This window comes from Nonomuraea sp. B12E4, from assembly GCF_039871825.1.
In the GTDB taxonomy this organism is placed as follows: domain Bacteria; phylum Actinomycetota; class Actinomycetes; order Streptosporangiales; family Streptosporangiaceae; genus Nonomuraea.
Window position 1 is genome coordinate 339,618 of sequence record NZ_JBDPME010000002.1, and the last position, 55,629, is coordinate 395,246.

General features: G+C 70.2%; 57 protein-coding genes and 1 pseudogene (2 of these 58 running past the window's edge). 24 read left to right on the forward strand and 34 right to left on the reverse strand.

Annotated features, from left to right (window positions below; all coding sequences use genetic code 11):
- From ABGB18_RS07350 to ABGB18_RS07370, 5 genes are all read left to right on the forward strand, one after another.
- A protein-coding gene (locus ABGB18_RS07350) for a hypothetical protein (protein ID WP_347694599.1) crosses the window boundary here: on the forward strand, window positions 1-435 show its final stretch. It extends 675 nt beyond the left edge of the window; the window shows 435 of its 1,110 coding nt (coding positions 676-1,110); the start codon falls outside the window, past its left edge; its stop codon occupies window positions 433-435.
- Window positions 432-1,550: a hypothetical protein gene (locus tag ABGB18_RS07355; RefSeq protein WP_347694600.1), complete on the forward strand. Its 1,119-nt coding sequence runs from the start codon at window positions 432-434 to the stop codon at window positions 1,548-1,550. The genes ABGB18_RS07350 and ABGB18_RS07355 overlap by 4 nt, the downstream gene beginning before the upstream one ends.
- Window positions 1,520-2,218, forward strand: a complete 699-nt coding sequence (locus tag ABGB18_RS07360; protein ID WP_347694601.1) for a response regulator — start codon at window positions 1,520-1,522, stop codon at window positions 2,216-2,218. Before ABGB18_RS07355 ends, ABGB18_RS07360 begins: the two co-directional genes overlap by 31 nt.
- Window positions 2,219-2,668: 450 nt before the next feature.
- Window positions 2,669-3,334 carry a lytic polysaccharide monooxygenase gene (locus tag ABGB18_RS07365; RefSeq protein WP_347694602.1) on the forward strand — a complete coding sequence of 222 codons (666 nt, stop codon included), beginning with the start codon at window positions 2,669-2,671 and terminating at the stop codon, window positions 3,332-3,334.
- A 205-nt stretch (window positions 3,335-3,539) separates the two neighbouring features.
- Window positions 3,540-4,607, forward strand: a complete 1,068-nt coding sequence (locus tag ABGB18_RS07370) for a C45 family peptidase (RefSeq protein WP_347694603.1) — start codon at window positions 3,540-3,542, stop codon at window positions 4,605-4,607.
- Between the two features lie 81 nt (window positions 4,608-4,688).
- Here ABGB18_RS07370 and ABGB18_RS07375 read toward each other — a convergent pair whose 3' ends face one another.
- The 3 genes from ABGB18_RS07375 to ABGB18_RS07385 form a co-directional block, all read right to left on the reverse strand.
- Entirely contained in the window at window positions 4,689-5,006 is a 318-nt protein-coding gene (locus ABGB18_RS07375) for an alpha/beta hydrolase (protein WP_347694604.1), read from the reverse strand.
- Between the two features lie 155 nt (window positions 5,007-5,161).
- Window positions 5,162-5,698 (reverse strand): hypothetical protein, encoded by a 537-nt coding sequence (locus ABGB18_RS07380; RefSeq protein ID WP_347694605.1) that lies wholly within the window; start codon window positions 5,696-5,698, stop codon window positions 5,162-5,164.
- A 269-nt stretch (window positions 5,699-5,967) separates the two neighbouring features.
- Window positions 5,968-6,324 carry a helix-turn-helix domain-containing protein gene (locus ABGB18_RS07385; RefSeq protein WP_347694606.1) on the reverse strand — a complete coding sequence of 119 codons (357 nt, stop codon included), beginning with the start codon at window positions 6,322-6,324 and terminating at the stop codon, window positions 5,968-5,970.
- 92 nt (window positions 6,325-6,416) lie between these two features.
- On the opposite strand from ABGB18_RS07385, the gene ABGB18_RS07390 reads away from it, so the two are divergent.
- On the forward strand, window positions 6,417-7,535 hold the full coding sequence (locus ABGB18_RS07390) for an FAD-dependent oxidoreductase (RefSeq protein WP_347694607.1): 1,119 nt from the start codon (window positions 6,417-6,419) through the stop codon (window positions 7,533-7,535).
- Between the two features lie 251 nt (window positions 7,536-7,786).
- Entirely contained in the window at window positions 7,787-7,930 is a 144-nt protein-coding gene (locus ABGB18_RS07395; protein ID WP_347694886.1) for a zinc ribbon domain-containing protein, read from the forward strand.
- Here the strand turns inward: ABGB18_RS07395 and ABGB18_RS07400 are convergent.
- From ABGB18_RS07400 to ABGB18_RS07445, 10 genes are all read right to left on the reverse strand, one after another.
- Window positions 7,878-8,330 carry a beta-galactosidase gene (locus ABGB18_RS07400; protein WP_347694608.1) on the reverse strand — a complete coding sequence of 151 codons (453 nt, stop codon included), beginning with the start codon at window positions 8,328-8,330 and terminating at the stop codon, window positions 7,878-7,880. The genes ABGB18_RS07395 and ABGB18_RS07400 overlap by 53 nt on opposite strands.
- 222 nt (window positions 8,331-8,552) lie before the next feature.
- The gene (locus ABGB18_RS07405) at window positions 8,553-9,575 is read right to left on the reverse strand and encodes a sugar-binding transcriptional regulator (RefSeq protein ID WP_347694609.1); all 1,023 of its coding nucleotides are present in this window, start codon (window positions 9,573-9,575) and stop codon (window positions 8,553-8,555) included.
- The gene (locus tag ABGB18_RS07410) at window positions 9,565-10,020 is read right to left on the reverse strand and encodes an FGGY-family carbohydrate kinase (RefSeq protein WP_347694610.1); all 456 of its coding nucleotides are present in this window, start codon (window positions 10,018-10,020) and stop codon (window positions 9,565-9,567) included. The genes ABGB18_RS07405 and ABGB18_RS07410 overlap by 11 nt, the downstream gene beginning before the upstream one ends.
- The gene (locus ABGB18_RS07415; RefSeq protein ID WP_347694611.1) at window positions 9,998-10,249 is read right to left on the reverse strand and encodes a hypothetical protein; all 252 of its coding nucleotides are present in this window, start codon (window positions 10,247-10,249) and stop codon (window positions 9,998-10,000) included. Before ABGB18_RS07415 ends, ABGB18_RS07410 begins: the two co-directional genes overlap by 23 nt.
- 53 nt (window positions 10,250-10,302) lie before the next feature.
- On the reverse strand, window positions 10,303-10,674 hold the full coding sequence (locus ABGB18_RS07420; RefSeq protein WP_347694612.1) for a hypothetical protein: 372 nt from the start codon (window positions 10,672-10,674) through the stop codon (window positions 10,303-10,305).
- Window positions 10,675-10,750: 76 nt separating this feature from the next.
- Window positions 10,751-12,049, reverse strand: a complete 1,299-nt coding sequence (locus ABGB18_RS07425) for a hypothetical protein (protein WP_347694613.1) — start codon at window positions 12,047-12,049, stop codon at window positions 10,751-10,753.
- A 118-nt stretch (window positions 12,050-12,167) separates the two neighbouring features.
- Window positions 12,168-12,518 carry a hypothetical protein gene (locus ABGB18_RS07430; RefSeq protein ID WP_347694614.1) on the reverse strand — a complete coding sequence of 117 codons (351 nt, stop codon included), beginning with the start codon at window positions 12,516-12,518 and terminating at the stop codon, window positions 12,168-12,170.
- The gene (locus ABGB18_RS07435) at window positions 12,497-12,655 is read right to left on the reverse strand and encodes a hypothetical protein (RefSeq protein ID WP_347694615.1); all 159 of its coding nucleotides are present in this window, start codon (window positions 12,653-12,655) and stop codon (window positions 12,497-12,499) included. Before ABGB18_RS07435 ends, ABGB18_RS07430 begins: the two co-directional genes overlap by 22 nt.
- The gene (locus ABGB18_RS07440; RefSeq protein ID WP_347694616.1) at window positions 12,652-13,089 is read right to left on the reverse strand and encodes a hypothetical protein; all 438 of its coding nucleotides are present in this window, start codon (window positions 13,087-13,089) and stop codon (window positions 12,652-12,654) included. The genes ABGB18_RS07435 and ABGB18_RS07440 overlap by 4 nt, the downstream gene beginning before the upstream one ends.
- 61 nt (window positions 13,090-13,150) lie before the next feature.
- On the reverse strand, window positions 13,151-15,058 hold the full coding sequence (locus ABGB18_RS07445; protein WP_347694617.1) for a glycoside hydrolase N-terminal domain-containing protein: 1,908 nt from the start codon (window positions 15,056-15,058) through the stop codon (window positions 13,151-13,153).
- On the opposite strand from ABGB18_RS07445, the gene ABGB18_RS07450 reads away from it, so the two are divergent.
- Window positions 15,048-15,875 (forward strand): amidohydrolase family protein, encoded by an 828-nt coding sequence (locus ABGB18_RS07450; protein ID WP_347694618.1) that lies wholly within the window; start codon window positions 15,048-15,050, stop codon window positions 15,873-15,875. The two genes, ABGB18_RS07445 and ABGB18_RS07450, sit on opposite strands and share 11 nt — an antisense overlap.
- Before the next feature lie 12 nt (window positions 15,876-15,887).
- Here ABGB18_RS07450 and ABGB18_RS07455 read toward each other — a convergent pair whose 3' ends face one another.
- On the reverse strand, window positions 15,888-16,118 hold the full coding sequence (locus tag ABGB18_RS07455) for a DUF4432 family protein (protein ID WP_347694619.1): 231 nt from the start codon (window positions 16,116-16,118) through the stop codon (window positions 15,888-15,890).
- Between the two features lie 177 nt (window positions 16,119-16,295).
- On the opposite strand from ABGB18_RS07455, the gene ABGB18_RS07460 reads away from it, so the two are divergent.
- From ABGB18_RS07460 to ABGB18_RS07485, 6 genes are all read left to right on the forward strand, one after another.
- On the forward strand, window positions 16,296-17,102 hold the full coding sequence (locus ABGB18_RS07460) for an SDR family NAD(P)-dependent oxidoreductase (protein ID WP_347694620.1): 807 nt from the start codon (window positions 16,296-16,298) through the stop codon (window positions 17,100-17,102).
- Between the two features lie 25 nt (window positions 17,103-17,127).
- On the forward strand, window positions 17,128-18,120 hold the full coding sequence (locus ABGB18_RS07465; RefSeq protein ID WP_347694887.1) for an aminoglycoside phosphotransferase family protein: 993 nt from the start codon (window positions 17,128-17,130) through the stop codon (window positions 18,118-18,120).
- A gap of 348 nt (window positions 18,121-18,468) precedes the next feature.
- Entirely contained in the window at window positions 18,469-19,446 is a 978-nt protein-coding gene (locus ABGB18_RS07470; RefSeq protein ID WP_347694621.1) for an ABC transporter permease, read from the forward strand.
- 1 nt (window position 19,447) lies between these two features.
- Entirely contained in the window at window positions 19,448-20,290 is an 843-nt protein-coding gene (locus ABGB18_RS07475) for an ABC transporter permease (protein ID WP_347694622.1), read from the forward strand.
- Window positions 20,287-22,356: an ABC transporter ATP-binding protein gene (locus ABGB18_RS07480; protein WP_347694623.1), complete on the forward strand. Its 2,070-nt coding sequence runs from the start codon at window positions 20,287-20,289 to the stop codon at window positions 22,354-22,356. The genes ABGB18_RS07475 and ABGB18_RS07480 overlap by 4 nt, the downstream gene beginning before the upstream one ends.
- A complete protein-coding gene (locus ABGB18_RS07485) occupies window positions 22,353-24,065 on the forward strand; it encodes an ABC transporter family substrate-binding protein (protein ID WP_347694624.1) in 1,713 nt (570 codons plus the stop codon). The genes ABGB18_RS07480 and ABGB18_RS07485 overlap by 4 nt, the downstream gene beginning before the upstream one ends.
- A gap of 69 nt (window positions 24,066-24,134) precedes the next feature.
- On the opposite strand, the gene ABGB18_RS07490 is transcribed toward ABGB18_RS07485, so the two are convergent.
- Window positions 24,135-24,419, reverse strand: a complete 285-nt coding sequence (locus tag ABGB18_RS07490) for a hypothetical protein (protein ID WP_347694625.1) — start codon at window positions 24,417-24,419, stop codon at window positions 24,135-24,137.
- Between the two features lie 269 nt (window positions 24,420-24,688).
- Between ABGB18_RS07490 and ABGB18_RS07495 the strand changes: the two genes are divergently transcribed.
- Complete coding sequence (locus ABGB18_RS07495) at window positions 24,689-25,312, forward strand: cellulose binding domain-containing protein (RefSeq protein WP_347694626.1); 624 nt, start codon at window positions 24,689-24,691, stop codon at window positions 25,310-25,312.
- Between the two features lie 210 nt (window positions 25,313-25,522).
- Here ABGB18_RS07495 and ABGB18_RS07500 read toward each other — a convergent pair whose 3' ends face one another.
- On the reverse strand, window positions 25,523-26,041 hold the full coding sequence (locus ABGB18_RS07500) for a snapalysin family zinc-dependent metalloprotease (protein WP_347694627.1): 519 nt from the start codon (window positions 26,039-26,041) through the stop codon (window positions 25,523-25,525).
- Window positions 26,042-26,211: 170 nt separating this feature from the next.
- On the opposite strand from ABGB18_RS07500, the gene ABGB18_RS07505 reads away from it, so the two are divergent.
- Window positions 26,212-28,077, forward strand: a complete 1,866-nt coding sequence (locus ABGB18_RS07505) for an ABC transporter ATP-binding protein (RefSeq protein ID WP_347694628.1) — start codon at window positions 26,212-26,214, stop codon at window positions 28,075-28,077.
- A gap of 210 nt (window positions 28,078-28,287) precedes the next feature.
- Here the strand turns inward: ABGB18_RS07505 and ABGB18_RS07510 are convergent, their stop codons facing one another.
- The 4 genes from ABGB18_RS07510 to ABGB18_RS07525 all read right to left on the reverse strand — a co-directional run bounded on the left by ABGB18_RS07510 (window position 28,288) and on the right by ABGB18_RS07525 (window position 31,698).
- The gene (locus tag ABGB18_RS07510) at window positions 28,288-28,800 is read right to left on the reverse strand and encodes a GtrA family protein (RefSeq protein WP_347694629.1); all 513 of its coding nucleotides are present in this window, start codon (window positions 28,798-28,800) and stop codon (window positions 28,288-28,290) included.
- A 304-nt stretch (window positions 28,801-29,104) separates the two neighbouring features.
- The gene (locus ABGB18_RS07515) at window positions 29,105-29,734 is read right to left on the reverse strand and encodes an HNH endonuclease family protein (protein WP_347694630.1); all 630 of its coding nucleotides are present in this window, start codon (window positions 29,732-29,734) and stop codon (window positions 29,105-29,107) included.
- A gap of 265 nt (window positions 29,735-29,999) precedes the next feature.
- On the reverse strand, window positions 30,000-31,100 hold the full coding sequence (locus ABGB18_RS07520; protein WP_347694631.1) for an NBR1-Ig-like domain-containing protein: 1,101 nt from the start codon (window positions 31,098-31,100) through the stop codon (window positions 30,000-30,002).
- A gap of 220 nt (window positions 31,101-31,320) precedes the next feature.
- Window positions 31,321-31,698 carry a hypothetical protein gene (locus ABGB18_RS07525; RefSeq protein WP_347694632.1) on the reverse strand — a complete coding sequence of 126 codons (378 nt, stop codon included), beginning with the start codon at window positions 31,696-31,698 and terminating at the stop codon, window positions 31,321-31,323.
- Between the two features lie 197 nt (window positions 31,699-31,895).
- On the opposite strand from ABGB18_RS07525, the gene ABGB18_RS07530 reads away from it, so the two are divergent.
- Both ABGB18_RS07530 and ABGB18_RS07535 read left to right on the forward strand, forming a co-directional pair.
- Window positions 31,896-32,903 (forward strand): hypothetical protein, encoded by a 1,008-nt coding sequence (locus tag ABGB18_RS07530; RefSeq protein WP_347694633.1) that lies wholly within the window; start codon window positions 31,896-31,898, stop codon window positions 32,901-32,903.
- A 100-nt stretch (window positions 32,904-33,003) separates the two neighbouring features.
- Entirely contained in the window at window positions 33,004-33,597 is a 594-nt protein-coding gene (locus ABGB18_RS07535) for a hypothetical protein (protein WP_347694634.1), read from the forward strand.
- Window positions 33,598-33,681: 84 nt separating this feature from the next.
- On the opposite strand, the gene ABGB18_RS07540 is transcribed toward ABGB18_RS07535, so the two are convergent.
- From ABGB18_RS07540 to ABGB18_RS07565, 6 genes are all read right to left on the reverse strand, one after another.
- Window positions 33,682-34,476 carry an amino acid ABC transporter permease gene (locus tag ABGB18_RS07540; protein ID WP_347694635.1) on the reverse strand — a complete coding sequence of 265 codons (795 nt, stop codon included), beginning with the start codon at window positions 34,474-34,476 and terminating at the stop codon, window positions 33,682-33,684.
- Window positions 34,477-34,543: 67 nt separating this feature from the next.
- The gene (locus tag ABGB18_RS07545) at window positions 34,544-35,212 is read right to left on the reverse strand and encodes an amino acid ABC transporter permease (RefSeq protein ID WP_347694636.1); all 669 of its coding nucleotides are present in this window, start codon (window positions 35,210-35,212) and stop codon (window positions 34,544-34,546) included.
- Window positions 35,213-35,217: 5 nt separating this feature from the next.
- On the reverse strand, window positions 35,218-36,048 hold the full coding sequence (locus ABGB18_RS07550) for a glutamate ABC transporter substrate-binding protein (protein WP_347694637.1): 831 nt from the start codon (window positions 36,046-36,048) through the stop codon (window positions 35,218-35,220).
- An 8-nt stretch (window positions 36,049-36,056) separates the two neighbouring features.
- Complete coding sequence (locus ABGB18_RS07555; protein WP_347694638.1) at window positions 36,057-36,800, reverse strand: amino acid ABC transporter ATP-binding protein; 744 nt, start codon at window positions 36,798-36,800, stop codon at window positions 36,057-36,059.
- A gap of 150 nt (window positions 36,801-36,950) precedes the next feature.
- The gene (locus ABGB18_RS07560) at window positions 36,951-37,772 is read right to left on the reverse strand and encodes a glutamate ABC transporter substrate-binding protein (protein WP_347694639.1); all 822 of its coding nucleotides are present in this window, start codon (window positions 37,770-37,772) and stop codon (window positions 36,951-36,953) included.
- 2 nt (window positions 37,773-37,774) lie between these two features.
- Entirely contained in the window at window positions 37,775-38,461 is a 687-nt protein-coding gene (locus tag ABGB18_RS07565; protein WP_347694640.1) for a response regulator, read from the reverse strand.
- 157 nt (window positions 38,462-38,618) lie between these two features.
- Here ABGB18_RS07565 and ABGB18_RS07570 point away from each other — a divergent pair, with 157 nt between their 5' ends.
- Entirely contained in the window at window positions 38,619-41,459 is a 2,841-nt protein-coding gene (locus ABGB18_RS07570; protein ID WP_347694641.1) for a response regulator, read from the forward strand.
- Between the two features lie 58 nt (window positions 41,460-41,517).
- On the opposite strand, the gene ABGB18_RS07575 is transcribed toward ABGB18_RS07570, so the two are convergent.
- From ABGB18_RS07575 to ABGB18_RS07585, 3 genes are read right to left on the reverse strand one after another with little or no spacing between them, the layout of a single operon-like run.
- Window positions 41,518-42,951, reverse strand: a complete 1,434-nt coding sequence (locus tag ABGB18_RS07575) for an SLC13 family permease (RefSeq protein WP_347694642.1) — start codon at window positions 42,949-42,951, stop codon at window positions 41,518-41,520.
- 27 nt (window positions 42,952-42,978) lie between these two features.
- Window positions 42,979-45,774: an FAD-linked oxidase C-terminal domain-containing protein gene (locus ABGB18_RS07580; protein ID WP_347694643.1), complete on the reverse strand. Its 2,796-nt coding sequence runs from the start codon at window positions 45,772-45,774 to the stop codon at window positions 42,979-42,981.
- Window positions 45,771-46,913: an aminotransferase class V-fold PLP-dependent enzyme gene (locus tag ABGB18_RS07585; RefSeq protein WP_347694644.1), complete on the reverse strand. Its 1,143-nt coding sequence runs from the start codon at window positions 46,911-46,913 to the stop codon at window positions 45,771-45,773. The genes ABGB18_RS07580 and ABGB18_RS07585 overlap by 4 nt, the downstream gene beginning before the upstream one ends.
- 86 nt (window positions 46,914-46,999) lie before the next feature.
- Between ABGB18_RS07585 and ABGB18_RS07590 the strand changes: the two genes are divergently transcribed.
- Window positions 47,000-47,710, forward strand: a complete 711-nt coding sequence (locus ABGB18_RS07590; RefSeq protein WP_347694645.1) for an IclR family transcriptional regulator — start codon at window positions 47,000-47,002, stop codon at window positions 47,708-47,710.
- Window positions 47,711-47,823: 113 nt separating this feature from the next.
- On the opposite strand, the gene ABGB18_RS07595 is transcribed toward ABGB18_RS07590, so the two are convergent.
- From ABGB18_RS07595 to ABGB18_RS07605, 3 genes and pseudogenes are all read right to left on the reverse strand, one after another.
- Window positions 47,824-49,230 (reverse strand): amidase, encoded by a 1,407-nt coding sequence (locus tag ABGB18_RS07595; protein WP_347694646.1) that lies wholly within the window; start codon window positions 49,228-49,230, stop codon window positions 47,824-47,826.
- Window positions 49,231-49,325: 95 nt separating this feature from the next.
- Window positions 49,326-49,712: a DoxX family protein gene (locus ABGB18_RS07600; RefSeq protein ID WP_347694647.1), complete on the reverse strand. Its 387-nt coding sequence runs from the start codon at window positions 49,710-49,712 to the stop codon at window positions 49,326-49,328.
- A gap of 109 nt (window positions 49,713-49,821) precedes the next feature.
- Window positions 49,822-49,974, reverse strand: a pseudogene (locus tag ABGB18_RS07605) (NAD(P)H-binding protein); the annotation flags it as partial.
- 182 nt (window positions 49,975-50,156) lie between these two features.
- On the opposite strand from ABGB18_RS07605, the gene sigJ reads away from it, so the two are divergent.
- From sigJ to ABGB18_RS07625, 4 genes are all read left to right on the forward strand, one after another.
- Window positions 50,157-51,041: an RNA polymerase sigma factor SigJ gene (sigJ, locus tag ABGB18_RS07610; RefSeq protein ID WP_347694648.1), complete on the forward strand. Its 885-nt coding sequence runs from the start codon at window positions 50,157-50,159 to the stop codon at window positions 51,039-51,041.
- Between the two features lie 58 nt (window positions 51,042-51,099).
- Window positions 51,100-51,399: a hypothetical protein gene (locus tag ABGB18_RS07615; RefSeq protein ID WP_347694649.1), complete on the forward strand. Its 300-nt coding sequence runs from the start codon at window positions 51,100-51,102 to the stop codon at window positions 51,397-51,399.
- 212 nt (window positions 51,400-51,611) lie between these two features.
- Window positions 51,612-52,877: a hypothetical protein gene (locus ABGB18_RS07620; protein ID WP_347694650.1), complete on the forward strand. Its 1,266-nt coding sequence runs from the start codon at window positions 51,612-51,614 to the stop codon at window positions 52,875-52,877.
- Between the two features lie 138 nt (window positions 52,878-53,015).
- Window positions 53,016-54,350: an MFS transporter gene (locus ABGB18_RS07625; RefSeq protein ID WP_347694651.1), complete on the forward strand. Its 1,335-nt coding sequence runs from the start codon at window positions 53,016-53,018 to the stop codon at window positions 54,348-54,350.
- Window positions 54,351-54,595: 245 nt separating this feature from the next.
- Here ABGB18_RS07625 and ABGB18_RS07630 read toward each other — a convergent pair whose 3' ends face one another.
- Both ABGB18_RS07630 and ABGB18_RS07635 read right to left on the reverse strand, forming a co-directional pair.
- Complete coding sequence (locus ABGB18_RS07630) at window positions 54,596-55,495, reverse strand: carbohydrate ABC transporter permease (protein WP_347694652.1); 900 nt, start codon at window positions 55,493-55,495, stop codon at window positions 54,596-54,598.
- Between the two features lie 11 nt (window positions 55,496-55,506).
- Window positions 55,507-55,629, reverse strand: partial view of a sugar ABC transporter permease gene (locus ABGB18_RS07635; protein ID WP_347694653.1) — the end only. It continues 792 nt past the right edge of the window; 123 of the gene's 915 nt are visible here — the last part of the coding sequence; its start codon lies beyond the right edge, outside the window — the gene reads right to left on this strand; the stop codon is at window positions 55,507-55,509.

A 55,629-nucleotide genomic window follows, 5' to 3' on the forward strand; every position in this document is an offset into this window, starting at 1 on the left:
GCGGCGGCCGACCTCGCGGCGCTGGAGAAGCTGAGAGACACGCCGCGCGCCGACTCCGCGCCGATCGCCCTGGACGCGCTGCTGGACGAGGTGGCCGGGCGGGCCAGGGGCATCGACGTACGCCGGCGGCTGATCCCGGAGACGGTGCCGGGGGATGTCGCGGAGCGGTTCGCCCGGGCCGTGACCGAGGCGCTGGCGAACGTCGCGCTGCACGCCGGGGTGCGCGAGGCCGAGCTGGTCTCCAGCCGGCGCGACGGCGAGGTCAGGGTGGAGGTCGCCGACCGCGGCGGCGGGTTCGACCTGGCCCGGGTGCCCTCCGACCGGTTCGGCGTGCGCGGTTCGATCCTGGACACGATGCGCACCCTGCCGAACGCCGGCGCCGACATCTCCTCCGGGGCCGCCGGCACCCGGGTGAGCCTGTGGTGGCGGCCATGACCGAGGACATCGAGCAGGTCGCGCAGCGCTATGCCCGCTACACCACGTTCGGCGCGATCGTGATCGCCGTGCTCTGGCACCTCGGCTACGACCTCACGGTCACGATCACCGGCTGGAGCGCCTTCCGCTGGCCGGCGCTCGCCGCCGTGTCCTGGGTCGCCTACAGCGCCATCACCGCGTACACCGGGGTCGTGCTGGTACGCACCCACACCGGCCCGGCCAGGGTACGCGAGCTGGCGATCGCCGTGCTGGCCGTGGACGTCGCCGTGATCGTGGCCTGCCGGCCGCAGGACGTCCTCGGGCCCAGCGACTGGGGCTGGGGCTCGGTGGGCTGGGTCGGCGTCATGCTCTTCTGGAACCGGCCGCGCTGGCGGCGCGAGCTGACCGCGTTCCTGGTCGCGAACACCGGCATCATGCTCGCGGCGATGGCCGTGGCCGGGATGCTCGACCGCGTCGCCATCGCCAAATTCCTGATGGTCATCGTCGGCAGCGCCACCCTCCAGGTGTGCTATATAGCCGGGTGCCACACCCTGCGCGTCCGCGCCGAGGACGCCGTGATGCTGGCCCGCCGGCTCGCCGCCGACGACGCCTGGCGGGTGTCCGCGCGCCGCATCCACGCCGACCGCCTCCGCCGCTACGCCGCCATCCGCGACGTGGCCGAGTCGCTGCTCAAGCAGCTCGCCGACGGGGCCGACCCCGGCGATCCCCGGGTGCGCGAGGACTGCACCGCCGGGGCCATGCGGCTGCGGCGGCTCATCACCGAGCGCGAGGACGTGCCCGACGAGCTCGTGTCGGCGCTGCGTGAGCACATCGACGCCGCCGAGCGGCGTCAGGTCCTCGTGACGGCGCCACCGTTCGGCGGCAACTTCCCCGAACTGCCAGAGGGAGTGCGCGAGGACCTGCTCAAAGGACCGATCGAGGCGCTCGACGGGGCCAGGTCGCGGGCCAGGGTAACGGTGTCCGCGATGTCGACGATGGTGAGTGTGGCCGTCGTCGCCGACAACGACGACCTGACCGTCAGCGCCACCCCGGTACACGAGCCCAGCGGGGTCGTCGTCACCTACCAACGACAAGGAGGGGAGGTATGGGTCAACAGCATCTGGCAGGACCCGTGACAGTGGCGCTGGTGGAGGACCACCAGGTCGTGGTGGACGGGGTCAGATCGTGGTTCTGCCCGCCGTGCCCGGTGGAACTGGTGGTGCAGGGGCCCACCATCGAGTCGGTCCGCGGCACGGCCGCCGACGTGTTGCTGCTGGACCTCAACCTCAACGGCACCATGGTCGTCGACCGGGTCGCCGAGTTGTGCGCGGGCGGGCAGCGGGTGATCGTCTTCTCCGAGCACGAGGAGCCGGAGACCGTACGCGCGGTCCTGGACGCGGGCGCCTCGGCCTTCATCGGCAAGGGCCGGGCCACCCGGGAGACCTGCCTGGAGACGATCATGGAGGTGGCCGCCGACCGGCCGACCGTCACGCCGCCCATGGCCCAGGCCATCGCCACCGACGAGGGACCGCACCGCCCGCAACTCTCCGACAAGGAGCGGGCGGCGCTGCTGTTCTGGTTCCAGTCGATGTCCAAGGCGTCCGTGGCGGCCCGGATGGGCATCAAGGAACGAACGGTCCGGCAGTACATCGACCGGGCCCGGGTGAAGTACGCCGCCGCCGGCCGGCCCGCCCCCACCAAGGAGAAGCTGCTCATCTGCGCCATCCAGGACGGCCTGGTCCAACCGGACGAGGTAACCGTCTACACCTCACGCGCGGCCGCCTCGGAGCCCGATCCCCACTGAGACCGGTGCCGGCCGGCGGGCCCGTCCGGGACCGTGTCAAGGACCCTCCAGGGGTGCGTACGGGCGGTCCCGGAGCGTCAGGGGTGAGGGCGCTGCCGCCGGGCCGCGGGGTGCCGGTGGCAGGATGCGGCACGTCGCTCCCGATCTTGACCTCGATGGCTCCCGATCTTGTGAGGCCGCTGGAGAAAGGGCACCTTCGGTCCGGGGACGGAAGGTTCGTCTCCTGGTCGGCGGGTGGGTGTTTCGGCCGGGGGTTGAAACTTTCAACCCGTGATTCCGGGGTCGGGAAAGCCCTTGCCGCTGCTCAATGCGTACGTCGAGCAGGGCACTCGGAAGAGGGCGCCACGTTGACAGCGAGCCGTCATTTGTCCGGCATTTGTCGCGTCAGATACCGTCGCCGGGCGGGAGCGCTCCCACCTACCGGACCCCGACCGGAACATGGAGACCGCCATGTCGAAAGTCGCACCACACCGCCGGGCGTACCGCGCCCTGGCTCTGCTGCTGTCCACGGCGATGATCTTCGCCCTCCCGCTGTCCGGCAACGCCTCGGCGCACGGCTCGGTCGTCGATCCGGCCTCCCGCAACTACGGCTGCTGGCTGCGCTGGGGCAGCGACTTCCAGAACCCGACCATGCAGCAGCGCGACCCCATGTGCTGGCAGGCCTGGCAGGACAACACCAACGCCATGTGGAACTGGAACGGCCTCTACCGCGACAACGTCGGCGGCAACCACCAGGGCGCGATCCCCAGTGGCCAGCTCTGCAGCGCCGGCCAGACCCAGGACGGCCGCTACCGCTCCATGGACACGCCGGGCGCGTGGACGGCGACGAACCTCGGCAGCACCTTCGACATCCGCCTGACCGACCAGGCTTACCACGGCGCGGACTACATCCGCGTCTACATCACGCGCCAGGGCTACAACGCGACGACCACCCGGCTCGGCTGGAACCACCTGGAGCTGGTCAAGGAGATGCCCAGGTACGCGCCCGCCGGCACGTACATGATCAACGGCATCAGCAAGGGGTCCCGCACCGGCCGGCACGTGGTCTACACGATCTGGAAGGCCTCGCACATGGACCAGACATACTACTTCTGCAGTGACGTGATCTTCAGCTGATCGGCCGGGAGCGGAGGGGCCGGAGGACGATCCTCTCCGGCCCCTTCAGTCGTGCGCGGTGGCAGGTGCGTTGTCGTCCTTCAGTCGTGCGCTGTGGCGGTTGTGAAGCCGCGTCGTGCCCGCGAAATCCGAAAAGTCGGGTTCACGACCGTCCTGTCCGGGTAGTGATCATTTCGCCAAGGTCCTGCCGAGCCGATGGACGTCCATGACATTTCCCACCTTCACCTCGACACAGTCCGAGCCCCGCGCCCGCGGCAAGGAACTGGGCACCCAGTTGCGCCGGCGGATCGTCGCCAACCTCAACGGGTACACCGACCTGTTCACCGCCGCCGGGGCCACGCCCGCGCAGGTGCGCGCCTGGGGCGAACGAGCGCTCGACCGCAGCGCGGCCTGGGCTCCCTGGCTGGCCGAGGAGATCGGCGGGATCGCGGCGGGCGCCGGGCTGGAGCACTGGCAGGTCGCGGTCGTCAACGCGCGTACCGAGATCCTGGCCGCCGCCGACGCGACCGGCGAGGGCGAGTGCTCCACCTCCGTCGTGCTGCCGGGCGGCGGCCGGCCGCCGCGCACGGTGCAGACCTGGGACTGGCACGACCGCCTGCGGGACGCCCCGGTGCTGTGGGAGCTGTCACCCCGCCCCGGTCACGTGGTCCGCACGTTCACCGAGGCCGGCGCGCTGGCCAAGATCGGGGTCAACAGCGCCGGGCTGGGCGTGCACTTCAACATGCTGCACCACGACGCCGACTCCGCCGATCTCGGCGTGCCCGTGCACCTGATCGCCCGCCGGATCCTGGACGAGGCGACCACGGTGGCGGAGGCGGTGGACATCGCCCGTTCGGCCACGGTCTCGGCCTCGACCGTCATCACGGTCGTGACCGCCACGGAGGCGGCGGCGATCGAGATCTCCCCGGCCGGCGTGGCCGTCGTGCCGCCCGGTCCCGACGGTGTCCTGCTGCACTGCAACCACTTCCTGGATCCGGCGCTGGCGGCCGGCGAGCGGCACGCCACCGACCGTCCGAGCACGTACCTCAGGCAGCGGCACCTGCAGGCCAACGTCGAGCACCTCACCGGCGAGGACCTCACCGCGCGGGCCCTGGCCCTGCTCAGCCACGGCCCCGACGAGGCGCCGGTCTGCGCCCACCCGGACCTCACGATGCCGCTCAACCAGCGCTGGGAGACGCTCGCCACGATCGGCCTGGACCTGCCCGCCGGACGGCTGCGCGTGCACCGGGGCGGCCCGTGCCGGGTCACGGAATCCACCTGGCAGACGTTCTGACCTTCGGCGGCAACCGGCCTGAGTCGGTCCACACACTCATCGCAGGCGCGTCCCGGCCGTGGATGCGGGGATTGCGCTCATCTAGCCGGATCCGCCGATCCGATCGGCCAGGCCGGTCACCGCGCCGATGAGCCGCGGGCCGCTGAGCATGGCTAGGTCGTTGTGGCCCGCGCCGGGCACCTCCACGGTCGTCACCTGCCCGCCGGCCGCCGCGGCCACCGCCCTGCTCAGGCCCGGGGGGACGATCGTGTCGCGGGTGCCGTACACGACGACCGTGGGGACCCGGACGGCGGCGATGCTCTCCGCGACCGGGAAGCGATCCCGCAGCAGTGCCCTGACCGGCAGGAACGGGTAGTTGGCCCGGCCCGCGGCGGCGAGGTCGGTGAACGGTGAGCGCAACACCAGTCCGTCCGGCGGGCGGCACGCGTCATCGTCGTCACCCTGCCGACGATACGCACCCCCGCCCGCCCGGAGGAGACCGCCGGGGAGAGATCCGGCCGGTCGGGGTCGGTGGGTGCGGGGGGCGGAAGCTCGCGGCGGGGGTGGGGTTGAGGTCAGAGCCAGCTTGCGCGGAGGTTGGTGGCCGACTCGGCGTCGGGCGGGTCGCTTTCGCCCGCGCGTACGCTGACGAGCAGGCGGCTCACGGTCTCCACGATCTCGGGCGCACGGTCGCGCAGACCGGTCACGTCCGCCGGGGTCACCTCGTCACTCTTGACCCCGGCCTGTTCGAGCACGCCTTCGAGGTCGGCCAGCCGCTCGCCCAGCCACTTCAGCGGGTCGGCGGACAGCCCCTTGTCGAACACCCGCCGCCCCGGTTCCCACCCGTCGATGCCGGGGTGGTGGTGAGTACGGTCGAAGCTGCCTGGCGTGCCGTCGACCGACTCCAGCAGGTCGACCCGCCACACGGGCCGCTCGACGGTGATGGGCCGGGCCGAGTAGATGGATCCCTGCAGCTCGCCGGGTTCGATCAGGCGGAGTTCGAGGCGTACTCCTCGCTCTGCTCCCTCCTGCCCCTTGGAGGGGTTCGGGTCCACGAAGTAGATGTCGCTCACGGCCACGCCGATCCGTTCGAAGCCGAAGAGGTAGAGCACGGGGAACCACTTCCTTCGCAGGTTTGACAGAGGCTCTGTGGGCAACCTACCCGCGCCGGAGCGGTAGATATCCGGCTATCTGATGACAAATGGTCTGATTTCTGGCGGGCACCAGTTCGCCGATGTGCTCCGGCCCGATCGACACCCGCTCCCCACCGCCTCAGCCCGCCCATCCCTTCCGGCACCGCCGATCGCCGTCCGCGAGGAATGATCGACATCGGCCGCGGGCCGTCGTGCTCTTCGGTATCCAGCTCTGACCCGGACGGCGGTCAGCACCGCTGGCCCTGGGGCAGGTGCTCCTCGGCCCAGCGGGCGATCAGGTCGAGGGCCGGCATGAGGGCGAGGCCGCCGGCGGTCAGCTCGTAGGAGACCGTGACCGGCGGTCCGGGGTCCACGGTGCGGGCGATCAGGCCCTCCTTGGTCAGCTCGGACAGCCGGTCCGAGAGGACCGAGTCGCTGACGCCCTCGATCGCCCGTGACAGCTCGCGGAACCCGGCCGGGCCCTGCCGGAGGCTGCCCAGCACGACGCCGCTCCAGCGCTTGCCGAGCACGGCGAAGGCCCGCGTCAACGCGACGTCGCCGCGCTCGCAGGCCTCCACGTCATGTTGTGAAGGGCCTGTCGACATGCCTCCACACTAGCAGAATCACTGTCACTTTGATTTTCCTAGTCAGTAGTATTAGCGTAGCAGCACCTCCATTACTAGCAAGGGAGTTCTTCATGGTCGAGAACGCGGCCGCGCGCCCCAGCGTCGTGGTCCTGGGTGGCGGCTACGGCGGATCCAAGGCCGCCAAGGTGCTGGACGACGTCGCCGACGTGACGCTCGTCGACCCGTCCGACGCCTTCATGCACAACGTCGCCGCCCTGCGGGCCCTGGTGCAGCCCGACTGGCTGGACCAGATCTACCTGCCGTACCGGCGGCTGCTGAACCATGGCCGTTTCCTGCGGGACCGCGCCGTGGCGGTGGACGGCCGCCAGGTGACGCTGGCCTCGGGGCAGCGGCTCGAACCCGACTACCTGATCCTGGCGACGGGCTCGTCCTACCCGTTCCCGGCCAAGAGCGACGTGCCGGACGCCGAGGGGTCCAAGGCCAGGACGCGCGACGCGCACGCGGCCCTGGCGGGGGCGGACCGGGTGCTGCTGGTGGGCGCCGGGCCGGTCGGGCTGGAGCTGGCCGGGGAGATCAAGACGTCCTTCCCGGGCAAGCACGTGATCCTCGCCGACGTCTCGCCCGACATTCTGCCGGGCGCGTACGACCAGGAGCTGCGTGACGAGCTGCGCAGGCAGCTCGGCGAGCTGGGCGTGGAGCTCAAGCTGGGCAGCCCGCTGCGGGAGCTCCCGAGCGCCCCGCCGGCCACCGCCGCGCCGGTCGCCGTGGCCACCGAGGCGGGGGACAAGCTGACGGCCGACATCTGGTTCCGCTGCTTCGGCGTGACGCCGCGCACCGGCTACCTGCGGGGTTCGCTCGCCGGGGCGCTCGACGCGCGCGGCTACGTCCAGGTGGACGAGCACCTGCGGGTCAAGGGCCAGGACCGGGTCTTCGCCATCGGCGACATCGCCGACGCCGACCTCAACATGGCGGGGTTCGCGGGCGCGCAGGGCGAGCTCGTGGCCGCGAACATCCGCGCGCTGATCACCGGGGACGGCGAGCCGGCCGCGTACGAGCGGTGGCCGACCGTCATCCTCGTGCCGCTCGGGCCCGAGGGCGGCGCGGGCCAGCTTCCCGGCCAGGACGGGATCGCGGGCCCGGAGATGGCCGCGGAGATCAAGGGCCGCACGATGCTGGTGGAGCGCAGTGCGGCGCTGTTCGACGCCCCGGACCCCGCCGGAGCGGCCTGACACCCACGGCCGGGCGCGGGCTCGGTGGTGGGAGCACGCCCCCACCACCGAGCCCGTGGGGGCACGTCACCGCCGAACCCGCGCGGCCGATTCCGCCCCATCTCGCGGGACAGCGAGAACAGCGGCACCATCGTCACCGGGCGCCTACAGCGTGGAGGCCCCGTCCTACAGGGCGGGCAGGAAACGCGGAATGGTGGGGCATGCGGGCCTCCCGGTTTTGTCGGTGACGGTCGTAGAACGCCTGCGGGTACATCGCCCGGAAGAGCCGCGAGAGCCAAGCCCTCTTCCGGTGTGTGGCCTGCGGGCATCAGGACAACGCGGACGTGAACGCGGCCAGGAATGTCAGGGACACGGCGGCAGGGCATGCCGCTGCTGCCCGCCGTGGCGGCCGATGACGGCGCGGATCACCCGCTCGGCGTAGGCGCGGAAGATCGGCGAGGTGAAGTTCACCTCCTGGCGGGCGCCCCAGGGGTTCCGGCTGCCGTCGGCCCGCGCCACGGCGAGCTCGGGATGCTTGCGCTGCAGCCACGGCGGGATCGCGTAGGTCGGGGTGCCGAGCAGCACGCCCATGCCGCGCTCCCGCGCTCCGTCCAGCACGGGCGTCAGCCAGTCGAGGTCGAACTCGCCGTCACGCGGCTCCCAGGTGGACCAGACGGACTCGCCGACGCGGATGGTGTCGATCCTGGCCTGGGCCATGAGGTCGCGTTCGAGGTCGGGGGCACGCAGGTGTTCCCAGTAGTAGGCCGTGCCGAAGCGGATGCCGGGTCTGCTCGTCGGGGGCGGTGGCGGCGTCATGGGGGGTCACGTTCTCCCGTGTCGCGACGGACCGGTGCGCGGGTGTCTTCGGACGTTAAAACGTTTTATGGATACATGTTTATTCACCGTCACAGGTCAATGCCCAGGAATGGCTTTGTTGCACTCATGTTTCCCTTGTCACGTAGATCACGTGCAAGTGAGGGATGATGCCCGAAGATCTCCCCGTATAGGGTTAAAACGTTTTGTCTAACCGGAGGTACGTCAGTCCTTGAGGAGCTGCTCGGCCACGCCCACATCCGTGATCAGCGTGTTCACCCACCCCCCGCGCAGCGCGGCCCGGATCGCCGCCGTCTTCCTGCGGCCACCCGCGATGGCGATCCGGCGCGGCACGCGCAGCAGGTCCGCCGCCGGGATGCCGAGGACGCGCTCCTCCAGCGACGACTCGACCAGCCGCCCCTCCGCGTCGAAGAAGCGCAGGCACACGTCACCCACCGCGCCCAGCCCGCGCAACGTCTCCAACTCGTCCTCCGAGATGGCGTTGCCGCTGTCACGCAGCAGCGGCGACGGGTCGAGACTGCCGATCCCCACCAGCACGGTCGTCAGCCGCGACCACGCGTCCACCACCTGGCGCACCACGTGGTCGTCCGACAGCGCCTGCCGCGCCACCGGGCTGCCGACCAGCCCGGGCGCCGGCAGGAAGACGGGCTCGGCGCCGATCAGGTCGGCCAGGTGGGCGGCCAGCCGGGTGGCCTGCACCTGCGCGGACCCCTTGCCCACCCCGCCGATGAGCTGCACGACCTCCTCCGCCACCCGCACCGGGCGCCGCTGCATCGCCTCCACGGTGGCCAGCAGGCTGGCGCTCCACGAGGAGATGCCGAGGTGCTCGCCGCCGATCAGCGTGGCGTCCAGGTAGGTGGCGCCGGCCGAGCCCAGCGCGGCCACGACGTCGTGGTTGTCGCCCGCGGCGTCCACGACGATGATCTGCTCAACGCCGTATTTGCGCTCCAGGTCCTCCTCCAGCACCGCGTGCACGCCGCTCGGCACCACGACGACCGTGCGTACGATGCCGATCTCGGCAGCCTCCTTGAGCAGCCGCGACACCCGCGGCTGCGAGATCCGGAGCTGCGCGGCGATCTGCGGCTGGCGCACGCCGTGCTCATGGTAGAGGCGAGCGACCCGCACCAGGAGCCGCATGCGCTCGGACTCCTGGCTGAGCCGGCGACCGCTGTATCTCAGGGGCTCGCCACCTGAACGGCCCTTCTCGAACTGACTGTCAGCTCCCACGATCGCTGGCCTCCGCTTCGGCTCCGCCGCTCCTGCTGGTCTGATGGCGTGCCCGGGCCACTGCCGAGTGCCAATCCGCAAGCGCGCGGCGACGCTCGCTCGACGAAAGAATCGGAGTGTAGCGCCGACCGTGGCGGGGCAACGTGGACACCTCCCGGCGGGACCATACACCGGCGCTCAACCCGGCCAGTCGCACGGCACCCAGCGCCGACAGCTCCGGCCGCCGCGCCACCCGCGCCGGCCGCCCGGTGATGTCGGCCTGCCACTGCATCAGGTCGGAGTTGGCCGTCGGGCCGCCGTCGGCCAGCAACTCGTCCACGGGTCCCGCCATCCGCTCCAGCGCCGACACGACATCGCCGACCTGCAGTCCGATGGAGTCGACGGCCGCCCGGGCGAGATCCTCCCTGCGGCTGTCGAGGCCGTCAGGAACGTCGCCGCCCCGCACGCGAAGGGATCAGCCCCGAGTTCGCCAGCCCGGCCCCGATGCCGACCATGTCCTGCTCGGCGATGCCGACGTTGACCAGCCGGTCGGGGAACTCCTTGGCGAACCCGGCCAGTTTGCTCGACCCCACCGAGTCGTTGCACACGGCCACGATCCGGCAGTCGGCGCGGGCCAGCCGCAGCAGCTCCGCGGCGAAGGCGTCCCTGCAGTCGTGCGTCTCTTCTGTGATCAACGCAGTTCCTCGAGCGCCATCCGGGCCTGCTCGGCATCCGGCACTTAGTGATGTCATTCCGCCCGGTCCTCCATGAACGACACCCCTCGCCCCTTCACGGTTCTCGCGATCAGGCAGCGCGGGCGGGACGCCTCGCACGGCGTGGTCAGGGCCTCCAGCAGCGCCAGGTGGTCGTGTCCGTCCACCTCGACCGCCTCCCACCCGAACGCCCGCCACTTGTCCGCCAGCGGCTCCAGGTCGTCGAGCTTCAGCAGCCGCAGCAGCAGGTCGATTTCCGCCCGGCTTTCCTCCAGGCTCTGCCTGGTGCGCCGGTTGCCGAAATGCGCGGGCACCAGGCCGCGAATATCCAGGCTCGGGGAGAGCAGGGCGTGCACGATCGCGAATTGGTCGTCGGCCTCGTTTTTGGCGTCGGTGTCGACGATCACTCTGCGTCGGTGGGAAAACGTCCTGCCCGCCATGGCCACTCCCGAGCTGAATATCTATTCAAAAATGTATCTATATTCATATATTAGGTTGTGACCTGTCAAGGTCCCACAGGATCACTGACAGGGCGTGAGGCGAGATGGTGTGGTCGTCGTGCGTGGCGTCCTCCAGCAGGTCCCACCGCCCCCGCTCGGGCCGCCCGCCGGCCATCAGCCGCACCCGGTCGCGCACCGGCGCCTGGTAGACGCGGTGGCTCACGCCGTTGAAGCAACACTCGTCGAAGCGGTTGAGAATCTGTAGCTGGCCCCGGTTCTCGCCGATCGAGGCCATCACGTACATGTCGAGGAAGTCGTCGGAGCTCGCGGCGTAGAAGCCGGGGAACGACGCCTTCGTCTGCTCGAAGTCTCCGATCGTGGGGCTCGGCTTCGGCGAGGCCGGCCGCAGGAAGAACGGCAGCGAGCCCGCCACGGGGTAGCTGCGGGTGACGCGGGGGTCGAGCGCCGAGTAGACGGTGGTCGTCCAGCCGCCCCCGGACAGGCCGATCATCTCGACCGACTTGGGCTGGTAGGCCTGCTGCGCGTAGTTGAGGGTGACGGTGAGCGGCTCCAGGAAGAAGGTCAGCGTGGAGAACTCCGCGCTCTCCCACGGGACCAGCTCGCGGTGCGAGGGCGGGGGCAGCATGGTGCCCGGACTGCTGGGGTCCTCGATGCCCTGGGCGTTCCAGTGGTGGAAGGGCATCGCGTACGCCATGACGCGGTAGCCCCGGTCGAGCAGGGCCTGGGCGGCGCGGATCATGGACTCGGGGGGCTCGCCGTGGCCGTTGTGATAGAGAGCCAGGCGGTGGTTCCAGGGCTTGCGGGGGAGGAGGTCGTACACCTTGGCCGTGACCTGGTACTTGAGCTGGACCGTGAGCAGGTCGATCCGGCGGACACCGGTGAGATCCTTCAGCCCCTCCGGCGCCTCCACCCCCTGCTCGACGGTGGGCAGGGTCTTGGGCAGGGCCGCGCCCTTCCAGATATAGCCGGCCAGGAACTCGCGCCTGGCCTTGATGTCCCCGGCCGAGTTCATGCCGATCAGCGGCTCGATGTCGACGCCGACGACGGCGGACGGGAGCGTCTTGTACTCGGGCCCGAACTTGACCGCCGACTCCTGGTTCACCGGCGCCACGGGCCTGGGCGCCGGCTTACCGCCGTGCCCGGCCGCACCGATTTCGCCGGCTCCGGCGGTCCTCCCGTCTCCGGCCGCCGCCGCGGATGCCGGGCCACCCGCGACGAGCGCCACGCCGATCCCGCCCAGCACACCACCCAGCACGCCGCGCCGACTGGCCCGCGCCCCCGCACCTGCCCCGATGCCCGGGACGCCTTCCATACCCGTCATTCCGCCACCACTCCATTCGTCACCAGCACCACATCCGCGCCCATCACCGCGCGGGTTCTCACCATCACTGCCTCACCGCCACGGTCACCGCCTCTGGCGCGGCCCTCGATGAACGGCCTCAACGGGCGCGGGGGTCGTGTTCGGGGTCCCAGCCACCCAGCACGAACGCCGGATCGCTCCACCGGGCCGCCTCGTCCTCGGTGAGCTGGCGGGAGCACGCGAGCCGCTGCGAGGTGTCGACCGGGTTGCCGTCCAGGTCGGTGTTGCCGTACTCCCAGAAGGACGCCGGCTGGGCCTGGGCGCAGTCGTTCGGATCGATCTGGAAGCCCACCGGCGCGATGTGCGTGTCCATGACCGTGTCGATGTACACCGCCTGGCTGTAGGTGAAGCGCCACGTCGCGCTGCGGTTGAGCATCACCGACCCGTCGGGCACGCCCGGAGCCTTCGTCAGCTTCGTCCGTACGAACACGATGCCCTGCGCAAATCGTTGTTGGGGTACTGGATCACGGTCCGCCCCGCGCCCGCGCCCTTCACGGTGATGTGCGGCCGATCCTCGCGGACGTAGACCATTTCGGTATAGACGCCGGGCTTGACGTCGATCGTCACCGCCGCTGGTTACCGGTCGGCACGGCGTCGATGGCACCCTGCACGGTGCAGAAGTCGCCGTCCCCGGAGGCAGAGACCTTCAGGCGGCTTCCCGCGGGGCGGTGTGGCTGCTTGCGCGTCTTGAACCGCCAAGTCCGGGCATCGCTCACGCCGTCGAAGCCGGTGAAGACGTCGGGGTCGACGGTGACGTAGTAGTCCTGGCCGTGGTCCACTTGCCGGTGCAGGTAGACGTTGGCGCTGTTGCCGTCGATCATGATCGACTCGTGGGACCGGTCGTGCGGCAGCCCCGTGTCGGAGATCGCGCGGCCGATGTTCTTCTTGTCCGTCTTGGCGGTGGCCGCCTCGATGCGATCGGCGAGCGCGCCGTCCGCGCGGCGTATCTCGATCGCCCCCGAGGAGCCGAGCGTCGGCGCCGCTGGGAAAGTGATCTTCAATGGCGCGTCCACGCAGGTCCCGCCGCTCCGCCCCGGCTCGGGTCCGGTTGGGCCTGCCGCCTCACGGCCCGCCCACGCGGGCCTCCCGGTACGGCACCAGCCGGACGGGGCCGATGAGGCCGTAGGCCTGGCGGGTCAGACCGCCGTAAACCGTTGGATCCGCCACTCTGAGCCGGTTGCCGAGTGGGGTGGCGACCTCCACCTCGATGGTGTTGGTGCCGCGCCGAAGGCATGGCCCCACGTCCACGATCGGGTGGAGTTGCTCGATCGGGTCCACGTGGTGGCCGTTGATCCGCACCCGGCAGGTGTCGGTCACCTCACCGAGCTCCAGGTAGGCCCCGTCGTCCCAGTCCGCGCCCAGGTCGATTCGGGTCGTGTACGTACCCACTCCTGAGACGTCCGCCAGGTCGGGAATGTCGCGCCAGGCGGCGAGCCGGTCCAGTGCCAGCTCGTGCACGGCCTTGGACGTCTGTGAAGGGGTGCTGCCCGGTCGCCAGTCCTCCACCCTGAGCCGCCACGACGACAGCTCACGGGGCTCGGGCACGGGGCCGGGGATCGGCGTGGTGAGCGTGCGGCCGTCGGACAAGGTCGTGGTGTAGGTGCCCGCCCGGGCGGCGCGGATCACCAGCCGGCCGCGGCTGTCGAAACGGGGCAGCACCTGCCCGCCCCACGTCGTCACCAGGTTGTTGACCGCGCCGGTGGTGCCCAGGATCGCCGACCAGAGGAAGCCCACCACCAGGGCGCTCAGCACGTGCGGGTAGAACAGCACGATCCGGAAGAACGTGTTGGCCCGCGACGCGCCGTTGACCAGCAGGGCGAAGCCGAGGCCGATCAGGTTCAGCCCGGCGGTGCCGGCCGCCGCGACCAGCAGCGTGACCAGTGCGGCGCGGCGCAGCTCGGGGTCGTCCAGCAGGTCCGCGTAGTTCGCGGGGTCGAGCCCCACCCGCCCGAACAGCTCCGTGTAGTCCCGCACGTGACGGCGCCGCAGCACCTCGTACGGCTTCCCGCCCGCCCGCCGCAGATACCGCCCGGCCACCTCGGCGGGGTCCCCGCTGGCGTCCTTGTAGCTGCGGTAGCTGGTGCCCATGGAGATCAGCAGCGTGACCTCGTCGGCGCCCTCGACGACCAGCGTGCCCCCGTCGGTGCGCACCGTGCCGCCCTTGGCCTCGGCCCGGGCCAGCGCGCGGAAGCGCACCTCGCCCTTCAGCCCCTGGGTGTCGCCGCTGACGCCGTCCAGCGCGATCGTGTCCCGCCCGGCTGCCGCCGTGGTCGTGGCCTGCGGGCTGGTGAAGGCCGCCTGGAACGTTACCGAGCCCGGCTTGTCCGCCGTGTGCCGCACGACGATGACCTGGTCGGGGTTGCTGGCGAACACCTCGCGCGTGTGGCGGACGCCGTCGCGTACGAACGTCACGGTGGTGACCGCCTGCGTCAGGTCCAGCGCGCGGCGGTACTCGGTGAACTCGGCCGATCCGGGATAGGTCAGCGTGAGGTCCCCGAGCACCTGGTACGGGGCCTGCTCGCTGGGCTTGCCGAGGAACTTCTGGTCGGCCAGGTTCTGCGCCGCCTGCCACTCGTCCTCCCAGACCCACTGCCTGATCTGGGGGAGCGCGGCCAGCGCCTCCGGGTTGTCGTGGACGTGCGGCCCGCCGGCCCAGACGCTGTCCTCGTTGAGCTGGAGCCGTTCGGTGGCGACCCCGCCGAACACCATGGCGCCGAGCCGCCCGCATCCCACCGGCAGCGCCTCCAGCCACTCCGCGGCCGGGCGGCCGTACCAGAGGGTAGCGGGTCGCCGCCGGTACGCGCCTGGGCGGGGCCGGCCGTGAGCAGGGTTCCGGCCGCGGCTCCTAAACCGGTCGCGAGCACGCCACGTCGTGTGTAGCCGTCCTTGGTCACCTTTACTCCTCTTCAAGAGCACATTGGGGGGAAAGTCGTGAGAGGGATGGATAATCTGGGACCTCATGAGCCGCATCGACGCCCACCACCACGTCTGGGACCTCGGCCTTCGCGCGCACACCTGGCTGAACCCGGACAAGATGGCGCCCGTCCGCCGCACGTTCACCCTGGACCAGCTCGAAGCCTCCGCCGCCGTGACGGGAGTCACCCAGACCGTGCTGGTCCAGGTGCTCCCGGATCTGGACGAGACGAAGGAGTTCCTGGACCTGGCGGCCGGGTCCGATCTGGTCGCGGGCGTGGTGGGCTGGATCGACCTGACGGCGCCCGACGCCGCCGAGACGCTGGCCGCGCTGCCGGCCGGGCTGGTGGCGATCCGGCACGGGGTGCAGTCCGAGCCCGACCCCGCCTGGCTCGCGCTGCCCGGGGTGCGCCGCGGCCTGGCCGCCGTGGCCGCCGCCGGGCTGGCCTACGACCTGCTGACCCTGCCGCACCAGCTCCCCGCCGCCATCGACACGGCGGCGGCCATGCCCGAGCTGACGTTCGTGCTCGACCACCTGTCCAAGCCGCCGATCGCCGGCGGGAGGCTGGAGCCGTGGCGGCGGCTGATCCGGGACCTGGCCGCCCACCCGAACGTCTACTGCAAGCTGTCCGGCCTGGTCACCGAGGCCGACTGGGCGTCCTGGAAGGTGGCCGACCTGCGGCCCTACGCGGAGATCGCGCTGGAGGCGTTCGGGCCCGAGCGGGTGATGTTCGGCTCCGACTGGCCGGTGTGCCTGCTCGCCGCGGACTACGGGCAGGTCGTCGCGGCGGCGGACGAGCTGTGCGCGGGCCTGTCGGAGAGCGAGCGGGCCGACGTCTTCGCCGGCACCGCGCGCCGCGCGTACGGGTTGTGACAACGCGGCCGGTCACGGGCGCTCGACGCGGAACGTGGTGTGGTAGGTACGCGACTCCTGCGGGCCGAGCCAGATCATGCTCCCGTCCGCCCTGGCCGCCGCGTCGCCCGCCACGTGGTGGGTGGACGGCTCCAGGCCGACCGCGTAGTTGCCCGAGCGCAGGTTCAGCCACTCGAAGAAGTACGGGAACTCGCTCGCCCGCCACTCCACGGTGACCCGCATGCCCAGCCGGTCGTTGACCACCGCCGCCCGGAGGTGGGGACGATCGCCGAGGGGTGTACGACCGCCGGAGTAGAGGCGTTCCCGGTGGGCACTCCGGTGGGTGCAGGGCCGGTTGAGTCCGGGGGGCGATTCTTTGAGGCCGCGCCTCAGGGAATGTGGGAGGCACATCCCATGAGGACGAAGATGAGGGGCGCAGTCATGATGTATCCGGACTTGCAGGGGCGGGTGGCGCTGATCACCGGCGGATCGGGCGGTATCGGCCGGGAGACCGCCAAGGTGCTGGCCGAGCAGGGCATGCGGGTAGCGGTCAACGGCCGTGACCCCATCGCGATCGAGTCCGCCGTACGCGCCATCCAGGGCGCACCGGTCGGTGTGGCCGTCGAGGGGGCGGCGATCGGCACGACGGCCGGGACCGCCGCGATCGGCGTGGCCGCCGACACCACCGACTTCACCGCCATCGAGGCGATGCGGGCGGAGACGGAGCGGCGGCTGGGCCCGGTGGACGTGCTGGCGATCTTCGCGGGCGGCGGCACCGGCCGGCCGCGCCCCATCGACGAGATGGACGAGGAGGACTGGCACGCCACCCTGCACGCCAACCTCACCTCGGCGTTCCTGGTCATCAAGAGCTTCCTGCCGGGCATGCGGCGGCGCGGGCGCGGCTCGATCATCACGATGTCGTCGCTGGCGGCGCGCACCCCGACCCCGGCCTCGGTCGCCTACACCGCCGCCAAAGCCGGCGTCATCGCCATGACCAGGCAACTGGCGCACGAACTCGGGCCGGCCGGGATCCGGGTGAACGCCGTCTCCCCTTCGACGATCATGACGGACCGGCTGGCGGAGCGCATGCCGGCGGAGGCCATGGAGCGCATGCTGGCCGGGCACCCGCTGGGGCGCCTTGGCACGCCCCTCGACGTGGCGAACGTGACCGCCTTCCTGGCCTCCGACACCTCCTCCTGGCTCACCGGGCTGACGATCGACGTCGCGGGCGGCAGGTGGATGTCCTGAGTGTGGCTGTCCGTGGGGAAAGATGATGGGGGTGGATTTTCAGCCGATCAAGCGTCCCCCGCACGCGTTCCAGCAGTCCGTGACCCCGCAGCAGATCCAGGCGGTCTGCCACCGCGTCCTGGGCCCGCGCGCACGCGTGTCATCGGCGGTGGAGCTGGGGCTGGGCATGTACAACAGCACCTACCGCGTCACTGTCGCGGGCCGGGAGCGGCCGGTGGTGGTGCGGTTCGCGCCGGAGCCGGGCCGCCAGTTCGTCTCCGAGCGGGAGATGATGCGCAACGAGTACGCCACGGTGCCGCACCTCGCGGTGATCGCCCCGCTGATGCCGCGGGTGATCGCGGCCGACTGGTCGCACGACCTGATCGGCCGGGACTACCTGGTGCAGACCCTGCTCGACGGCGTTCCCGCCCCCGACGGGTTGCGCCACTACCCGCGTCCGGCCTGGGCGTCCTTCTACCGCCGGATCGGGGAGATCGCCAGGACGGTCCACGGCGTGCGCGGCCCGGGGTTCGGCCCCGTCGCCGGACCCACGTACGGCACGTGGAGCCGGGCCGTGATCGCGTCCCTGCACGACATCTCCTCGGACGTCGAGAGCGTCGGCCTGGACGCCGCCGACCTGCGCACGGCCGCCGCGCTGGCCGCCGAGCACAGTGCCGTGCTGGACGAGATCACCGAACCCCGCCTGCTCACCGGTGACCTGTGGACCGTCAACGTCATGATCGCCGACGGCGCACCCGAGCCGACCGTCACCGGGGTACTCGACTTCGACCGCACGTTGTGGGGCGACCCGTGGGCCGACTGGCCCATCCGGCTGGCTGCGGCCAAGCAGGACGAGCGGGTGGCGTTCTGGGAGGCGTACGGCGAGCCGGACCGTGGCCCGGCAGCGAGCCGGCGGTCGTCGCTGTACGAAGTCCGGCACCTCGGAGCCGTCCGGCTGGAGCTGCACCGCCACGGCAGGGAGGACGGCGTCCGGGACTCCTATGCCAAGGTGGCCGCCAAGCTCGCCGAGCTGACGTGACTCACGTCATACCCGCGATCGAGAGCATGACATCTATCACGAATCAACCGATTTTGTCCGGATCCTGTGACAAAGACACGCGCCGAGCGCCCTGAGAACGGCCGGTTGATCAGTTGTTTGTGCAGGTCAGCAGGGTTGGGTCGAGGGCGGGCGATGATCCGGTCGCGTCGTTGTGAGTGATCTGACCGTTATGTTGCCCGGTTTCTGACTGTTACTTTTTTACCTATATTCTGCGCCCTGAACGCCATCTCAGCTTCGTGTGGATTTCATGCCTGAGATGGGGTTTTCGTTGCGGGGCCGTCTCTCCTACCGGAAGTTCGCGTCCCCTGTCAGCGCGAACGGAGAGTAATGGGCAAGTACCTGCTTCGCAGGTTGGCAATAAATGTGATCTTGGTAGCCATGGCGGCGAGTCTCGCGTACATGCTCGCGGCCACCACCATGAACCCGCGCGCCGCCTACGAAGGCCGTCAGCCACCTGTTCCCGAGGAAGTCATCGACGCGACCCTGAACGCGTACAACCTGAACGACAAGGTTCCCGTCATCCAGCGCTACGCGACCTGGGCCAAGGGCGTCATCACTGGCGACTTCGGCAAGACGTGGAACGGCGGTTCGGTGAACGCGGAGGCAGGGCGGCGGATCATGGTCAGCCTTCGGCTGATGCTCATCGGCACTCTGCTCGGCTTTGCCGTCGGGGTGGCGGTCGGGGCGTGGTCCGCGGTGCGGCAATACAAGCTCAGTGACCGGTTAACGGGAGTTCTCTCGTTCGTGATCATGGCGATTCCGGTGTTCGTGCTGGCCACGCTGCTGGCGATCGCCACGTACAACCTGAACCAAGGGCTCGGGCACACGCTGGTCGAGTACACCGGCGAGTACAACCCCAAGTTGACGGGCTTGGAGCAGTTCTTCAACCGGCTGAACCACCTGATCCTGCCGACGATCTCGCTCAGCCTCGGCCTGATCTCGTACTACAGCCGCATCCAGCGCAACATGATGCTCGATGTGTTGAACCAGGACTTCGTCCGCACCGCGATGGCCAAGGGCCTGCGGCGCAGGACGGCGCTCATCAAGCACGCGCTGCGCACCGCGCTGATCCCGGTCGCCACGTACTTCGCCTTCGCGTTCGGCACGATGTTCACCGGAGCGATCTTCACCGAGAGCATCTTCTCCTGGCACGGCATGGGCGCCTGGCTGGTCGATTCGATCCATCAGAACGACGTCAACTCCGTCGCCGCGGTGACCTTCTTCACCGCTGTCTGTGTCCTGGGTGCCGCTTTCCTGTCGGACCTGCTGGTGGCGGCCCTCGATCCTCGGGTGCGGGTGAGCTGACATGCGTTCGAAAGTCGTTCTCCGGCGGTTGATCCGCAACAAGCAGGCCCGCTACGGATTCATCGCCCTGATCCTGCTGGTGCTGCTGGCCTACGTCGGCCCGTACTTCGGCAACTACGACTGGACGGACAAGGACTTCCTTGCCTTCATGTCGGCCCCGGACGCCGACCACTGGTGGGGCACCACCTCGATCGGCCAGGACATGTACGCCATCACGCTGCGTGGCATGCAGAAGTCCATCGTCATCGGCCTGCTGGTGGCGGTGATCTCCACTGGCCTGGCCGCCATCGTGGGGGCGTTCGCCGGCTATTTCGGCGGCTGGGTGGACAAGATCCTCATGTGGGGCGTGGACCTGCTGCTGGTCCTACCCAGCTTCCTGATCATCTCGATCATCTCGCCGCAGCTCAGCAGGGGCGCCTCCTGGCTCTGGTTCGTGGTGTTGCTGGCCGCGTTCTCCTGGATGATCACCTCCCGGGTGGTCCGCAGCATGACACTCGCGATCCGTGAACGCGAGTACGTCCTGGCCGCGGTCTACATGGGCATCCCGCGCTGGAAGATCATCTTCCGGCACATCGTGCCCAACCTGTCGTCGTTGCTGATCATTGACGCCACGCTCAACGTCTCCACCGCCATCATCGGCGAGGCGGCGCTGTCCTTCTTCGGCTTCGGAATCCAGCCACCCGACGTCTCGCTCGGCACGCTCATCGCGGACGGCTCGCGCAATGCCACCGGCTATCCATGGCTGTTCGTCTTCCCGGCCGGCCTCCTGGTCGCCCTGGTGCTCAGCGTGAACCTGATCGGCGACGGCCTGCGTGACGCACTCGACCCGGGGAGCAACTCGTGAGCATCTTGGAGGTCAGCGACCTCACCGTCACCTTCCCCGGCGGCATCCAGGCCGTACGCGGCGTCAGCTATGAGGTCGAGCGTGGTGAGGTCCTCGGCATCGTGGGCGAGTCCGGCTCGGGCAAGTCCGTGACGTCGCTGGCGGTCATGGGCCTGCTGCCGCCCAAGGCCGAGGTCAGCGGCTCTGTCAAGCTGCACGGCCGCGAGCTGCTCGGCATGGACGAAGACGAACTGATCAAGATACGCGGCAAGTCGATCAGCATGATCTTCCAGGATCCGCTGTCGGCCTTCACCCCGGTCTTCACCATCGGCGACCAGATCGCCGAGGCGGTGCGTGTGCACCAGAAGGTGGCCAAGGACAAGGCCGCCAAGCGCGCCGTGGAGCTGCTCGACCTGGTCGGCATCCCGAACCCGAACCTGCGGGCCAAGGCGTTCCCGCACGAGTTCTCCGGCGGCATGCGGCAGCGCGCGATGATCGCCATGGCCATCGCCAACGACCCCGACCTGCTCATCTGCGACGAGCCGACCACCGCGCTCGACGTGACCATCCAGGCGCAGGTGCTGGAGGTGCTCAAGACCGCGCAGCAGGAGACGGGCGCCGGGATCGTGATGATCACCCACGACCTGGGCGTCATCGCGGGCATGGCCGACCGGGTGCTGGTCATGTACGCGGGCAAGCCCGTCGAGCAGGGGCCGGTGGACGACATCTACTACCGGCCGCGCATGCCGTACACGATGGGGTTGCTCGCTTCCATCCCCAGGGTCGACGGCGAGGAGGGGCCGCTCGTGCCCATCGAGGGCAACCCGCCCTCCCCCGCGGCGCTGCCGCCCGGGTGCCCGTTCGCGCCACGCTGCCCGATGAAGGTGGACATGTGCGACGACGAGGAGCCGGCGCTGACCGCGTTCTCGGGCGGGCGCCACGTGGCCTGCATACGCGCGCACGAGATCGAGCACAAGGGCCTGACCGGGGCCGATGTATTCCCGGTGCCGGTCATCCCACCGAACGACGTCGTACGTGTGCCGCGTGCCGAGCGTGCCACCGTGCTGGAGCTCGATGACATGATCCGGCACTACCCGCTGATGAAGGGCGCGGTCTTCAAGCGCCGGGTCGGCACCGTGTACGCGGTCGACGGCATCACGCTGGACATCGCCGAGGGCGAGACGCTGGCCCTGGTCGGCGAGTCCGGCTGCGGCAAGACCACCACGTTGCAGCAGATCATGCAGCTCCAGCCGCCGCAGGGCGGGCGCGTCGTGGTGCTCGGCAAGGACAGCGCCAAGCTGGACCGGGCGGGACGCCAGGCGCTCCGCCGCGACCTGCAGATCGTCTTCCAGGACCCGATGGCCGCGCTCGACCCGCGCATGCCGGTCGGCGACATCATCGCTGAGCCGCTGCGCGCCCATGGCGGAAAGGACGCGCGGGGCAAGGTCGCGGAGCTGCTGGAGCTCGTCGGCCTGGCGCCGGAGCATGCGGAGCGTTATCCACAGCAGTTCTCCGGCGGCCAGCGGCAGCGCATCGGCATCGCCCGAGCGCTCGCTCTGGAGCCGAAGCTGCTGGTGCTGGACGAGCCGGTCTCCGCGCTCGACGTCTCCATCCAGGCCGGTGTGATCAACCTGCTGGAGGAGCTGAAGAACAGGCTGGGGTTGTCGTACCTGTTCGTGGCGCACGACCTGGCGGTGGTCAGGCACCTGGCCGACCGCGTGGCCGTCATGTACCTCGGCAGGATCGCCGAGGTCGGCACGGTCGAGAACGTCTACGACCACCCGGCCCACCCCTACACGCAGGCGCTGCTGTCAGCGATCCCGCTGCCGGATCCCGAGCTGGAACGCACTCGTAAGCGCATCCTGCTCGAAGGCGACCTGCCCAGCCCGGCGGACCCGCCCTCGGGCTGCCGGTTCCGCACCCGTTGTCCGAAGTTCGCCCTCCTCAGCGAGGCCGAGCGGCGGCGGTGTGCGGATGAAGAACCCTCGGTTGCTCGGCTCGCGAACGCCGTGGACCACGGCGCCGCCTGCCACTACGCGGAGGAGATCGAGGTCATTACGGCCTCGGACGATCAGGAGGAAAAGTGAAGGTTCGTTACCGGGCAGCCGCGGGTATCGCGGTCCTGGCCCTGGCTCTCGCGGCCTGTGGCGGAGGTGGCGGCGAAGCCAAGAAGCCGAGCGCCGAGCAGTCGCAGCAGGCCCAGCAGCAGATGTCCGAGACTCCGGCCATCGACATCAACGCCGTCCCGTACGAGCAGGTCAAGGACGGTGGCACACTTACGCTGGCGATCGGGCAGTGGCCCACTCAGTGGAACCTTTACCACGTCGACGGCAACCAGGCTGACACGGCGACCATGATGGACCCGATCATGCCGCAGCTCCTGATGGCCGATGAGAACGCCGCCTTCACCCCGAACAAGGACTACGTCACCGACATCAAGAACGAGACGGTCGACGGCAAGCAGGTCGTGACCTACACGATCAACGACAAGGCCACGTGGTCGGACGGCACGCCGATCACATGGAAGGACCTCGAGGTCGCGTGGAAGACCCAGAGCGGCAAGGAGAAGGGCTACAAGCCCGCCTCCACGGACGGCTGGAAGCAGATCGACTCGGTCAAGAAGGGTGACACGGACAAGGTGGCCGTGATCACCTTTACCACGCCGTACCCCGAATGGCAGGGCCTGTTCAACCGGGGCACCTCTCCCCTCATGCCGGCCAAGTACGTCGAGTCCACCGACGGGTTCGACAACGGGATGAACCAGAAGATCCCTGCGACCGCCGGCCCCTTCAAGGTGGAGTCCATCGATGAGGGCACCAAGACGCTCACGCTCGTGCGTGACGACAAGTGGTGGGGCAGGAAGGCCAAGCTCGACAAGATCATCTTTCGGGCCATCGGCGACCCGAACGCCGAGGTCAACGCCTACGCCAACGGCGAGCTGGACGCCGCCTACATCGAGTCGGGCAACCCGGCCGGCCTGCAGCGGGCCAAGGCGGTCCCGGACACGCAGATCCGTAAGGCGCTCAGCCCGAACTGGCGGCACATCACGGTCAACAACCAGAGCCCGAACCTGAAGGACAAGTCGGTCCGGCAGGCCGTTCAATACGCGATCAACCGTGACGTGATCACCCAGTCCGACCTGAAGGACATGGAGTGGCCGCTGCAGACGCTCGGCAACCACATCTTCATGAACAACCACAAGTCCTACGTCGACAACTCCGGCGACCTCGGCAAGTACAACCTGGACAAGGCCAAGCAGATGCTGGACGCGGCCGGTTGGAAGCAGGAGGGCGAGTACCGCAAGAAGGACGGCAAGGAGTTCGATCTGAACTTCGTGATCCCGTCGGACACCCCCGTCGCGAAGACGGAGGGTGAGCTCGTCCAGGCCATGCTCAAGGAAGCCGGGATCAAGCTCACGATCCGTCCTGTCCCCCTCGACAAGTTCTTCAACGACTTCATCATCAAGGGCGACTTCGATCTGGTGCCCTTCTCATGGATCGGCACGCCGACGCCGGTCGGTTTCCTCGCCCAGGCCTTCAAGACCGGCTCCGAGAGCAACTTCCCGAAGCTCAGCGACCCGAAGATCGACGCCGCCATCGACGCCGCCGTGGCCGAGACCGACCCGACCAAGGCCGCCGAGCTGGCGAACGCCGCGGACAAGCTGATCTGGGACGTGGTGCACACCATCCCGCTGTACCAGCGCCCCGACATCTGGGCGTGCAAGAAGACGCTCGCCAACTACGGTGCGCGCGGCTACAAGTACTACGACTACACCGAGGTCGGCTTCACCGGCTGATCTCCCGATCATGGTGAACCCCCGGCCGGTGCTCCGGCCGGGGGTTTCCTCTTTCACTGAGGGCCGCGTTCAGAGGCGCGCGCCGACGTCCGCGCCGTTCCTGGGGCGCAGGAACGACGAAGCCAGCTCCAGCCCGGCGATGCGCCAGTGGGCGGCCTCCATGTGGATCACACCGCGCTGGGAGTTGCGGATGCCGGCGTCGACCGGGGCGGGGGTGTGCGGCAGGGCCTCGCCGTCGATGACGACCTTCTCGCGGCCGTAGGCGGTGAGGGTGATGGGGCTCTGCGGGGTGCCGTCCTTGAGGATCTGCAGGTTGGTGGTCGGGGCGTACGTGCCGCCGCGTACGAGGATCACCGTGCCGGGCTGCGCTTTCCTCCTGGCATTGTCGGCACAACTTCACAGGTGGTAAAGCGGCCATGAAAGTTTCACGCGCCGGACCGGGCCGCCTGGAGTGGTGAAACTTTCAGCCGGCTATCGCCTGTTTCCGCTGGTGTGCGGGCCCGCGCCGGCCGCCTCGCGGGCCGTCGCCGGGTGGCGGAGGGGCCGGTGCCCTATCGTGGGAGCGCTCCCAAAACCACCCCGACCCTGGAGCGGCGTGCCATGAGCAGACCGGGTTCGGGCTGGTGTACGAGTCGCCCGCGCCCGACACCTCCCCGCCCACGGCCCCCGGCACGCCCGCCGCGTCGGCGGTCACCTCGTCGTCGGTGAGCCTGAGCTGGGCCGCCTCCACCGACAACGTGGGCGTGACCGGCTACGACGTGGTCCGGGTGCAGGGCTCGGCGGAGAGCACGGCCGCCACCTCCGCCACCACCACGGCCTCCGTCACCGGCCTGACCCCGAGCACTTCGTACACCTTCGCCGTGTACGCCAGGGACGCGGCCGGCAACCGCTCGCCCCGCTCGGCGACGGTGACCGTGACCACGAGCGGCACGGGCAGCGGCACCGGCGGCTGCACGGTCACCCCGGCCACGCAGAGCCAGTGGAGCACCGGCTACGTGATCCAGGTGACCGTGACCAACACCGGCACGGCGACGGTGAACGGCTGGGGCGTCGCCTTCACCCTGCCCTCCGGCCACGCGCTCACCGGGGGGTGGAACGCCACGATGACCGTGAACGGTCAGGCGGTCACCGCCCGCGGCGTCGCGCACAACGGCACCCTGGCCCCCGGGGCCAGCGCCTCGTTCGGCTTCCAGGCGACCCGCCCGAGCGGCGACACCCGCCTGCCGTCCGACTATCGGTGCGCGTGACAGGACTCGCGGCGGCCTCCCGAGGGGCCGGGACGCCGCCGCGAGGCTGTATTCGGCGAGACGCTCTGCTCCACGAGGCACTCCATTGGTGAGGCGCTGTATCCGGAGTGGCACTGTTTTCGGGCGCTGTATCCGGTAGGCGCTGTTTCGGTGTGGCGCTGTATGGGGCGAGTCGGGCCGGCCGCCCGGCTGGGTGGCCGGCCCGTGGGGTCACCGGTCCTCGTAGATCCGGCCGAACTCCACCTCAGGCGTGGCGCTGCCGGCGAAGTTGCGGTCCACCGCGGTTCGCTCGGCCATGCTCGGGGTGGCATTGGTACAGCTCACCGGGGCGCTCGACCCCGACATCAGGTCCGAGCACAGCCCGGTGCGCCGGTCGGGCAGGCCCAGGATGTGGCCCATCTCGTGAGAGGCGATGCGCACCCAGTTGTAGTTGCTCGCCTCCCGGCCCATCCAGATCGTGCCGTTGCCGAGGCTCCGGGGCTGCGCCCGGGGCCAGCCGTTGTCGGCGATGACCACGAAGTTGGCGGGGGTTCCCTGCAGGAGCCGGACGTTCACCACATTGGAGTTCCAGATCTGCGCGCCCTGGTTGACCGCGCTCACGAACTCCGCCGCCCTGCTCGCGTCGTACCTGAGCACCCTGACCAGGGCCGCGGCCTGCGCGGGTGCGGTGACGAGGAGGAAGGAGAGGCAGAGAGTGGCGGACAGCACGAGACGAAGAGGTCTTGACACGGAGCCTCCTCCGGGTTGGGGGGTGTTGTCACGGTACTGACCGCTTCTCGCCCCGGAGAGTTACCAATTTGCCCCTATTACGGTGTTATGGCCGTCAGCGGCGCCGTCCCGTTCCGTCCGCCGGGGAATCAGGCATGGAAACTGTCGGTGGCCGGGCGCATACTCAGCGCATGCGCGAAGAAGAGCCCCTCGAGCTCGGCGAGATCGCCTTCTCCGACTGGTATGCCCACACCGACAAGATGGCCGAGGTCCGCTTCCTCACCATCGCCCGGCGGCTGCCCTCACTGGTGCGCCACGCGATGACCATGGCCTGGGGAGCGAGCCCCCGCGACACCCTGGCCACGATCGTGCTCAACCTCCTCGGCGGCGTGTTCACGGCGTTCGGCCTGCTGGCCACGACCGGCGTGCTCACGGCCCTGTTCAGCGAGGGTCCCACCCCCGACAGGGTGCTGGCGGCGCTCCCCAGCCTCGCCCTGGTCGGCGCCGCCGCGGTGGTGCGCACGATGGCCCAGGCGGGTGCCGGCTGGGCCCAGTCCCGCCTCACCCCCCAGATCGCCCGGCTCACCGAAGAGCGCCTCTACGGCCTGACCAGCCGTGTGGAGCTGGTGGCCTACGACGACCCGGAGTTCCACGACGCCCTGGAGCGCGCCAGGTCGCGCGGCGTGGTCATGGCCGACTCGGTGGTGACGACGTCCGTCGACGTGGTCACGGCCGCGGTCGGCCTGACGGCGGCGGCCGGCGTCCTCGGCGTGCTCCACCCGGTCCTGCTGCCCCTCCTGCTGCTGGCGGTGCTGCCGGACGCCTGGGCGGCGGTCCGCAGCGCTCGCATGCGCTACTCGGCGATGTTCCGGCTGATCCCGGCCCGCCGCCGCAAGTGGATCATCGCTGGCCTGCTGGCGGATCGGGACTCGGCGGCCGAGGTCCGCTCGTTCACCATGCGCGGCTTCCTGCTGCGCATGTATGACGCGGTCACCAGGGCCGAGCAGGACGTCATGCTCAAGCTGGCCAAACGCCAGACCATCGCCAGGCTCATCGGCGAGGCCCTCGGCGGTGTGGGCGCGGGGCTGGTCTACGTCGCCCTCGGCATCCTGCTCGCCGTCGCCGCCATCCCGCTGGCCGTGGCCGGCACCGCCGTCCTGGCCATCCGATCCGGCCAGAATTCCCTGGCCAACCTGATGTACGCCACCAACCGCCTCTACGAAGAGGGCCTGTACTTCACCGATTTCCTGGAGTTCTGCACGCAGGCCGAGTCCCGCCTGACCGCTGCCCGCCCCACCCCGATCCCGCCCGGCTTCGACCGGATCACCGCCGAGTCGGTCACCTTCACCTACCCCGGCGCCGAAGAGCCCGCCCTCCGCGACGTCTCCATCAAGATCCGCCGGGGCGAGGTCATCGCCTTCGTCGGCGAGAACGGCTCCGGCAAGACCACCCTTGCCAAAATCCTGTCCGGTCTCTATGCCCCCGACACCGGCACCGTCCGCTGGGACACCACCGACCTCAGCGACGTCAACCCCGAACACCTGCGCCTGCGCACCGCCGTCATCGCCCAGGACCACACCCGCTGGCCCCTGACCGCCCGTTACAACATCACCATGGGCACCGACAAGGGCCAGCCCGCCCTGCACGCCGCCGCCGCCGTGGCCGGCGCCGACGAAGTCATCGCCGACCTCCCCCACGGCTACCGCACCCTGCTGGACCGCCGCTTCAAAGACGGCCACGAGCTGTCCGGCGGCCAATGGCAGCGCATCGCCGTCGCCCGCGGCTTCCACCGCGATGCCGACCTGCTCATCTGCGACGAACCCACCGCCGCCCTGGACGCCCGGGCCGAACACGCCCTGTTCGAACAGATCCGCCACCACAGCGACGGCCGTACGGTCCTGCTCATCACCCACCGCCTGGCCAGCGTCCGCTACGCAGACCGCATCTACGTCCTGGACAAAGGCAAAATCACCGAACAGGGCGACCACCACACCCTGATGGCCCTCAACGGCCTCTACGCCGACCTCTACAGCCTCCAAGCCACCGCCTACCGCTGACCAACCCTTGTAAGATCCGCGATTCCGCGAGCAGGTGCGGCTGATCATGAGCACTCCGAGCAAACATGAGCTTGGAGGACGCTTCGCGATGTCGGACTTACGGGACTTCTGTCGCGCCTGTTCGACGGTCATCCGCGGGGGCGGGCTCGTGGGGTGCGGCGGCGGCATCAAGCGGTCCAACCGCCGAAACGGCTTCTGGATTCGCTGCCATCAAGCCGCCTTGTCCGTGGAATCGGGCGCGGGAGCCAGCCGCAGGCCGCCGGACTGGGTCTTCTCGTCGGGGAAGACCCACTTCCGGAGCGCCCAGAAGCGGAAGACCATGGCGATCAGCGTGCCGATGATCTGCGCGCTCATGAAGTCGGCGATCTCCTGGGTCGCCAGGCTCACATCAGGGGTCTCCAGGCGAAATACGTACCGGGAGATCCAGAGCGGCGCGGAGCTGAGCACCAGACCGACGCCACTGACCAGGAAGAACAGCGCCGCCTCGTGACGGCGCTCACGGCCGCCCCTGGTCCGGAACGACCATTCGCGGTTCAGCACGTAGGACACGATCGCCGCCACGAGCACCGCGATGATCTTCGCGGTCACCGGCTTCGGTTCCAAGATGGTGAGCTTCAGCCCATAGAACACCGCGTTGTCCACCAAGAACGCTGTTCCACCCACCACCGCGAACTTGAGCAGTTCACGGTGCTTCAGCGCCAGTGCGTGCAGCGGTCCCGGCAATCTCGCGAGTACTGCGTTCCCTATTCGGAGCACCCCCGATCTTCTCACCAGTCGACACCCTGGTACCAAGAGTTACGGACACGGCTTGTCCGGCCGGAACCGTACCTGACGACAATCCGCATGATCATGTGCTTTGACAACGCGGTCCACAAGCGGGTGACCGGCTCGTGCGGCGGTCGGACGTTCTGCACCTTGAGGGCTGCGCTGCCCACCGCGCAACCCGGCGCCCCAACCCCGACGAGCCGATCACCCTTGCTTTGTCCACGTCCTCACGTATCGGCCCCTCGCCTGGTGGCGGGTGGGGTCAGCAGGAGGAGAGCATCGAGGTCAACGCGGCCTTCTCGGAGCTGTCCACGCTCAGCCCCCAGTACCACTTGACCTGGGTCCAGGCGCGAGCGTAGCGGCAGCGTTCGGCGCTGCGTGGCTGCCACTCGGCGGGGTCCTGGTCGGACTTCGACTGGTTGACGTTGTCGGTGACGGCCCACAGTTGCGGCCCGCCCAGGTCGTTGGCGAACTGCTGGCGGCGGGAGGTGGTCCAGGACCAGGCGCCGGAGGCCCACGCCTCGGCCAGCGGGACCATGTGGTCGATGTCCACGTCGCTCGCGGCGGTCCAGGTGGCGCCGTCGTACGGGCTGAACCAGGAGCCGGAGACGGCGGCGCAGGAGGAGTCGGTCACGACGTTGGTGCCGTCCCTCTTGAGGACCTCCTCGCGGGTGTTGCAGGTGCCGGAGACGGTAATCCAGTGCGGGAACAGGTCCCGGTCGTACGTGCTGCCGTGGGACTCGGCGGTCACCGGGAGGGTGGCCAGACGGGAGGACGCGGTGGCGGCGGAGGGGATGTTCGGCGGGATGGCGGCGGCCGGTTGGGTGGTGACGGTAAGGGTCAGGGCGGCGGCGCAGGCGAAGCCCAGGGCGGCGGGTAGGGCGCGGTGCATGAGGGGTCGACCCTTCTGCCGCCGTCCTCGGACAGGCGCAAGTGCCGGTCAGGGGGCGAGGAGGGCGGGCACCTCGACGGTGCCATTGTCATGGTTAGTCCTTATATGGCCAGGTTTGCCGAGCCGCCAGGGACGTGTTGAGTGATTCCTGACATTGGCGGTCATGCTGCCTTCGCCGGGTCGGTCAACGTTGCGGCAACGTTCACCAGCGGGCCATCCGGCGGCCGAGATCCTCGGCGGGAGCGGAGGTCTGGCCGGGTGGGGGTCAGGCTACGGTGACGTCGAGGAAGATCGGCTTCTTCGCGGCGAGCAGTGGAGTGCCGTTCGCGTCCGTCATCTTCCAGAAGATCTTGCAGCGGCCGGGGGAGTCGGCGGCGCGTACGCGTACCGTGATGTCGACCGACTCACCCGGCAGGACGGGGCCGATGCCGACCCGCTTGGGGGCCTGGCACGGGGTGTCGTTCATGCGTGTGAGATAGCGGCCCTCCCACGGGAGGGTGCCCGCGTTCCGGATGCGCCAGGTCTTGTCGAAGGTCTTGCCCTTGTCCACCACGGTCCCGTCCGGGTAGGTCACGTCCCCCTCGAAGGCGGAGTCGTCACGCGGTGAGGCGGGAGGTGAGGTGGGTGGAGTGGTCCGTGCGACAGGCTGATCTCGCTCGTCCGCGAACGGCAGCCCCCAGGCCAGCAGTACGGTGGCGAGCCCCAGCACGACGGCTATGACGGCGATGACTGTGGCCTTGCCCGCCCGGGACATGGGCCGCGTGGGTGGATGCGATGGATCGGGCGGACCGGCCTGCCAGTGCCGTGCGGACGGCAAGGGCACCGTGGACGGATCCGAGGGGTCGACAGGGTCGACAGGGTCGGCTTGCGAGGGCTGCGGGGGGTGTGCGGACGGATCCGTTGGAGTTGAGAGGGCGGCTTCCACATGTTGTGCCGGTTGGGAAGGTGGTGTGGACGGATCCGAGGCATCGGATGGGTGGGATTGGGGCTGGTCAGGCATGGGGGCCTCATACTTGGCGTCGCCGGCGATCCTCGCGGCCTGCTCCCAGTGCGCCCGCCACTCGCGCCTGACCTCCTCCGGGTCCTGGCCCAGCCGGTCGACCGCCAGGACCCGGACGAACTCCCAGGTCGTCTCCCAGGTCGGCAACGTCGAACCGCGGGCCGCGGCGGCCAGCGACGACTTCGAGGCCGCCGCGCCGAGGCGGGCGGCCATGTCCGCGAAGGACGGGTCGCCCGCCTCTTCCTTCAGCCGCCACAGACGGTGTGCGAGCAGCGCGACCGGGCCGGACTCCGGATGCGGCCGGATCGGCTTGCGCCCTCGCCGCGGTCCGGCTCCCTCGTCCTGCGATGCGGACGACTCGGCCATGCCACCCCTGCTCTGGTCGACCCCTGCACGTCCAGACCAGACGACATTATCAAAGTCATCCCTTGTGCACGATCCATTACAGAGCGGCAGGACCCCGGCGAAGCGGTAACCCCCTGGTGTACCGGTCCGACCGGGGTCCTGGGCTCCGGGCTGAAGGCGGCGGCCTCAATCCGGGAAATTCGGATTCACAGACTCGCTCGAGAGAGTCAGGCCGGGAGAATCAGCCGCAGTGTGAAACTTCCTTGATGGACTGGACGGTCGGGTGCACGCCCTTGAATTTCTTCTTGTCGAAGTCGCCGCCGCGCACCCAAATGCACGCGTCCGAGGCCTGCGCGACCCGGATCTTGATTCCCCGGGAATGCTTGCAGCGGTTGTGGAAGTAGACGGTGACGCTGGAGGTCCCGTCGTCCCCGTACGAGTAGCTGAAGCACCGGGTCTTTCCGCGGATGACGTCGAGAGCCGTTTGGGTCCCGGCGGAGACCGCGGTGTTCGTGGCCGGGGCGACGGTCGCGTACGACGCGGGCGCCGCGGCCGAGTAGGCGAACATCGTGGCCGCCATCGAGGTCACCGCGAACGCTGCCTTGGTGTGCATTCTCATCGAACTTTCCCCCATTCGGTTCGGACTTTCTGTAACCACCTTCACGGGTCGGCGCCGCCACTGCCAAGCGATTTACGGTGGATAATTGTCCGAACATTTTCCAGGGGCCGTTGGACAATTGAATCCGCAGGTCGGATGTCGGAGCTCCAACCCTGCCCTGCTTGACGAATGGCGGTGCGGATGGTTAGACGACAGGCATGACCACCGTCAAAGAGCGGCTCCGCGGCGCGCTCTCCAATGTGGATCTCGGCATCGTGCTGCTCGTCGCCGTGGCGGTCAGCGTGCTCGATCTGCTAGAAGTTCTCGACGACGGACAATCCGACGACCTGATCCTGCCGGTGCTGGCCTTGCTGGCCTTCGTCTGGATCAGGGACAGGAACAGGCAGTCACGGGTGGCCGACCGGCTCGCCCACGTGTCGCGTACGGCCGACGCGATGTGGCGGCTGCTGGCGAGCGGCGATTCGGTGAAATCGCTGAACGGCGCGGCCATCACCCGGTTGCTGGCCGAGGCGCGGGCCACCAGCGACCTGTGGCTGTTCAAAGGCGGCACGGGCACCTATATACGGGCGGTCACCCTGCCGGAATGCATTGAGCGGGCCAGGCGCACGCGGAGCAGGATGCGTTTCCTGCTGGAATTGCTCGACCCGACGAACGACGAGTTGTGCGACGCCTACGCGCAACTCCACCGGAACCTGGCGAACGACGGGGCCGAGGAGAAAGGTTGGTCGTCCCTGGACACCCGTAAGGACGTTTATTCCACGATTCTGGCGGCCTGCTGGTTCCGGCAGAACAACAGCCAGCTCATGGAGCTGAAGATCGGCCTTTCCGGCACGATATCGCTGTTCCGCTGCGACCTCACCTCGCACAATCTGGTGCTCACCCAGCGCGGCCCGGAATTTCCCGGCCTGGCCATTCCGCGCGACAGCCCGCATTACAACCCCTGGTACGTCGAGCTGGAGAACAGCCTCAACCAGACCAGGCTGCTGGCGGTGAACGCGGCACCGCAGCTCAGCGCCCGGCCCACCGTGGCCGAGGCCAGGGCGCTGTTCGCGGCGCTGGGCATCCCGCTGGGGGAGGAGTTCACGGACCGCGACGTGGCGGCGATCGCCGGCAACGCGCTCAGCCGTACCGACCCGTACCAGGGGAGAGTGCAGGTCCCCGCGCAGTCCGTCGGCTCGCCGCCCGCCGAGCCGTCCGTGAACTGAACCGTAGCGCCGCGGCTGGGTCGAGTCGTTCCCCGAGCCGACCTGGTCGTCCTCGGGGTGGAGGCTCCGGTGGGCGGCGGCACCTGGCAGGCTGGCGGGCATGGGATTCGGGGTGCGGGAGTTCGAGCTGGCGTTGCTGCACCGGATGCGTGACCTCAACGCCGGCCGGGTGGAGGACGCGCTCGCCAAGCTCGGCGCGTCGCGAGCCGAGCTGCGGGCCGCGCATGCCCACTGGACCCGGATCCTGCACGCGAGCAGGGGGCGGGCCGGACTGTGGCGGGTGCTCGGCCGGCCGGTCCACCGGGGTGTGACGGCGATCGGGAGTCTCACCTGTGACATCGCCCGGTGGGAGCTGCCGTCGTGGCCGGGCCTGCAGTTCGAGGTCCTGTACGGGCCCGGCAGGGAAGTCTGGAACCAGTGGTTCGTCCGCCCCGGCGGCGCCGCCCGGCTGGACTTCGCGGATCTGGCGCCCTGGGGTTGTGTCGTCGGCGACGTGGCCGCGAGCTTCCCCGGGGCCGCCCAGTGCGAGGGCATGGCCCCGCACCACTGGGCGGTGGACTTCCGCCACGGCGGCACCGGCTACCGGGCCCGCTTCGTGTACGGGCTGTACCAGCGGCTCGACCGGCTCGACCGGTTCGACGGGCTCCGAGGGGACCCGGCCGATGGCGGCGGCCCGGCTGGACCGCCTCAGTGACGGCGCAGGTGCTTGGCGGCCTGTGCCGGCGGTTCGACCGGATCGGTGGCGGTGCGGGTGGCCGGGGCCGGTGGTTCGGCTGGGTCAGTGGCGGCCCAGGCGGTGGGCCAGGCGGTCCAGGGACAGGTTGATCAGGATGAAGATGCCCGCGATGAGGATGGCCGCGGGGATGACGTTGGAGAAGTTGGCCGCGATGCCGTTCAGGCCGCGGTCCACGAGCTCGTCGTAGCCGACGATGAGCCCGAGCGCCGAGTCCTTCAGCAGCACGATGAACTGGCTGACCAGGGCGGGCATCATGGCCTTCAGCGCCTGGGGCAGCAGGACGAGCCGCATCACCTGGCCCTTGCGCATGCCCATCGCGTACGCCGCCTCGCCCTGCCCCCGCGGCAGGCTGAGCACCCCGGCCCGGATGATCTCCGCGATCACCGACCCGTTGTAGAGGGTGAGACCGAAGACGACCGCCGTGAACGCGGAGATGTTCATCCCCAGGACGGCGTACGAGCCGAAGAAGGCGAAGAAGATCAGCAGCAGGAGCGGCACGGAACGGAAGAACTCCACCACCGTGGCCGCGGGCACCCGGATCCAGCGGTGCTCGGACATCCGGGCGGTCCCGAACACGAGCCCGAACAGCCCGGCCAGCACCACCCCCGCCACGGCGGCACCGAGCGTCCCGGCCAGCCCGGGCAGGATGAACGTGGCCCAGACGTCGGCCCGCAGCAGGGGCGTCCACTTGGCGGCCGCCCACTGGTCCTTCTCGTCGAAGCGCACATAGACCAGGTACGCCAGCGCCAGCAGGGCCGCCGCGACGACCACCGCCAGCAGCCGGTTGCGGCGGATCCCGCGCGGCCCCGGCCGCTCGTACAGGTTCGAGTAGCTCATCGTGACACCGCCGGCAGCAGGTTCGGGTGGCTCATCGCGGCGACGGCCGGTCGCGGGTTCGGGTGGCTCATCGTGACACCGCCAGGCGCTTGGACAGCCAGCCGAACAGCAGGCCCATCGGCAGGCAGAGCAGGACGAAGCCGGCGGCGAAGCCCAGGAAGACCTCGATGACCTGGTCGCCGTACGTCTCGATCATCTCGCGCATCCGCACGGACGCCTCGCTCACCCCCACCACGAGCGCGATCGTGGTGTTCTTGGTCAGCGCGATCATGATGCTGCCCAGCGGCGCCACCACCGCGCGGAACGCCTGCGGCAGCGTGATCAGGGCAAGCGTCTTGACGAACCCGAGGCCGAGCGACCTGGCCGCCTCCGCCTGGCCGACCGGCACCGTGTTGAGGCCCGAGCGCAGGGCCTCGCAGACGAAGGCCGAGGTGTAGGCCGTCAGCCCGATGCAGGCGAGCCAGAAGTTGTTGGTCGCGATGTCGTCGGACAGCTCCAGCCCCAGGTTCGCCCCGATGCCCAGGCCGGTGAACAGCAGCACCAGGGTGAGCGGAGTGTTGCGGGCCACGGTCACGTAGACGGTCGCGGCGCCGCGCAGGGTGGGCAGCGGCGCCACCCGCATGGCGGTCAGCAGGGTGCCCAGCACCAGCGAGCCGATCGCGCTGACCGCCGCCAGGCGGACCGTCATCCAGAACGCGGCCAGGATGGTGTCGCGTTCGAACAGCAGTGCTTCCACGCGGATCAGTACCGCTCTAGCTGCGGGGCCGCCGGCACCGGGAAGCCCGAGGCTCCGACGCTGGCCTCCAGCGCCTTCTGCCAGCTCCCGTCGCCGAACATCTTGGTCAGCGCGTCGTTGACCGCCTTACGGCCCACCGTGTCGTCCTTCTTCAGGCCGATGCCGTACTTCTCGGTGCTGAACGGCTTGCCGACCACCTTGAGCTTGCCCGCGTGCTGCGCGGCGTAGCCGGCCAGGATGACGTTGTCCGTGGTGAGGGCGTCGAGCTGGCCGCCGAGCACCCGGTCCACGCACGCCGAGTACGTGCGCTCCTCCTGTAGCTGCACCTCCTTGGCGTACTCCGTCTTGACCTTCTGCGCGGGGGTCGAGCCGGCGACGGAGCACAGCTTCTTGCCGTTCAGCGTCTCGGGCCCGGTCAGCGCGGCCTCGTCGGTCCGCACCAGCAGGTCCTGCCCGGCCACGAAGTACGGCCCGGCGAACGACACCTTCTGCTTCCTGGCGTCGGTGATCGAGTACGTGGCCACCACCATGTCCACCTGGCCCTGCTCGATGAACACCTCCCGGTTGCCCGACACGGTCTCCTTGAAGGTGATCCCGGCCGGCTCGACGCCGAGCTGCTTGGCCACGTACTTGGCGACCTCGATGTCGAAGCCGCTGAAGCTGCCGTCCGGCGTGCGCAGGCCGAGGCCCGGCTGGTCCGCCTTCACACCGATCACCAGCTTCTTCTCGGCCTTGGCCTTGTCCACGATGGACGCGTAGCCTTCCTGGCCGCTGCCACAGGCGGAGGCGGTCAGCGCGAGGACGGCGAAGACGGCGTAGAGGGATCTGCCGAACATGGGGCCTCCTAGTGGGTGAGGATCTTGTCGAGGAAGGACTGGGCGCGCTCGCTGCTGGGGGCGCCGAAGAAGGTGTCGGGGGCGGCCTGCTCGACGATCTCCCCGTCGGCCATGAACACCACCCGGTCGGCCGCCCGCCGGGCGAAGCCCATCTCGTGGGTGACGACGACCATGGTCATGCCCTCGCGGGCGAGCGAGGTCATGACCTCCAGCACCTCGTTGACCATCTCCGGGTCGAGCGCCGAGGTGGGCTCGTCGAAGAGGATCACCTTGGGCTCCATGGCCAGCGCCCGGGCGATGGCCACCCGCTGCTGCTGGCCGCCGGACAACTGGGCGGGGAACTTGGCCGCCTGGGCGCCGATGCCGACCCGGTCGAGCAGCGCGCGGGCCGTGGCCTCGGCGGCCGCCCTGGGCTTGCCCAGCACGTGGACCTGCGCGAGGACGACGTTGTCCAGCACGGTCTTGTGGGCGAAGAGGTTGAAGGACTGGAAGACCATGCCCACCTCGGCGCGCAGCCGGGCGAGGGCGCGTCCCTCCTCGGGCAGCGGCGTGCCGTCCACGCTGATCGTGCCGGAGTCGATGGTCTCCAGCCGGTTGATCGCCCGGCACAGGGTGGACTTGCCCGCGCCGGACGGGCCGATGATCACCACCACCTCGCCCCGCCGTACGCGCAGGCTGACGTCCCTGAGCACATGGAGGTCGCCGTAGCGCTTGTTGACCTGGTCCAGGACGATCAGGTCCGCCTCGGTCATGCGACACGCTCCTTCGTTCGGTCGGCGTTGGCGTAACCGTAGGGAGGAGCATGATCAGGAGGCGGGCTTGTGCGCGTTCTGCTCAGCGATTGCCCGGGTCGGGCCGCCGGACCGGCAAGCGGCCGGGCCGCCGGACCGGTGAGCGGTCGCTCAGCGGGCGGTGGGCTTGGAGCGGTCGGGCGCGGCCCCGGTGACGCCGATGGTGGCCTTGAAGGCGCGGTCCCACGCCCCGTCCCGCAGGGAGCGGGCGATCAGCCCGTTGAGGTAGTCGCGGAAGGCCGTGTCCTGCTTGCGCACGCCCATCCCGTACGGCTCCCGCGCGAACGGCTTGCCCACCAGTCGCAGCGTGTCGGGATGCTGGTGCAGCAGGCCGAGCAGGATGGTGTCGTCGGTGCTGATCGCGTCGACCCGCTCGGTCATGAGCGCGGGCACGCAGATGCTGTACGCGTCGACGGTCACCAGGCGGGCGCTGGGCACGTCCTCGCGGATCCGGTCGATGGAGGTGGACCCCTTGGCCGTGCACACGGTCTTGCCCTTGAGGTCCGCCACCCCGTTGATCCGGGTGTCCCCGTTCCTGACCAGGATGTCCTGGCCGGCGTAGTAGTACGGGTCGGTGAAGCCGACCAGCCGGGCGCGGGGAGCCGTGATCGAGTACGTGGCGATGACGAGGTCCACGAACTCCTGGGTCAGGAAGTTCTCCCGTTCGCGTGACACGGTCTCGATGAAGCGGATGTTGCGCTCGCTGCCGGTGAGGTCCTTGGCCACCATCCGGGCCATCTCCGCGTCGAACCCGATGATCCGCCCGCTGGAGGGCTCCTTGTAGCCGAACATCGGCTGGTCGAACTTGGTGCCCACCAGCAGGACGCCGCGGTCCCTGATGCGGGCCATGGTCGAGCCCGCGGGGAACGGGTTGTCCTCGCCGCAGCCCGCCGCCGGCAGGCAGAACAGCAGCGCCAGCAGGGCCCTGAACATCCTCACCGGATGCGGTACCGATGCTGCGGGCGGCCGGTCGGCCCGTACCGCGGCCGGCCCTCGACCTGGCCGCGGTCGGCGAGGTACTCCAGGTAGCGGCGGGCGGTGGCGCGGCTGATGCCGATCATCTTGGCCAGCTCGTGCGCGGAGGCGTCCTCCTTGACGGACGACAGCGCGTCCAGCACCGCCTGCTCGGTCGCCGCCGAGATGCTCTTCGGCCGGGCCGCCTGGTCGAGGTGGAGGGAGCGGAAGACGCGGTCGATCTCCTGCTGTTCGGCGAACCGGTCGCCGGCCGACAGTTGCTCGACCGTGGCCGCGTACCGCAGCAGCGTCTGCTCCAGCGTGCCGGCCCGGGTGGGTTTGACCAGGTAGTAGAGGGCGCCGCGCTGCATGGCCGCGCGCACGGCCGCCGACTCGTGGTGGCCGGAGATCACGATGACGTCGGCGGGCGGCTGGTCGGGCCGGCGCAGCCGGTGCGCGACCTCCAGTCCGGGCAGGTCGGGTAAGTGCAGGTCGAGCAGGATCAGCCGGGGAGCGAAGCGGCCCGCGGCGGCCAGTGCGGCGTGCCCGGTGTGCGCGATTCCCACGACTTTGAAGCCGAGCACCCGGTTGACCTGCGCGTGCAGTGCCGCGGTGACGACCGGGTCGTCGTCCACGATGAGAACGGTGATGTCCTTGGCCTCAGGCATCGCCACGCTCCTCGTCCAACAAAGATGGATCAAAGCAGCTTAAGCAGCTCTTTATAACGTAGAGCGGCTTTTGCGCCTTCTGCTCATCACGATCCTGTCATCACGCGCTTTTCCTCCTAGTCTGGACGACGAGCGACAACGGGAGGGCGGACCGCCGGTGAGATGGTTGTTCGCGGTGGCGGCATTGTGGACGCTGCTTGGTCTGCTGCCCCTGGCACTGCTGACCTCCTCCAGCATCTCCCTGTCGGAGTCCGCCGTCAGGAACGAGGTCGACGACCGGGTCAAGACCACGGCCTCGGTGAGCCGGGTCGTCGTGGAGCAGCAGATGGGCTCGCTGAAAGAACTCGTCGTCGCCTTCGCCCGGCAGCCCCGCGTACGCGAGTCGATCGACCACGTCACCGGCGACACCCTGCGCGGCTACCTCGACGAGCTGAAGCGGATGCGCGACGGCATCAGCGGGATCATCATGATCTCCCCCGAGGGCCGCATGCTGGGCGCGCTGCCGTCCAGCGGGCTGCCCCAGGACATCGTCAGCACCGACTGGTACAGCGCCGTGCGCGACTGGCAGCGGGCGCACGTGTCGCAGGCGTACACGCCCACGATGGAGGACGTCTCCAGGGCCGTCGCGGTGGCCGTGCCGATCCCCAGCGAGAACGGCGAGCGCATGGTGGGCGTCCTCACCGTCGTCTACAGCCTGGACGCCATCCAGAAGTTCGCCAAGGAGGCCGCCGAGGCCCAGCACATCCGGCTGCTGATCACCGACCAGGCCGGCGTGCTCGTCGCCGACCCCGGCCGCACCCTGTACGCCCTGACCTCCCTGCGCGAGGACCCCCGGGTGGACGCGGCGCTGGCCGGGCGAACCTGGAACGACGAGTTCCAGGGCATCGACGGCCTGGTCCTGTCCGCCTCGGAGCCGATCCCCGACATCGGCTGGACGGTCACCGCCGAGGTGTCCGCCGCCACCGCGCTGGCCTCGGCCGAACGGCTGCGCACCAACGTGCTGACCGTGGCCGCCCTGCTGGCACTGCTCATCCTCATCGGCATGGGGCTGCAGATCCACACCACCCGCGGCCGTCGCCGGGCGCAGGCCACGCTGTCCAGGTACGCGGCCGAGCTGTCCGACGCCAGGGACGTGGCGGTCAGCGCCTCCAAGGCCAAGTCCGAGTTCCTGGCCAAGATCAGCCACGAGATCCGCACCCCGATCAACGGCGTCGTCGGCATGAACTCCCTGCTCATGGGCACCCGGCTGGACGACGAGCAGCGCCACTACGCCACGACCGCCCAGGAGTCGGCCCAGAACGTGCTGAGCCTGCTCGACGACTTCCTCGACCTGTCCAAGATCGAGGCGGGCCACCTCCAGGTGGACGCGATGCCGTTCGACCTGCCGCGGCTGTGCGACGAGGTGGTGGCGCCGTTCGCGCCGCAGGCGTACGCGCAGGGCCTGTGGCTCACGTTGCGGCTCGACGAGGACGTGCCGCGGCAGGTGTCGGGCGACCCCGCGCGGCTGCGCCAGATTCTGACGAACGTGGTCGGGAACGCGCTGAAGTTCACCGTCCAGGGCGGCGTGGACCTGCACGTAACGCTCGACGAGGGGCAGCAGGGCGGGTCTCGGGCGGTGCTGCGGTTCGCGGTGGCCGACACCGGGATCGGGGTGGGGCCCGGCGACCGGGAGCGGGTCTTCGGCGTGTTCCGCCAGGTCGACTCGCCGATCACGCGCCGGACCGGGGGGAGCGGCCTGGGCCTGGCCATCAGCAGGCAGCTCACCGAGCTCATGGGCGGGCGCATCGGGCTGGACAGCGTGGAGGGGGTGGGCAGCCGGTTCTGGGTGACGCTGCCCATGGAGGTGCTGGCCTGGTCGGAGCCGGGAGCCGAGGGGCCGGCGGGGCGGCGCGCGCTGGTGGCCGACCCGCGGCCCGAGGACCGGGCGCTGGCCGGGCGCTTCCTCACGGACGCGGGGCTGGAGGTGGAGGAGACCAGGGACGAGGAGTCCACCCTGGCGCTGCTGCACTCCGCCGCCGCCGACGGCAGGCCGTACGAGCTGGCCGTCGTCGCCCTCGACCTGGGCACCGTGTCCCAGTCGCTGGCGCACACGATCCTCACCGACCCGCTGCTCCGGGCCACCAGCGTCATCGTCGTGGTCACGCCGGGGCGTAGCGGGTTGCCCTGGCCGGTCGCGGCCGACGAGCGTACCGTGCAGTCGATCACCCGGCCGCTCAGCCGCCGCCGGCTGCTCGCCGCCGTCGAGAACGCCCTGCGCACCGCCGAGTGCCCCGGCGAACCGCACGGCATCGGTGACGGCGCGGCGCCGGACGTGCCGGCGCGCATCCTGGTGGCGGAGGACGACGAGGTGAGCCGCCAGGTGGCGCTGCTCGTGCTGCGGCAGGCGGGCCACGAGGTCGAGGTGGTGGACGACGGCCGGCAGGCCGTACGCGCCGTGCTGGCGGGCGGCTACGACCTGGTGTTCATGGACTGCCAGCTCCCCGTGCTGGACGGCCTGGCCGCGACCGCCGAGATCAGGCGGCGCGAGGAGGCCCACACCCCGATCGTCGCGATGACCGCGGCCGCCATGCCGGACGACCGGATCAGGTGCCTGGAAGCGGGCATGGACGACCACCTGGCCAAGCCCGTGGACTGGCCGCACGTGATGGCCAGGATCCCGGCCTGGACGGCCTCCGCCGGGCTCCCGCCCGAGCTCGCGGGCCTGTCGCAGGAGGCGCTGGCCGACATCGGCGCGGCCTACGTGGAGACCGCGATGAGCACGTTCGAGGAGCTCAGGCAGGCGGCCGGGGACGGGGACCTGGCACAGGTGGCCGCGCTTGCGCACCGGCTCAAGGGCGGCTGCGCGACCGTCGGTGCCGCCCGCGAGGCCGAGCTGTGCCGGCGCGTGGAGGACCTGGCGCGGGCGGGCACCGTCGAGCAGGAGCCGTTCGACGAGCTGTACGAGCTGCTCAAGGAGAAGCCGTCCTGGATGAACGGCTCCCGGACCGTCAGCCCTTGAACCTGACCACCTGATCGCCGGGCCCGGGACAGACCATTGCCGGGCACCAGGCGGGGTGCTATCCGAGCCAGCCGGGGGCCACCAGGACAGCCCAGGCCGACAGCGGGCCGACCAGGACGATCACCGCGCCGTAGGTCAGCAGCTTGCGGTAGAACACGTCCCGTTCCATGCCCCGGACGTTGGCCACGAGCAGCGCCCCCGTCGTGGAGAACGGGCTGACGTCCACGATGGCCGACGACACCGACAGCGCCGCGATCATCGCGATCGGCCCCAGCGTGCCCTGCCCGAGCAGCGGCACCGCCAGCGGCACCAGCGCGCCCAGGATGCCCACGGTCGAGGCGAAGGCCGACACCACGCCGCCCACATAGCAGATGAGCAGTGCCACCAGCAGCGGGATGCCGATCGCCGCCACCGAGGAGCCCACGTAGTCGACGGTGCCGATCTCCTGCAACACGCCCACGTACGTGACGACGCCGCAGATGAGCAGCACGGTCGGCCACGCCACCCGCTCCACGGCGCCCTTGTTCGTCTTGGGGGAGGTCAGGGAGAGGACGACGGCCACGGTGACGGCGGTCAGGCCCACGTCGAGCTGGAACACCAGCACGGCCAGGCAGAGCGCCACGATGCCGATCAGCGTGAGCGCCTGGTGCATGGTGAGCCGCAGGCCGCCGCCGTCGACCCCGGTGTCGGGGGCGACCGCGGTGGTGACCGCCCCGCCGGACCCTGACCCGCTTCCGGACGCCGGGGTGGGCGCGGATGCGGACGTGGCCCAGGAGTCGGCCGCGGGCGGGGATCCGGTTTCTGAGGAGGGCGCGCCCGTGCCTGTGCCCGTGCCCTCGGGGACGTCGCCGCCCGCCGGGGCGGGCTCGGCGCTGATGGTGCCGCGGCTCATCAGGTCGCGGCCGCCGAAGACGAAGAACACGATCACGACCGCGGCCGTGTTGAACGCGAAGCTGGACAGGAACAGGGAGATGTTGTTGTAGGGCAGGTTCGCGTCACGCGTGACGCCGTTCACGATCCCGCCCAGCACGCTGATCGGCGAGAACGCGCCCGCCTGCGTGCCGTGCGCCACCATCAGCCCGATCAGCATCGGATGGATCCGGTAGTCGGCCGCGAACCCGAACGCGATCGGCGCCAGGATCGCCGCCACCGCCGGAGCCGGCGCCCCCACGGCCGTCAACAGGGCCGAGATGGCGAACACCACCGGTGGGATGGCGGCGATCCGGCCCCGTACCAGGTGGACGGCGGCCCGTACGAGCCAGTCCACCGTCCCGTTGTTGGTGGCGATGGCGAACAGGAGGGTGACCCCGACGAGGATCACGAACAGGCTGCCGGGGAAGGCCCCCAGGATGTCGTCGGTGCTCATACCCGCGGCCAGTGTCCCGACCAGGAAGGCGCCGACCAGGGCCAGCGCCCCCAGGTTCACCGGGAAGAACGTGGCGACGACGAACATGGCGATGAGGGCGAGAATGGATAGGAGCTCTGCTGACACTGCTGACTCCGATCTTCCCCCGAAGGTCTACGGCAGGACGGACACCTCGCGGACGAGCTCGACCGGGTGCCGGGCCACCCGCCCAGCACCGTGGGCGATCTGCTGGCGGCAGGAGACCCCCGTGGCCGCCAGCAGGGTGTCGGACGAGGAAGCGGCGATCTCCGGGAAGAGCCGGAGGCCGCCGATCTTCATGGACAGGTCGTAGTGCTCGGCCTCGAAGCCGAAGGATCCGGCCATTCCGCAGCAGCCGGCGTCGATCTCTTCCACCTCCGCTCCGGGGATCCTGGACAGCAGCTCACGTGTGCCGGCGGTGCCGACGACGGCCTTCTCGTGGCAGTGGCCGTGCAGCAGGATCCGGCGCCCGCTCAGCGCGTCGCCCAGCACCAGCCGGCCGGCGTCGATCGCCTCGGTGAGCAGTTCGGGGACGAGCCGGGCGCGCGCCGCCACCGCCGCGACCCTGGGGTCGCCGGGGAGCAGGGCGGCGTACTCGTCCTTGAGGGTGAGCAGGCACGACGGCTCCAGGCCGACGATCGGGGCGTCGGAATCCGCCAGCCGGGCGACCATCGACTCGGCCATCGTGCGCGCCTGATCCAGCAGGCCCTTGGAGATGCTGGAGCGGCCGCAGCAGCCCTCGGCGGCCAGGAGCACCCGGTAGCCCGCGTGTTCCAGCAGCTCGACGGCGGCCTGGCCGATGCCGGGCTCGCTGTAGGTGGTGAAGGAGTCCGCCAGCAGGATGACCTCCCGCCCGGGAGTGCCTTCCCCTGCCGCGGGGCGGCGGCGGGCGTACCAGCGGATCAGGTTGTCGCGGCGGAAGCGGGGGAGCGGGCGGCGGCGGCTCAGGCCGAGCGGGCCGCGGGCGGTGCCGGCCAGCCAGTTCGACAGCGGCGCGGTGGCCGAGCCCAGCCGGTTGAGCATCCTGATCGCGCCGAACAGCCGCGCGCGCAGCGGTACGCCGTGGATCTGCTGGTACTGGTGGAGCGACTCGCTCTTCAGCGCCGCCATGTCCACCCCGAGCGGGCACTCCGACTGGCACGCCTTGCACTCCAGGCACAGGTCGAGGATCCCGTGCAGCCGCTCGTCGCCCAGCGCCCCCCGGGGGTCGTCCGAGGTGAGGGCCTTGACCAGGGCGTTGGCCCGGCCGCGGGTGGAGTGCTCCTCCTCGCGGGTGGCCATGTACGACGGGCACATGACGCCCGTGTCGTCCTTGCGGCAGACGCCGATGTTCATGCACCGGTCGGCGGCGGCGTGCATACTCCCGGTGCCGGCGAAGGACAGGACCGTACGCAGCGGGCGAGGCTCGGGCGCCGCCGGGTCGCGCAGGTGGTCCGTCATCGGCGGCGCGTCCACGATCTTGCCGGGGTTGAGCCGGCCGTGTGGGTCGAAGACGTGCTTGACCTGCCGCATCGCCTCGTAGATCCGGTCGCCGAACAGCCGCCGGTTGAACTCGGACCTGGCCAGCCCGTCGCCGTGCTCGCTGGAGTTCACCCCGCCGTGCCGGGCGGCGAGTTCCGCGACCTCCTCGGCGACCGCGCGCATGGTGTCGACCTGGCCGGGCGCGCGCAGGTCCACGAACGGCCGGACATGCAGGCAGCCGACCGAGCAGTGGCCGTAGAACCCGGCGCGCAGGCCGTGCCGGTCGAGGATCCGGGCGAACTCCTCGACGTAGGGCAGCAGCCGGTCCGGCGGCACGGCCGTGTCCTCCACGAACGCCAGCGGCCTGCTGCTGCCCACGCTGGAGGCCATCAGCAGGCCGAGCCCGGCCTTGCGCACCTTGAGCACGGCCGCCTGCTGCCGCTCGGTGACGGCCCTCAGGGTGTGGTAGCCGTGACCGTTCGCCTTCCAGGTCCCGGCCAGCTCCTCCACCCGGTCGGCCACCTCCGCCTGGCTGTCGCCGAAGAACTCGACGAACATCAGCGCCTCGGGGTCGCCCGCCAGGATGCCGCCCAGCTCCGCGTAGTCGACGCGCTGCCGGGACAGCTCCAGGATGGCCCTGTCCAGCAGCTCCACCGAGGCGGCGCCGAAGGAGAGCGCGTCGGCGGTGGCCGCGATCGCGGCGGCGGTGGAGGTGAAGTGGCCGACCGCGATGGCCTTGGCCCTGGGCCGCTCGACCAGCGCGACCGTGGCCTCGGTGACGACGGCCAGCGTGCCCTCCGAGCCGACCAGCAGCTTGGTGAGGTCCACGCCGGAGTCCGGGCGGCGGGCCAGGTCGAGGCGGTAGCCGCCCGCGTGCCGCCAGAACCGCGGGAACCCCGTCAGGTCGAGGCCGTCCAGCACCTCGGCCACCGCGGTGTTGAGCCGGGTGTCGGTGGCCAGGTCGGGCGTGGTGGCGTCGGCGAGCACCACCCGCAGCGCCTCGACGTGGTCGACCGTCGAGCCGTACAGGATGGAGTGGCTGCCCGCCGAGTTGTTGCCGATCATCCCGCCGATCGTGGCGCGGTTGCTGGTCGAGGTGTCCGGCCCGAACATCAGGCCGTGCTTGCGGACCGCCCGGTTGAGCTGGTCCTGGACCACGCCCGGCTGCACCCTGGCGGTCCTGCCGTCGATCTCCAGGATGCGGTTCATGTGGCGGGAGAAGTCGACGATCACCGCCGCGCCCACCGTCTGCCCGGCCAGGCTGGTGCCCGCGCCGCGCGGCAGCACCGGCACGCCCAGCTCGCCGCAGGCCGCCACCAGGGCCTGGACGTCGTCGGCGTGCCGGGGGAAGGCGACGGCGAGGGGCTCGATCGCGTACATGCTGGCGTCGGACGAGTACAGGTGCGTGGTGTACGGATCGTCCCTGACGTCCCCGCTGATCAGCGGCGACAATGTCCGTGCCAGGTTCATCCGGTGCCTTCCAGGTACGCCAGCGCCGCGCGTACCCCGCTGTCCTTGGCCGGCACCCCGACGGCGGCGAGTCCCATCTCGACCCCGCTCAGCGTGCCCGCGAGCATCAGGTCGTTGAACCAGCCGAGATGCCCGATCCGGAACACCCGCCCGGCGAGCTTGCCCAGCCCGGTGCCGAGCGACATGTCGTAGCGGTCGAGGATGAGCCGTCTCAGCGCGTCGGCGTCGTGCCCGTCGGGCATCAGGACGGCGGTCAGTGAGCTGGAATGCTCGCGCTCGTCGGCGCACAGCACCTCCAGCCCCCAGGCCAGCACGGCCCGCCGGGTCGCCTCGGCGTGCCGGTCGTGCCGGGCGAAGACGGCGGGCAGGCCCTCCTCGTCCAGCAGCATCGTCAGGGCCTCGCCCAGCCCGTACAGCAGGTTGGTCGGGGGTGTGTAGGGGAAGAAGCCCTTGCGGTTGGCCGCGATGATCGGCTCCCAGTCCCAGTATGAGCGCGGCAGACCGCCCCGGTGTGCCAGCGCCTTCGGGCTGACCGCGTTGAAGCCCAGGCCGGGCGGCAGCATGAGGCCCTTCTGCGAGCAGCCGACGGTCACGTCCACGCCCCACTCGTCGTGCCGGTAGTCCATCGAGCCCAGCGAGGAGATCGTGTCCACCAGCAGCAGGGGCGAACGGCCGGTGCGGTCGATGGCGGCGCGGATCTCCGGGACGCGGCTGCGCACGCCGGTCGAGGTCTCGTTGTGCACCACCATGACGGCGGCGACGTCGGCGGTGAGGCGCTCGGCCAGCGCGTCCGGGTCGGCGCCGTGCCGCCAGTCGCCCGGGACCAGGTCGACGACCAGGCCCAGCCGGGCGGCCATCTCGCACCACAGCGAGGAGAAGTGCCCGGTCTCGAACGCCAGCACCTTGTCACCCGGCGAGAGCGTGTTGGCCAGCGCCGCCTCCCACGCCCCCGTGCCCGAGGACGGGTAGACGACCACGTGGTGCCGGGTCCTGAAGACGTCCTTCAGCCGCTCCAGCAGCTCGCTCGCCAGCCGGGCGAACTCCGGGCCGCGATGGTCGATCGTGGGCCGCGCGATGGCGCGCAGCACCCGGTCGGGGACGTTCGTCGGGCCGGGGATCTGCAGGAAATGACGGCCCACTCTCAACACCTCCGTGCCGTCTCACGGCACGGCGTGCCGTGTTGCGGTTCATTAACATTAAGATCAGGCCGCAGAGGAGTCAATGCATGCAGAACGTGATCAACGCCCTCCGAGTGCTCGAAGAGGTGGCCGGCCGCCAGCCGGCCGGGGTCGGTGAGCTGGCCCGCGAGCTGGGACTTCCCAAGAGCACGGTGCAGCGCTCGCTGAGGACGCTGCACGAGGCCGGGTGGATCAGGCCCGCCGGGGGCGCGGTCACGCGGTGGCAGGTCACCAGCAAGGCGCTCCAGGTCGGGCGGCGGGCCGAGCTCGGGCTGCGGGACGCGGCGATGCCCCTCATGGAGGACCTGCGCCAGCGCACCGGGGAGACGATTCACCTCATGGTGCCCGAGAGCGACGCGGTCGTGCTGATCGAGCGGCTGGAGACCGACAAGCCGCTGCGGATCGTGCTGCCGCTGGGCATCCGGCTGCCGCTGCACGCCTCGGCCAACGGCAAGGCCGTGCTCGCCCACCTGGGACGGCCGTTAACCGAGCTGCCGGGATACACCGACACCACCATCACCGACCCGGCGGCGCTGCGGGGCGAGCTGGCCGCGGTCCTCTCCCGCGGCTACGCCGACAACCGGGGCGAATGGCGCTCCGACATCGCCGCCGTCGCCGCCGCCGTCCTCGGCCCCGACGGGCCGGTCGCCAGCCTCAGCGTCTCCACCCCCGCCAGCCGCATGACCGAGGACCTGCGCGCCGAATACGGCAAGCTGGTCACCCAGGCCGCCCGAACTCTGACCGCGACCCTCATGTGACGCCTCCCGGGATTTGTCGGGGAGGATCTCCAGTGTCTCCGGCATGACAACAGCCGTACCGGACACTCCCGCGTCGTCCGCCGGACTTCAGCGCCGCACCAGCGCCGGCACGCTCAGTGCGAACACCAAGGACGCCCAGGGGGAGATGGACCGACGGTACGTGTGCGATGGCGGGCGGCCGCCTCGAAGAGCAGCAGCTCGCGGCCCGGGCGGCAGACGAGTTGCAGGCCGACCGGCAGGCCGTCCACCATGCCCGCGGGCACGGTCAGGGCGGGCAGGCCCACCACGTTCCACAGGTTGGTCATCGAGAGCAGGGTGGCGCGCACGGCCATGCGCCAGGCGCCGGGCTCGCCGTCCGGCTCCGGCTCGGGCCGCAGGAGCGGGGGAGCGGTGATCGGCACGGTCGGCAGCGCGATGACGTCGTGCCGCTCGAACAGCCTCCCGACGGCCGCGGCCAGCCGCGCCCGCCCGTCCATCGCCTGGACATATCTCCAGCCGGGCAGCTCCGCGGCGACGCGCAGGCGTTCGAGCAGCTCGGGATCATACAGCTCGGGCGCTCGCGCCAGCCGCGACGCGTGCACGGCCGCCGCCTCACAGCTCTGGATCACCAGGTACGTCTCCCGCAGCGCCGCCACGACCTCCGCGGGCAACCGCACGTCGTCCTGCGCCCCCGACGCGTTCCGCACCAGGTCGGTCACCCGCTGGTCGCCCTGGATCAGCCCGGCCGGATCGAGCCCGGTCAGGTCCAGCCACGCCACCCGGGCGGCAGGGAGGTCCTCGCGCAACTGGGCCGTGGCCAGGGCCCGGTAGGCCGGCAGGCAGTCGCCCTCGGCGGCGGCCAGCACGCCGACGTGGTCGAGCGTGCGCGACAGCGGGAACACCCCGTCCGCCGGGATCGCCCCGTAGGCGGGCTTGAACCCGGCGATTCCGCACAGGGCGGCCGGGATGCGTACCGAGCCGCCCGTGTCGGTGCCGAGCGCCAGCGGCACCATGCCCGCCGCCACGGCGGCCGCGCTGCCGCCGCTGGAGCCGCCCGTCATGCGCGCCGGGTCGTGCGGGTTGCGCGAGGGGCCGTTGGCCGAGCGGTCGCCGGTGGGCCCGTAGGCGAACTCGTGCGTCGTGGTCTTGCCGACGATGATCGCCCCGGCGCGCCGCAGCCGGGTCACGCACTCGGCGTCGGCGGCCGGGACGTGGCCGGCGTAATGCCGTGATCCCATGGTCGCGGGCAGACCGGCCACGTCGATGAGATCCTTCACCCCGACCGGCACGCCGTGCAGCGGGCCGCGGTCGGTTCCCGCCGCCAGCTCGTGGTCGGCCAGCCGCGCCGCTGCCAGCGCCCCGTCGTGGTCCACCGTGACGAACGCGTTGAGCTGCGGATCGAGCTTGGTGGCGGCGTCGAGTGCCAGCGTGACCAGTTCGGTGGCGGTGGTCCGCCCCTCGCGTAAGTCCTGAGCCAGGCCGGCGATGGTACGGCCGGTGAACGGGCCGGGGGAGATGGGCATGGAGTCCTTTCCACGCATCACAACGACATTCAGAGCAGATCCACTGATATCACCCGCCGACGCGGCTGGGGACCGGGGGCACCCTCTGTTGCTGTTCGGCTTACTGACCAGGGTCAGCGAGTCGGGCTGACCACCAGTGCGGGATCGAGTGCCAGCGTGGTCACTGCGAGCGCGAGGAACACGATGGCCAGGTAGAACTGTGGCGAGAAATCGCTGACGCGCACGTGGGTGTACAGCGCGCAGACGAAGTACAGGATGAGGCCCGCCGCGGCGGCGGTGCCGATGAGGGGGACGCCGAGCAGGCCGAGCAGCAGCCCGAGCGCGCCCAGCGCCTTGAGCGCGCCGATCGGCCACACCAGCCACGATTCCGGCACGCCGGCCGTGGCGAGGGCGGGGCCGAGGGTTCGCATGATCGGTTTGAGCCGGGTCATGGCCGCGAAACCGGAGAAGGTGTTGGCGGCGATGGTCACCGTAGCGGTGACGAGGTAAGCGGTGGTCATGTCAGCCCCTGGGGAATGCGGGTAGTTCTGGAAGGCGGTGGCGTGCCGGGCCACCCAGTCGGCGCAGCCATGCGCGGGACGTCCGAGGATCTCGGCCACCGTTTTCGTGACTTAGATCGCCCGCGACCACCTCGACCGAAGTGGGCAGGGCCGCGGCGGCGGGATCGCGGGTCAGGGCGCGCACCGGCAGGCCGCGCTCCAGTAGGTGCCGGACGATCTGGCGGCCGACGGTCCCGGTGGCTCCGGTGACGAGAATGGTCATGCCTTGAACTCCTAACGCGGCGGACGGTCGTGTCGGCGGCCGACCAGGTCCTGTGGAGGCGCTTGCCGGCCGCTTCGCGTCCTGAGAGAGCCTTCGGACCCGGAGTGTGACGTGACGCGGCTCACGTCACACTCCGGGTCGGCTGTGAGCTCTTAGGCGTGTTCGTCCCAGACAAGGAGCGCATGATGTCCGACACCGCCGCTGAGATATTCGCCGACCACCGCGAGTTGCTCTTCTCGGTCGTCTACAACATGCTCGGCACCGTCGGCGACACCGAGGACGTGCTCCAGGAAACCTGGCTGGCATGGTCGGCGCAGGACCCGGACCGCATCGAGAACCGCCGCGCCTACCTGGTACGCATCGCGGTCAATCAGGCCCTGGCCCATCAGAACACGCTGCGCCGCCGCAAGGAGACCTATATGGGCCCATGGCTGCCCGAACCCCTGGTCGCCGAACCTGACGCGGCCGAATCCGCCCTGCGCGGCGAGTCGGTGTCCCTTGCGATGCTGGTGATCCTGGAGACGCTCACGCCGCTGGAGCGGGCGGTGTTCGTCCTGCACGAGGTGTTCGCCTACCAGCACACCGAGATCGCCGCCATGCTCGACCGCAGTCCTGCCGCGGTGCGGCAGGTCTCCCACCGGGCACGCGAGCACGTACAAGCCCGGCGCCCGCGGACCCGCATCGACCAGCGTACGCACCGCGCGGCGACCGAGCGGTTCATCGAGGCCGCATTCGGCGGCGACCTCGCCGCGCTGATGCAGATGCTCGCCCCCGAGGTGACGCTGTGGTCCGACGGCGGCGGCAAGTCTGCGGCGGGTGGGCCCCGTCCCATCCGCGGGCGGGACAAGGTCGCACGTACGATCCTCGCCAATGCGCGCGGCAACCAAGGCTTGGACGTCCATTACCGCCGGGTCAACGGGGACCCCTCGGTGGTGATCTTCGCCGAAGATGCGCCCTTCGCCGTGATGGTGCTCGACCTTGACGCCGATGGTGAGCAGGTGCGCGACATCTACGTCGTCAGCAATCCCGACAAGCTGACCACCATCCCCGACCAACCCGCCGGATGAGAGCCGACCAGCCAGGCGCACGAAGCACTGATCTGCCCGTGGTCCACGCGAGAAGGCCGTGGACTGGCCACGGCTGCGCGCCCTGATGGAAGCCGATGTCGCCTGCCGGACACCGAAACCGGGTGAGGGCGGCCTCGAGTTGCTCGTCGCCGACCTGCAGACGAAGGTGAGGTGGACCGAGGGCACGCTGACGCTCCGCACCGCGCCCTCGTCGCTGATCGTGCGCGACCTCGAGCGGCGAGGCCTCTTGCTGATGCCGAGCGTCTTCGTCTGGCCCGACGTGGTGAGCGGTTTCGTCCCTACGCCGCTGGGCGAGGCGCCGGTGGGTGAGGGTGAGCACCCCAGACCGGTGCGGTGAAGGCAGGACAGGCTGGTCACGGTGAGGGCCATCCCCGAGGCACCGAAGGCGGTGAACGCCACGGCGACGACCCAGCCGGGGATGTGCCGCGGTGTCGGTTTCGTGATCGTCGGGGGCAGGGCTAGCATCGGCGGATGGCTCAGCCCCCCTCGTCCCCGCGCCAGGTGCCGTCGCCCGGAAGGCGCCTTGGGCAGTCGCCAGGAAGGCGTTCGGTGTCGTTGTCGGGCGGGCGGTCGGTGGTGCGCTGGGCGGGGCGGATTGTCGCCGTTCTGGTGAGCGTTTGCGCGCTGGTGCCGGCAGTACGGCTGGTCGTGCCGGCCACGGCGGGTCCCGTGGGGGAGCCGCCCGGGGTGGAGCGGCAGCTCGCGTTCCTGCGTTCCGCGCTGGACGCGGGCGCGGGCGACGAGGCGCAGGGGCTGTTCCCCGAGGGCTACTTCTTCCTGCACGCCCTGTACGGCCTGGCGTGGGTGGAGCTCGGCATGCGCAGGCCGCCCGGCGAACGGTCGCGGGCCCTGGGCGAGGCCCGCTGGGCGCTGGCCCGGCTGGACGCGCCGCCCGGCCGGGCCCCGTTCAGCCGCGACGTCGTGCCGCCCTACGGCGTCTTCTACCAGGGATGGTGCAACTGGCTGCGTGGCGGGGTGCTGGCCCTGCAGCCGGCCGAGCGACGCGACCCGGCCGAGGCGAGCCGGTTCGCCGCAGATTCAGCGGCGCTCGCCGGGGCGTTCGCGGCCTCGCGGTCGCCGTTCCTGGAGGCGTATCCGGGACAGTCCTGGCCGGTCGACTCGACCGTGGCAGTGGCGTCGCTGCGGCTGCACGACACGCTGCTGCCGCCCCGGTACGCCGCCACCGTCACCCGCTGGGTGGCCGACGTCCGCCGGCGGCTCGACCCGCGTACCGGGCTGATCCCGCACCAGGCTGAACCGGGCACCGGCGAGCCGGCCGAGGTGGCCAGGGGTTCCTCGCAGAGCCTGATCCAGCGATTCCTGGCGGACGTCGACCCCGCCTTCGCCGCCGAGCAGTACACCCGCTTCCGCGACCGTTACCTCGCCACGCCGCTCGGCCTCGGACCGGCCGTGCGCGAATATCCCCACGGCATGGACGGCCCGGCCGACGTCGACTCCGGCCCGCTGCCGCTCGACGTGAGCCTGTCGGCGACCGTCGTCACTTTGGGCGCGGCCCAGGTGCGCGGCGACGCCCAGCTCGCCGGGGCGCTGGCCGGCTACGGTGAGCTGGCCGGCCTGCCGCTCGACACCCCGTGGACCAAGCGCTACGCCTTCGGCCTGCTCCCCATCGGCGACGCCTTCCTGGCCTGGTCGAAGACCGCCCGGCCGTGGGTGACCCCCGTGCCGCCACCACCCGCCCCGAGCCTCTCACCGTGGTGGCGGTTCCCGTTGCTGGCAGCGCTGGCCGTGATCGGCATCGCACCCTGGCTCCCCGCACTCCTCCGCCACCGCAGCCGCAGACGGACGCCACGGTAACCCCGCCCTTGGACACCCGCGCGTTTCTGTCCGAATGGTGCGGGTTGCGGCCTCACAACATCATCGTCTGCCTGGTGACCTTCGATGATGCATCATGTACCGTCGCGGGAAAAGCGCGACCTACCGGAGGTGCGGTAGATGGTTGAGGAGCAGCGACAAGACGCACCAGGTGAGCAGAAGAGACGGCAACTGGTCCGGGCGGTGATCGCCTCCGCCGTGGGGACCTCGATCGAGTGGTACGACTTCTTCCTGTACGGCTTCGCGGCCAGCACGATCTTCGCGAAGCTGTTCTTCCCGACAAGTGACCCGACCACGGGCCTGCTGCTGGCCCTCGGCACCTACTTCGGCGGTTTCGCCGCCCGCCCGATCGGCGCGGCGATCTTCGGCCACTACGGCGACCGCATCGGCCGCAAGGCCACCCTGATCATCACCCTGCTGGCCATGGGCATCGCCACCGCACTCGTGGGTCTCGTGCCGACCTACGACCAGATCGGCATCTGGGGCGGCATCCTGCTGACCGTGCTGCGCCTGATCCAGGGCATCAGCGTCGGCGGTGAGTGGGGCGGATCCGTGCTGCTGGCCACCGAGTGGGGCCGGTCGCGCGGCGGCAAGCGCGGCTTCCTCGGGAGCTGGCCCCAGTTCGGCGTCCCCGTGGGCCTCGTGCTCGGCTACGTGGCCCTGCAGATCTTCCAGCCGCTCGACCCCTACTGGGGCTGGCGCATCCCGTTCCTGCTCAGCATCCTGATGGCCGCGGTCGGCCTCTACATCCGGCTCGGCATCCTGGAGACGCCGGTCTTCACCAAGGTCCTTGAGGAGAAGCGGGTCGAGCGCGTCCCCGTACGCGAGGTGCTGCGCAAGAACTGGCGGGAGATCGTGCTGAGCGCGCTGCTCCGCACCGGCCAGCAGGCGCCGTTCTACATCTTCACCGTCTTCATCCTGACCTACGCCACCCAGACCCTCGGCTTCGCGTCCAGCGACGTCTACCTGTACGTCATCGTGGCCGGCATCGTCTCGCTGTTCACCGTGCCGTTCTGGGGTTACATCTCCGACGTCGTGGGCCGCCGGCGCCTGTACATCGTGGGCGCCGCCGCCATGGTGGTCTGGTCGTTCATCTACTGGCCGCTGCTCGACACCCGTGTCCCCGCGCTCGTCTTCCTGGCGATCGTGCTGGCCGCGCCGATCCACGACATCCAGTACGGCCCGCAGGCCACGTTCATCGCCGAGAGCTTCACCGGGCGGCTGCGCTACAGCGGCGCCTCGCTCGGCTACCAGCTCGCCTCGATAACGGCGGGCGGGCCCGCGCCGCTGATCGCGGTCTGGCTGTTCGCCACTTACCAGAGCTCCATGTCCATCGCCATCTACATGGCCATCTGCTCGCTGATCAGCGTGATCGCGGCGTGGGCGCTCAAGGACCGCTCGCAGCAGGACTACGCGATCGAGTACGACGAGGTCCAACCGCGGGCGACCACCTAATCGATGGCGATGCCCAGGTGACGTGGCACGATCTCCACCGCGGTCTCCGGCTGCCTCTTCCCGAAGGCGGCCACGAGCCCGCGGTGCGCGCGGGCGGACCGGGCTTCGGCACGACAGTCGACACGCCGGCAACCATATGATGCACGACCGAGCGGGGGCGCACGGAGCGGCCGGCGGCATCGTCGTACGGGACCTCGTCTCCGGCACCCCGCTCGGCGGGGTCACGGGGACTCCGCCGCGAAGGGCTACCGCCCCGCGATGCCGGTGAGCGTGACGCCCCTGATGAACGTCTTCTGCGCGATGAAGAACAGGATCAGGATCGGCATCAGCGTGATCAGCGCCACCGCCATCATCTGGTTGTACTGCGTGGCGTACTGACCGGAGAACATGGCCAGCCCCAGCGGGATGGTGAACTTCTCCGTCGTACGCAGGTAGATGACCGACTCCAGATACTGGTTCCAGTTGCCCACGAACGAGAACAGCATGATCGAGGCGATCGCCGGCTTCGACAGCGGCAGCATGATCCGCCACAGGATGCGCAGCTCGGAGGCCCCGTCGATGCGGGCCGCGTCGATGATCTCCTGCGGGATCGTGGTGAAGAACTGCCGCAGCAGGAAGATGTAGAGCGCCACCCCGAAGAACTCCGGCACCACCAGCGGCAGGTACGAGTCCACCCACCCGAGCTGGGCGAACATGATGTACTTCGGCACCAGCGTGATCTCCCGGGGGATCATCATGGTCGCCAGCATCAGGGCGAACATCACGCCCGACGCCCGCGCCCGCAGCCGCGCGAACGCGTACGCCGGCAGGACGCACGAGATCAGGTTCCCCAGCATCGACAGGGCCGTGATCAGCACGCTGTTGAGCAGGAAGGAGTTGAACGGCAGGCTGCCGCTCCACCCCTTGACATAGTTCTCGAAGTGGAAGGAGTCCGGCAGGAACTGCGGCGGGAACGCCAGGTTCTCCGCGTCCGACTTGAGCGACGTGGTGACCATCCACAGGAAGGGCAGCACGAACACCGCCGTCGCGACGATCAGCAGCAGGTAGGCGCCGGTGCGCCGGATCTTCCTGATGCGCTCCGCCTGCGCGGAGGTGAGGTTCTGGTGCGTCCTGCGGGTGGCCGGCCTGGCCGTTTCGAGAAGCATCTACGGCCGCCTTATTTGAACTCGTAGTGGACCCAGCGCCTGGCCAGGCCGAACTGGATCAGGGTCACGACGATGACGATGAGGAACATCGCCCACGACAGCGCCGCCGCGTACCCCATGTCGAAGTACACGAA

What these genes read in the sequence shown, in the direction of transcription:
- ABGB18_RS07355 (WP_347694600.1), top strand. Translation starts at nt 432, where the DNA reads ATGACCGAGGACATCGAGCAGGTCGCGCAGCGCTATGCCCGCTACACC.
- ABGB18_RS07625 (WP_347694651.1), top strand. Translation starts at nt 53,016, where the DNA reads ATGGTTGAGGAGCAGCGACAAGACGCACCAGGTGAGCAGAAGAGACGG.
- ABGB18_RS07470 (WP_347694621.1), top strand. Translation starts at nt 18,469, where the DNA reads ATGGGCAAGTACCTGCTTCGCAGGTTGGCAATAAATGTGATCTTGGTA.
- ABGB18_RS07590 (WP_347694645.1), top strand. Translation starts at nt 47,000, where the DNA reads ATGCAGAACGTGATCAACGCCCTCCGAGTGCTCGAAGAGGTGGCCGGC.
- ABGB18_RS07360 (WP_347694601.1), top strand. Translation starts at nt 1,520, where the DNA reads ATGGGTCAACAGCATCTGGCAGGACCCGTGACAGTGGCGCTGGTGGAG.
- ABGB18_RS07560 (WP_347694639.1), bottom strand. Translation starts at nt 37,772, where the DNA reads ATGTTCAGGGCCCTGCTGGCGCTGCTGTTCTGCCTGCCGGCGGCGGGC.
- ABGB18_RS07550 (WP_347694637.1), bottom strand. Translation starts at nt 36,048, where the DNA reads ATGTTCGGCAGATCCCTCTACGCCGTCTTCGCCGTCCTCGCGCTGACC.
- ABGB18_RS07565 (WP_347694640.1), bottom strand. Translation starts at nt 38,461, where the DNA reads ATGCCTGAGGCCAAGGACATCACCGTTCTCATCGTGGACGACGACCCG.
- ABGB18_RS07400 (WP_347694608.1), bottom strand. Translation starts at nt 8,330, where the DNA reads ATGACGCCGCCACCGCCCCCGACGAGCAGACCCGGCATCCGCTTCGGC.
- ABGB18_RS07450 (WP_347694618.1), top strand. Translation starts at nt 15,048, where the DNA reads ATGAGCCGCATCGACGCCCACCACCACGTCTGGGACCTCGGCCTTCGC.
- ABGB18_RS07555 (WP_347694638.1), bottom strand. Translation starts at nt 36,800, where the DNA reads ATGACCGAGGCGGACCTGATCGTCCTGGACCAGGTCAACAAGCGCTAC.
- ABGB18_RS07365 (WP_347694602.1), top strand. Translation starts at nt 2,669, where the DNA reads ATGTCGAAAGTCGCACCACACCGCCGGGCGTACCGCGCCCTGGCTCTG.
- ABGB18_RS07530 (WP_347694633.1), top strand. Translation starts at nt 31,896, where the DNA reads ATGACCACCGTCAAAGAGCGGCTCCGCGGCGCGCTCTCCAATGTGGAT.
- ABGB18_RS07475 (WP_347694622.1), top strand. Translation starts at nt 19,448, where the DNA reads ATGCGTTCGAAAGTCGTTCTCCGGCGGTTGATCCGCAACAAGCAGGCC.
- ABGB18_RS07535 (WP_347694634.1), top strand. Translation starts at nt 33,004, where the DNA reads ATGGGATTCGGGGTGCGGGAGTTCGAGCTGGCGTTGCTGCACCGGATG.
- ABGB18_RS07425 (WP_347694613.1), bottom strand. Translation starts at nt 12,049, where the DNA reads ATGACGGGTATGGAAGGCGTCCCGGGCATCGGGGCAGGTGCGGGGGCG.
- ABGB18_RS07600 (WP_347694647.1), bottom strand. Translation starts at nt 49,712, where the DNA reads ATGACCACCGCTTACCTCGTCACCGCTACGGTGACCATCGCCGCCAAC.
- ABGB18_RS07390 (WP_347694607.1), top strand. Translation starts at nt 6,417, where the DNA reads ATGGTCGAGAACGCGGCCGCGCGCCCCAGCGTCGTGGTCCTGGGTGGC.
- ABGB18_RS07445 (WP_347694617.1), bottom strand. Translation starts at nt 15,058, where the DNA reads ATGCGGCTCATGAGGTCCCAGATTATCCATCCCTCTCACGACTTTCCC.
- ABGB18_RS07540 (WP_347694635.1), bottom strand. Translation starts at nt 34,476, where the DNA reads ATGAGCTACTCGAACCTGTACGAGCGGCCGGGGCCGCGCGGGATCCGC.
- ABGB18_RS07515 (WP_347694630.1), bottom strand. Translation starts at nt 29,734, where the DNA reads ATGCACCGCGCCCTACCCGCCGCCCTGGGCTTCGCCTGCGCCGCCGCC.
- ABGB18_RS07460 (WP_347694620.1), top strand. Translation starts at nt 16,296, where the DNA reads ATGATGTATCCGGACTTGCAGGGGCGGGTGGCGCTGATCACCGGCGGA.
- ABGB18_RS07595 (WP_347694646.1), bottom strand. Translation starts at nt 49,230, where the DNA reads ATGCGTGGAAAGGACTCCATGCCCATCTCCCCCGGCCCGTTCACCGGC.
- ABGB18_RS07525 (WP_347694632.1), bottom strand. Translation starts at nt 31,698, where the DNA reads ATGAGAATGCACACCAAGGCAGCGTTCGCGGTGACCTCGATGGCGGCC.
- ABGB18_RS07630 (WP_347694652.1), bottom strand. Translation starts at nt 55,495, where the DNA reads ATGCTTCTCGAAACGGCCAGGCCGGCCACCCGCAGGACGCACCAGAAC.
- ABGB18_RS07505 (WP_347694628.1), top strand. Translation starts at nt 26,212, where the DNA reads ATGCGCGAAGAAGAGCCCCTCGAGCTCGGCGAGATCGCCTTCTCCGAC.
- ABGB18_RS07385 (WP_347694606.1), bottom strand. Translation starts at nt 6,324, where the DNA reads ATGTCGACAGGCCCTTCACAACATGACGTGGAGGCCTGCGAGCGCGGC.
- ABGB18_RS07370 (WP_347694603.1), top strand. Translation starts at nt 3,540, where the DNA reads ATGACATTTCCCACCTTCACCTCGACACAGTCCGAGCCCCGCGCCCGC.
- ABGB18_RS07580 (WP_347694643.1), bottom strand. Translation starts at nt 45,774, where the DNA reads ATGAACCTGGCACGGACATTGTCGCCGCTGATCAGCGGGGACGTCAGG.
- sigJ (WP_347694648.1), top strand. Translation starts at nt 50,157, where the DNA reads ATGATGTCCGACACCGCCGCTGAGATATTCGCCGACCACCGCGAGTTG.
- ABGB18_RS07520 (WP_347694631.1), bottom strand. Translation starts at nt 31,100, where the DNA reads ATGGCCGAGTCGTCCGCATCGCAGGACGAGGGAGCCGGACCGCGGCGA.
- ABGB18_RS07465 (WP_347694887.1), top strand. Translation starts at nt 17,128, where the DNA reads ATGGGGGTGGATTTTCAGCCGATCAAGCGTCCCCCGCACGCGTTCCAG.